Here is a 48,719-nt window from a genome sequence, read left to right on the forward strand (position 1 = left end):
GTTTGACAGAATTTAAAGGTTTAAATACATCCAATCAAGTTGTTTGGGTTCAATTGAAGCTTGAAATTAAGCCCTGCAACTTGTAGGATAGTGATCTAAGCTTTAATTTCCATTTTTCCATTTTGTTTGACAGAATTTAAAGGTTTAAATACATCCAATCAAATTGTTTGGGTCCAATTGAAGCTTGAATTTCCTTCAATCAAGTTGATGGAGTCCAATAGAAGTTTCAATTTGAGTGTTTCAAGTTAGAGTGGTAGTGATTGAAGATTAAAACATCAGTTTGCTATAGGTTTTTGCATGCTTTAAACCCTTGGAATGGTCATTATTCTTTGTTATTGTTCATTTTGATTGGTTATTAAGGATAATTCTAATCTTTAAAGCCCTTAAAAAAGCTGATATATCTTCTTGTTTTTGCAGGTGCAAATATCTATTTTGAAGCTCATTATAAAAAGGTAAAAAGATTAAAATCTAATTTTGTTTTCACCCAAAACGAATTAATGATTGTCTTAAAAGAAACCTAAAACCATAAAAACTAACCCTAACCCAATGAGTAGTTTAGAAAAATATTTTAAAAAGTTTCGAAAGAATACAGTTGGTTACGATGCTAGCTTTTATTCTCCTTTTGGAAAGCAAAAGATTGTATATGCAGATTGGATTGCAAGCGGACGTTTGTACGGTCCCTTGGAAAAGAAGATGTTAAAAGAGTTTGGCCCTTATGTTGCCAATACGCATACGGAAACCAATGAGACGGGAACTTTAATGACTCAATCTTACCATAGAGCTCAGGAATTAATCAAAAAACATGTTAACGCAGGACCGGATGATGTAATCATCCATGCTGGTTTTGGAATGACTGCTGTTGTGAATAAACTACAACGAATTCTTGGATTAAAAGGCTGTGGGATGATTGGTAGATATCAATGCCAAAAAGAAAGAGAAAAACCGGTTGTTTTTCTGACTCATATGGAGCACCATTCCAATCAAACCTCCTGGTACGAAACCAATGTTGATGTAGTGGTTGTTCCACCAGGCGATGATTTAACCATTAGCGTGGATAATCTGAGAGCAGAGTTGGAAAAATATAAGGATAGAGAAATGAAAATTGGTTCATTTACGGCCTGTTCCAATGTAACGGGTATTGTTACGCCCTATTACGAAATGTCTAAAATTATGCATGAATATGGTGGAATCTGCTTTATCGATTTTGCCGCATCAGCTCCATATGTTGATATTGATATGCATCCTGACGATCCGAAAGCCAAACTGGATGGAGTTTTCTTTTCGCCTCACAAATTTCTGGGCGGTCCTGGGTCTTCCGGGGTAATGATTTTCGATTCGAACTTGTACAATAGTGAGGTGCCAGATAATCCGGGTGGAGGAACGGTAGATTGGACAAATCCTTGGGGAAAATACAAGTTTGTTGATAATATTGAAGCTCGTGAAGATGGTGGTACACCAGGTTTTCTTCAAGCCATTCGTACCGCTTTGGCAATTGAGGTAAAGAACCAAATGGGAACCAAGAATATTGCTGAAAGGGAAGAGGAACTTTTAGAGCTCGCCTTTGGTAAATTAAAAGCAGTTAAAGATGTTCATATCCTTGCTGATAATGTTCAGAAAAGACTAGGTATTCTTTCATTTTACGTGGAGTACATTCATTACAATTTGTTGGTGAAATTACTGAATGATCGCTTTGGAATTCAGGTAAGAGGAGGTTGTGCCTGCGCTGGTACGTATGGGCATTACTTGTTGGAAGTTAGTCAGGAACAATCGGATGCTATTACCAGTGAAATTACTTCAGGCGATTTGTCGCATAAGCCAGGCTGGGTGCGCTGGTCTTTGCATCCAACAACTACTAACAAAGAGGTACTTTATTTTATTGATTCTTTGGAAAAGGTAATTGAAAACTATGAGGAGTGGAAGAATGATTATTCCTACAATCGTAAAGTGAATGAATTTTACTACAGTGGAGATCAGAATATCAAGAAAAAAATAGAAGTGAACGGTTTATTCAATCTGTAAACTAGAATTCGTTTAAAATATTCTATGCTTATCTGATTTTTCGATTGAAATCGATTTTCGGATAAGCATTTTTTATATTGCAGATTTTAATTCCTCATTATCAAAAGTTCATCGAAAAATTTATAAATGTGCAAATTCAAATAATTTTATATTTTTGGTGAAGATTAACCAATCAGAAAAAAAAGTGTACGATATAATAGGAGACATTCACGGAGAGGCGGAAACACTAAAGAAACTGTTGAAATTCTTAGGATATACTAAAGGGGATTCGGGATATTCACATCCTGAAAGAAAGGCTGTTTTTGTGGGTGATTTTGTAGATAGGGGACCAGCAATTTTTGAGACTTTAGGCATTGTTATGAAGATGGTAACATCGGGAAATGCTTACGCAATTGTTGGAAATCATGAGTTGAATGTTCTGGCTTATTATACAAAAGACAGTGATGGTTTATTTTTACGCGATCATAATCTGAAGAACAAAACTCAAATCAAAAAAACTTACGAAGAATTTAAGCTGGATAAGGCAAAACGTAAGAAATATCTAAAATGGCTGCGTTCTCTTCCTATTTTCCTGGAGTTAGATGGATTTAGAGTGGTTCATGCTTCATGGGATGATGAGGCTATTGAGATTATAAAGAAGGAAAATCCTGAAAACAGGCTTAGTAAGCAGTTTTTAAGAAGAATTTATTTTGAGCGTGACAAAGTATTTAATGCTTTAATGCTTTTGCTAAAGGGCAGAGAATTTAATATGCCCGACGATATGGTACTTAAAGATGGTTATGGTTTTAAGCGTACGGCCTATAGAATAAAATGGTGGGAACCTATGCAAGGAAAGGGGTTTGAGGATATTTCATTCGGGAATAAATTTAAACTTCCCAATTATACCATTCCGCGCGAATTGTGTTACGACATTCCACTTTACCCTAAAGATGAGTTGCCAGTGTTTTTCGGGCATTATTGCCTAAATGGACAAGCAGGTATAGTTCGCGAGAATCTTTGCTGTGTTGATGGTTGTGTTGCAAATGGCGGCATTATGGTAGCCTATCGATGGAATGGTGGGCAATTGGATTCCAAGAACATCGTAAAAATTAAAAAGGTGAAGAAGGTGGAGGCATTGTAGGTTTACTTATCCATTTTTTTAGAATAGATTAAGAATAAGATTCCTGAAAACGACAAGGGGATCAAAATTAGGAATATCGCCCAACTCATAGTATCCAAAAATCCATAAAGAGCAATTGCTACACTGCTTACGATCATGATGTAGGCACTGATTTTTATTTTCCAAAAGGAGAGGAGAAAGCCAGCACCATATATCATTGCAAGTATATAAAATACAAAAATCCAGAATTCAGTATATTCAGATTTATTGTGCAAGATTTCGATGAATTCAGGAACCATAAACAATAGAAAGACTCCGGCAATTAAAAAACCTATAATTCTCGCAATCAGTAGAAAAAATCGAGATGGATGATCTTGATAATTCGTTCTTCGTTCCATGATTCGTTTTTAAAATGTTGAGAAAAATAGCAGTACTTCGCGGTTACAATTAAAATTAATCAATTGTTAAGATAAAGTCAAGCTAAGGGGTGATGTTGGATTTTATGGGATTGTTCGTAATTTCGCACAAGATAAAATACTTCTTTTATGGATAAGATTAAGGTGATTGGCTTTGATGCAGATGACACGTTATGGGTTAATGAGCCATATTTTCGTGAAACAGAAATGAAATTCTGTGAATTGCTAACCAATGGAATGAGTTTGGACGAGGTTACAAGAGAGCTTTTTAAGATTGAAATTGGTAATATTCCTTTGTATGGCTATGGCACAAAAGCTTTTATTTTATCGATGATCGAGACTGGATTAAAAATTACCAATGGCAAGCTTTCTTCGGAGAAAGTACAAGCGATTTTGGAGTTGGGAAAGGAACAGATTAATAAACCTGTTGAGCTAATAGATGGGGTAGAGTCAGTTTTAGAGACTTTGTTCGGAAAGTATCGTTTGATTGTTGCTACAAAAGGAGATTTACTGGATCAGGAACGTAAGTTGAAAAAATCGGGATTGCTTAAATATTTTCATCACATCGAGGTGATGAGTGATAAGAAGGAAAGTGATTACGAAAAACTAATCAAGCATCTTGATATTAAACCAAAAGAGTTTTTAATGGTTGGGAATTCTCTAAAATCAGATATTCTGCCTGTTTTGAATCTGGGAGGTAAGGCTGTTCATGTGCCGTTTCACACAACTTGGGTACACGAAATGGTTGAAGAGGAGGAAATCTCCAATTCAGATTTTCAAAAGATCGATAAGATTGAAGAGTTAACTACCTACGTTTTATAGATAGGATTTTAATACGCTCGTCTAGCATCTGTCCCTGGTCTTTTTGTGTTTGAATTTTCTTGACCACATCCATTCCTTTTGTGACTTTTCCAAAAGCAGCAAAGCCTTGTCCATCGGGATTGCGCATTCCGCCAAAATCCAGCTCAGGTTGATTGCCAATACAAATAAAAAACTCGGTACCTGCAGATCCTGGTTCCAATCTGGCCATGGAGATTACTCCATGGGTATGTAAAATACCAGTTTCTTTGGTAGTTTCATGTTTTATGGTAGGTAGCTTATCCACGATCGAATCATGGAATAATCCCCCTTGAATAACCTCAATCTTTATATCATTATTCGGCTGATTGTCCAATCTGACAACACGGTAAAAGCAAGCATCCTTAAAAACATTCTTGTCAACATTTTGCATAAAATGTTTGGCTGTAATGGGCGCTTTGTTTTCAAATATTTCCAATTCAATTTCGCCCAATTCAGTACTTATTGTAACTATTGGATTTTTCGAATTGCATGCAAATACAGTTAACACAAATGCGATAATAATGATGCTATAGTTTTTCATAGTTGTATCATGTTAAATCAAACCTCTGGATTTCAATTCCAAATATTTATTCAAACTATTTACCGTTAGGTTTTTGGGATCAGTTAATATTGTATGAATACCATATTTTTCCAACTCTTTTGCGATTAATTTTTTATCGAATAAGAATTTTTCACCAATGGTTTTCACGTAAATATCTTCTATACTGTCGGCTGATTTTTTTGTCATTTTTTCAATTTCCGAATTGTGAAAGAAAATCACAACCAAAAGATGGTCTTTAGCCAATCCCTGCAAATAGGGTAGCTGTCTTTTCATAGAATCCAAGCTCTCGAAGTTGGTATACAGCATAAGCAAACTTCTGCCTCTAACAAAGTGCTTCACCGATGAATAAAGCAATTCGTAATTAGGTTCTGGATAATCGGTTTCCTGATTGTACAAAACCTCCATGATTTTCTTTACCTGGGTTCTTCTGCCTCCTGCGCGAATATTGGAGTGTACATTTCTGCCAAAGCAAAGTAATCCAGCCTTATCGTGTTTTAAAATTGCCGTGTTCGATATTACCAAACTGGTATTTATGGCATAATCCAGCAGGCTGAGTCCATAAAAAGGCATTTTCATAGATCTACCACAATCGATAATCGAATAAACAGGCTGAGCCTTCTCATCCTGATATTGATTAACCATGATTTGTGATTTTCTGGCCGTTGCCTTCCAGTTTATGGTTCTGTAATCATCGCCTTTTACATACTCACGAATCTGGTCGAACTCCATTTGATGTCCAATTCTTCGGATCTTTTTAATCCCAAAATCCATTAATCGGTTCGAAATAGCCATCAGTTCGTATTGGCGCATTTGCATATATGAAGGATAGCAGGGAATCATTTCCGAATTCCCCAATTTAAATCTTCGCTTAATGATTTTTAAGAGAGAACTGGCATAAACATTAATTACTCCAAAGTGATACTCTCCACGACTTAAGGGTCTAAGAGAATAATTAACCAGCTTCTCTTCTCCTGCTTTTAACGATAGTGAATAGTTAAAATCTCTCTTTTGAAACTGAATTGGGATTTCATCAATCAAATCGATATGAACTGTGAAATTGTAGTTGTGCTGTAGCTTAATCAGAATAGGATTTTCATCTCCATTCGATAATTTTTCCGGGCAAGTTCTTTTTGCCTGAACAGCATCTTTAATTCGATACAAGAGAATGATATCAAACCCAAAAGCTATCACAAATAACAAACATGCTAATTTAGCTATGGTGTAGAGTATCGGGATAAAAAAGCCCAATACGGATATCACTGCAATTGCGCTAATCAGCCAATAGAAAAAAGGGTGTAGGTATAAAGATTTAATAAACTTCATTATCGTGGGATTTCAATACCTTCCAAAATGTGTTGAATGATTTCCTTTGGTTTAATTCCTTCCATTTCCTTTTCAGGAGTTAAAATTAAGCGATGATGTAAAACCGGAGCAACAATGTTTTTGATATCGTCAGGAGTCACAAAATCTCGTCCATGAATGGCAGCGAATGCCTTAGCAGCTGTCATTACCGAAACCGATGCACGAGGAGAGGCTCCCAAAATGATTCCAGGATGATTTCTGGTTTTTTGAACAATTTGCACAATGTATTTTCTCAGGTTCTCATCAATATGAATCGACTGAACCCTATTTTGCATTTCTTTAATTTGATCAGCAGATATTACCTTGTTTATGATTTGGGTTTCTAATGCACCTCTTCGTTCATGTTTGGTTTCAAGTATGCTTAATTCTTCCTCTTCGCTTGGATATTCAAACTCAACCTTCATCAAGAATCGATCAAGTTGTGCTTCAGGCAATCGATAGGTTCCTTCCTGTTCAATTGGGTTTTGAGTTGCCAATACCCAAAATGGTTCACCCATTTTATAGGTATTACCGTCAATACTTACCTGGTATTCCTCCATTACTTCAAATAGGGCGGATTGAGTTTTGGCAGGAGCACGGTTGATCTCATCAATCAGCACAATGTTCGAGAATATAGGTCCTTGATTGAATTCAAACTCAGATTTACTCATGTTAAAAATAGTAGTACCTAAAACATCTGAAGGCATTAAATCAGGTGTAAATTGAATTCTTGAAAAATCAGAACTAATTGCTTTTGCCAATAGTTTTGCCGATAAAGTTTTGGCAATTCCAGGTACACCTTCAATTAAAATGTGCCCTTTAGCGAATAGTCCAACAAGGAGTAAGTCAATGTTTTTTTCTTGTCCAACAATTACTTTTTGGATCTCAAACTTAATTTGATTGATTAGCTGATTTAATTCACCTAAATCAATTCTATTTTCGAATTGTGTGTTTCTTTCCATATGATGTGATTGTCTTATTTGCAATTTTTATAAATGTACTCTATTTTGGAGTGGAAATCTTCCAAACCTTCCTGAGTTAAATGAGTTAGTGTTTCTATTGATTTGGATTGATCGAACAACATTCGTAATGTTTTTTCCGGTAAACTCGATCGACTGCTTAATTCTTTAATGTTTTCCTTTTTGAATTCAATATGATATCTGCTTCTAATGAACTCTTTAAAGTACTTGAATTTCTTATCCGCAATGTCTTTGTGGTTTTTCTTTGTGTAATACAAGGAACCTAAAGTTCTAATAAATTCAAGAGAAGTATTTCTTAACGGTTGAATTAATGGCACAATTCTCTGTTGTCTTTTTCCTTGAAACAGAAGTAAGAAGATCAGACAGAAAAACAACAGGTAAAAACCCAATTTTAAAGGCGGATAGGTTAACAGGTATTTTAGTGGTGAACTGTGTCTTAATGCTCTAGTTGGTTTGTAATATTCATCCCAAACGATTGGACGGTTTGGAAGATAACTAAAAGCTCCTGCAATGTAATCAGCATTATTTAATGTTACTACATTGTAATTGGTAAATGCCAATGGTTGGCAGCAATAAAAAATATTTCCTTTGCCAAATTGCTTTTTAATAAATTGTATGTTTTTATCGGTATCCCTTCCCAGTACAATCAAACTGTCTTTGTTAAAGTTTTTAATACTTACAACATCAAAAGCTTTTTCGTACTTATAGGTTTTGTTTAAAGAAATGTTTTGGTTTTCAAATTTTTGAATGCGCACTGTTTTTCCAAGATTGGAAAAAAATACATTTGGTGTAAGACTAAGATCAAGTGTATCTGCTAAAGGAAAACTAATTGATGATGCTGCAATAAAAATTTGGTTTCCATCTTCGGCGAGTTTTATCAATTTATCAACGTCCCATTTTTGCATTTCCAAGTTATTGGTAATGAAAATGTAGTTCTTCAGGGAATCAGAACTGCTACTTTCAGGATAATTAAAAACAGGAATTGATTTGAATTCTATTTCGTGATTTGAAAACAAATCAGTTTTAATCAGATCCATTAAAAGATACGAACCAAAAGGCCTTTTGTCGTCGGAATTGAAGTTTTGCGTCCAGTCGATTGGTGTTGGTGAGAAGAGTTCGACAAGAAACAACAATATTAAGATGACGATAAACGGATAAGTTGATTTTGGAATTATCAGTTTCATTTTATTGATTTCTTGTATTAAACAATGAGTTAAATTTTTCGAAATCCTGACCAATTAGTGCATATTCGTCATGAATTATTGAAAAATTTCCATACCAAACAGCTTCGTATAGATTGCTTAGGTCATTAAAATCTGTTTTTACCTGCTTGTCTTTTATCTCGTTGATGTAATCGTAATTGGTTTTTTCAGCTTTCCAATTGATAAAATTGTTTTTGCTAAGCGATTTTAATGAGGATAAGAACTGGTAACGAACAGCAAGTCTGTATTCTCCCATTTTTACTGCTTTCTCTATTTCTTCCTCCCAATTTACGTTTTCAGGATTTACATCATCGGCAAATGGAATATTAATAATTTTTTGATGCGGACTGAATAATCCACTAGCGTTGCTCTTAAGGATAATATAGATAAGAAGAACTATAATTCCGCCCAGAATGATATATCGTAAGAACCATACTACACCAAGACTTTTAATAAGAAAGGCCATCCAACGATTTATCATCAAGCGAATTTTATCGAATAAACTGATATTTTCTACCTCAGAATATTCGTAGTTAAAATCGCTTTGTTGACGATAGTTCTCAATTCTACTTTGGGTAATGGCTTTTTTATAAATTTCTACTTGACCTTTATCAAGAATTAAAGTATCTGCCTCATTGATATGGGCAGCAAAGAGTTTGGTTCCCGATAGTAACAGGAACCAAATTGATATGAGTAGTATTTTAAATAAGTTATTCATTATTACCAACTGATTCCAAATCCTTTAATAAAGCTGGGCTTTGTCTTCTCTCAATTAAATTAAAGTATTGCATGGCAATGGCCGTTAAAGGTAAAACTTGTATAAGCGCATATCCAATTCCTTGAATAATCGAAAATAAGATTAGTAAAGATTTACTCGGTGTCATTGCATCGCCACTAGCCATAAATATGGTGCTCATTAATTGATAAATTGTTGATGGAAGTTGAAATACAAAATTTAATGCAGAACTAATTAATCCAATAACAAATAGAAAAGCAAAGGTGTTCCACCAATTGTTCTTAATCAGATTAAAGCACGCACTAATGCCATTTCCTACGGTTTCATCTTCGAAAATAATGATTGGAACTACCAAACTGATGCAAACTGCAATGTATATCCCAGGGATGATAAGAATAATGAATCCCAATACAACAATTATACCTGACAAAATAATAGCTCCTAATATTTTTGGAATATTATTTAACATTGATTTTCCAACTTCGTTTACCTCAAAATTATTCGCACCCTTATCGCGATATAGCTTAATGTATTGGGTTACAAAGGCAATTGCTACTGAGTATGAAACTAGCATGAAAAAATAAGATGCAATAGTTGAATAGATAACAGTGGATGATGAATAATTAGCACCTATTCCAGAACCGTTTCCAATTGAAAGTAGAGTTTCATATTGCAATAAGCCCATCACAACGCCATGCAGTAATCCAAAAGGTACAACGTAGTAAAGCATTCCTTTTAATAAGTTTTTGAAGTTATACTTTATAAAAAGGAAAGTGTCGCTAAAAAGAAGTCCAAAATCTCTTACTTTTTCAAGTCTAAAATTCTCTGTAGTCATTTTTTAATATTTATGTTGATTCTTATATACTTTAACAGGATTTATTACAAAATACCAGATGATAAATGAAAAGGAACTGATGATTATAGCCCAACTCAAGGCCATGGGCATATCAGTATGCCTGGTTACGAAGCCCTCTAAAAACCCGGCAACTATGAATATTGGGAAGATTCCGGCAATGATTTTCACTCCTTTTCTAACACCAATTTGGATTGATGTTTTTCGAGGTAGAGTTCCTGTAAATATCATACTATTTCCCAAAACAATACCTGCTGCACCAGCAATTACAATTACCGATATTTCTAAAGCTCCATGTATCCATATTACCCTGGTTGATTCCCAAAATAAATCGTATCGAATAAAGAAGTAAGTGAAACTGCCCAGCATCACACCATTTGAAAATAGCACATATCCAGTTCCGAAAGCAGTAAAAATTCCCAGCACAAAAGCCAATATGGATACTCGTACATTATTAATGGTAATACTCAGGAACATTAAAGTTTGTCCCTGCTGTTTATAAACTGCCATTGGGTCATTGTTTTTAATATTGTCCAAGGTCATGTTTACATAGTCATCTCCTAAAATGGTTCGAACAAAGGTTTGATCTCCTCTTGAAGATAAAATACCAATTAGAACCGATACAGAGAAGATCAAAAATGCATATAGTAATTGCTTTCTTATATCGTATAATGTTAACGGAAGCTCGGTTGTCCAAAAATTTCTAAATGCTCCTTTTTTTGCCTTTTTGTTCTTGTAAATTTGTTGATGAACACGCATACTTAACTGATTAAGGTATGCAGTAGTTGAAGACTTGGGGAAGAATGTTCTGGAGTAAGATAAATCATCAGTAAGTTGGATATATAAATTAGCCAAAGTATCTGGGTTACTTGCCGATTGATTATTAATTAATTGCTCAAACTTTTCCCATTTATCCTTATTTCGGTTAAGAAATACAATTTCTTTCATAAATATTAGAGCCAATAGTCTGTGTTAGATCGCTAAAGTTATTTTAAATAGTTTAATAAACAAATGGTGCTTGATGATAATTTACATCTTATTTTTTTAAGTTGTAGAAAAACAATAGTATATGAATTCTGTTTAATAAATTATGCGTGTAAATTTTTATCTTTTGTTTCCGATAAGTATATTCGTTTTGTATTAAACAAAACTATCTATGTCAAAAATTGGAATTGAAACAACTCAGAATGTACATCTAAGTTTTCCTCTAGCCAGTGTCGGTGAAAGAATAGCTGCTTATTTATTGGATATGGTATTTATTGGGGTTTGTATGTTTTTTATTGCCATGATTATTGGTTTTTTGGGAGAGGCGTTTGAAATAGGATTTGTGTTTTTGTTGCCACTCTTATTTTATTCTTTGCTTTTTGAAACCTTTATGAATGGCCAAACACCTGGAAAACGTATCATGAAAATAAAGGTTTGTAAAGTTGATGGAGATGCTCCTGGGTTTATTCACTATTTAATTCGTTGGATGTTTCGTTTGGTAGATATTACATTGACCAATGGTGTAGCAGCGATACTTACTATTGTTATAGGAGAAAAAGGCCAAAGAATTGGAGATATTCTGGCAAAAACAACTGTGGTTAAAACGAACCATACCATGAAACTTACCAACACCATATTGTCTGAGGTACCAGAGAATTATCAATTGGTTTTCCCTGAATCAAGGAAAATAGAGGATAAAGATTTGGAGCTTTTCAAAAGGGTGATACAACAATTGAAAACGATGAATGACCCAGTAGAAAAGCTAACCTTTGGTTTAAAAGCCAGAGCAAAAGTGATGGAGCAATTAGGCATGAAAACAGAAATGCAACCAGAACAATTTTTCCAAACCTTAATCGACGATTATAATTTCATTCATAAAGATTTATAAATCAGAAGAAATCGACAAAATTTAATTTTTGTCGATTTTTTTTGCGTCCATTTTTCATTTTCTGCGTCTACCCAAATGAGATTAAAAATTAAGATGTAGAAAGTAAAAAAATAGAATATGATTAACGAATGTTGTGGATCTCAATTGTATCATACCGGTGGATGTTGTAACGATGATAATGTAAATGCCGAATTGGTTAAAGTTCTAGATACTTTAGAAGAAAAACCTCTTAAGGATTGCGCTTGTAGGGGACTTGGACCATGTCAGTGTCCTCCGGAGAACAAAGAAAAAAATGATTTTGCCGATCAATTTAAAGATATGAAATACGTGGTAGAAGCGTGTGGCTGTGGCGAAGGTTGCGGTTGCTAGAATATCTGAAATATATTTGCAATACCTATTTAGGAAAATCACTACTAATTAGTTTTCACAAAACCATTTATTTATTATTTCGTGCAAGCGGAACAATAGGTATATGGTTTTTTTATTTAGAATCGTTACAGATAGTTTTTCAAAATTTATATTTTTGCTCTCAATAGTTTAATTGGAGTATGTATGGTAGAGCACATTTGGAGAACATATCACAAACAATTGCTTTCTTTTATTCGAAAAAGAGTATCTGATTCAGCTTTGGCAGAAGATTTATTGCAGGAAGTTTTTATAAAAATTCACAATAATATTGATAATTTACAAGAAGGGAAAAAGATAAAAGCCTGGCTATTTCAGATCACAAGAAATGTCATAATTGATCACTATCGACGTTGCGAAAATCATGAAGATGCAGATATTCAGGTGCTAGAGATGGAAGACGAAAATGATGCGAATGCTATGGCTGATATTCAAACTTGCATCGTGCCAATGATTAAGTCTTTACCGGAGGATTATCGAGATGCACTTTTATTAAGTGAGTTGAATGGTTTGAGTCAAAAAGAACTCTCAGAAAAACTACACATATCATATTCTGCTGCTAAATCGAGAGTTCAGCGTGGTAGAAATCTTTTAAAGGAAGCATTAAGTAAGTGTTGTAGTTTTCAAAAAGATTCAAAAGGAAGGATTATTGACTATGAAAAGAAAGCGTCAAGCTGTGACAATTGCAGGGAAAATTAAAAAAGCCATTAGTTTCAAAACTAATGGCTTTTTTGTTTATTAATATCTGTTGTAAAACCTTCTCAACTCCTGTGTAAGGTCTGTATAAATTGGCTTGGTAAATTCAACAAACAAATCCTGATGGGGAGGTGGCAATATTGGTTCATGTTCGCAGATTTCCAGCTCTTCTTTAGTCAAAGCTCTTTCATCTCCATTAAAATGCCCCCATTCGTAAAACCAGTTGAACTGACCACCAAATTGTTTATCGCTGATGATTTTTTGATTCCCAAACTCAATGACTTTCAAAGAAAGTAATCCTTTCGAAATGACTTCTCGTTTGTGGATGTGCAATTTTGCTTTTACTTTATTATATACTTTAATTTTCTCTCCATTTTTTAAGGTTGTGCTTCCCACTTCAACACTATCGGCACTAATTACGTCTTTCTCATAATTGGTATCGTGAGTTTCTCCAACAACAAAATCTTCAAATCCCATAGAAATAATTTGATCAGGGTATTCAAGTTTTTCAAGTTCAGCTTGCTTAGGAGTGTAAAAACGCACAAATCTTCTTTTGATATTGTGGAAAAGGTATTGGGTAACCTGATCCTGGAAAAACTCTGAACTTAGCTTGTATTTTTGTGAATTGACAGGGATGTGCTCAATGATCACTTTTAAGGTTGCCATGTATTCAGCTTCCCCAAGTTTGATCTGAACATCTTTGTAATTGGGAACAAAACTATTGGCTTTCTGGAAATGATTATAGGCATTAATCCCATTTTGTCTTCCTCCTTTTACAAGTTCATTCAATCCTGCTTGATAGCATTCAGGTGCAGCATTTTGTTTCGTCAATTCCAGTTCATTTTGATATGATTTGGCATTTGGAATTAATTGCAATGCAGTTGGACATCTGTTAATATCATTATACATGCGATTCAACAATTGGTATTTATCCACAGATTTGGTATTCTTAAAAGGATCGGCAGACGCTTGTAAATTATTAATTTCTCTCTCGTACCATTGAACGGCCAGAGGATAGCTGGCAAGTAATGTTTCCTGTGCTTTTGCTTTATCAGGATTTGATCTTAATCGATCAATAGACTTGCTTACTGCAGCAAAATAATTGCCATGCTGTAATGCTTTTTCACCAGAACTACAGGACGATAAACTAATAATAAGTGCTATAAAAATGTAGTGTAAAGTTTTTTTCATGTTTAGTGGTTTTATTCATCGGCAAATTTAGATTAGTACTACGACAATGCCATGGGATTGTTTCTATTTATTTGCCATATTCGTTTAGAAAACTTAAACAAATAGCGAGCCATTTTTTTACCAAGTCAATCTTTTGTAATAATATCTTAACATTCGGGCATGGATTATTACAATTTCTTAACTCCATATGAAATACAATTTATCATTTCATAAACTTTCTTATTGAATAAGTTAACAAGCAGAAAGTACTTTTACCTATAATCAAGTAGTTGAATTTATGACAAAAAACAAGCGAAAGGTAGAAGTTGTAGTTTTATCAGATATACATTTGGGAACAATAGGGTGTAGAGCCGATGAACTACTGAAATATCTAAATTCGATCCAACCTGAAAAGTTAATATTGAACGGTGATATTGTGGATATCTGGCAATTTAAAAAAAGATATTGGCCTAAATCCCATATGCGTATTATCAAACACATTACATCGTTATTATCAAAAGGAGTTCCAGTGTACTACGTAACTGGTAATCATGATGAATTGCTTAGGAAATTTGAGGGATTTACTTTAGGCAAGTTACAAATTGTAAACAAGTTGATTTTAAACCTCAATGGCAAGAAAGCCTGGGTGTTTCATGGTGATGTTTTTGATGTTACCATGCAATATGCCAAGTGGTTAACAAAACTTGGTTCAATTGGATATGACCTGTTAATCATGATCAATTCAGTGGTGAATTACTTTGCAAAATTGATGGGGCGTGAGAAAGTTTCTTTATCAAGAAAAATAAAAAATAGTGTAAAATCTGCAGTAAAATACATCAATAGTTTTGAGCAAACTGCAGCAGAAATTGCAATTGATAAAGGCTATGATTACGTTGTGTGTGGTCATATTCATCATCCGGAATTTAAGGAAATAAAATCTAAAAATGGATCGACATGTTATCTGAACTCAGGTGATTGGATTGAAAGTTTGAGTGCTTTGGAGTATCACAAAGGAGAGTGGAGCATTTATGAGTACCACAAGGATTTGAATGCTAAAAGTCTAGAGCCTGATTTGGAAAGTTATAAACTGGAGGATAATGAAAAAATCTTTAAGCAAATGCTTGTCGATTTTACATCTATGTCTGGAAAAACAATTTCAGTTTCATAACAAGCACAATGTAAAAATGATCTGGGAAATTTTTAGGAACTACTATTTGATCTAGAATTATTTAATGAAAATATTATACGGAATTCAAGGAACGGGTAACGGACATTTGAGTCGTGCCATTGAACTCATACCGCATCTTCAGAAAGAAGCCGAAGTTGACATATTAATATCAGGCTTGCACCATGATTTGGAATTTAATCATCCTATCAGATACAAAAAACAAGGATTGGGATTTTTCTTTGGCAAGAATGGAGGTATCGATATTTGGAAAACCATCAGAAAATTTAATATCATTCGATTTATCAAAGACATTCGTAGTTTGCCTGTTGACGAATACGATTTGGTGATTAGTGACTTTGAACCAGTTACTTCCTGGGCTTGTAAGCTTAAGAAAGTTTTCTGTTTGGGTTTGAGCCATCAATCAGCCATGTTGAATTCAAGGACACCAATGCCTGCGAAAATTGAATTTCTTGGCTATCAGGTTCTGAAAAACTATGCCCCTTGCAATCACAATGTGAGTTTTCACTTTAAAGAATATGGGCATAACATGTTTACCCCGGTAATCAGGAGAGAAATAAGATTATTAGAGCCAGAAAACCATGGCTACTATCTGGTTTATTTGCCTGCTTACTCTGATGAGAGATTGATTTCAGTTCTGTCGCACTTCCCAAATTATAAATGGGTGGTTTTTTCAAAACACAGCAAAAACAAATACCGCTCAGAAAATGTTGAGATTAACCCGGTAAACGGAGAGGCTTTTATTAAGAGTTTGAAAGATTGTGCAGGAGTTCTTTGTGGAGCAGGATTCGAAACTCCTGCTGAGAGTTTGTATCTAGGAAAGAAGCTTGCAGTGATTCCAATGAAAAATCAGTTCGAACAAGTCTGTAATGCTCATGCATTAAAAGAATTGGGAATTCCTGTTATTGCAGATTTGGAGGATGATGGTCCGGTAAAGATAAAGGAATGGATTAATGGGGGAAGGGCAATTGAGAAACTTAACTATCCTGATAATGCACGGTCGGTGGTCGAATTTCTTTTGCAGCATTATGCCGGTCAGGAAAAGGTGGAGTAATCCATTTTAGGCTTGTTCGAAAGTGACATTTGTTGTATTTTGATCTGATCAACAGAAAAATATCACTATGTCAGAATTTATTAATAACAATGCCTCTCGCATTGATTCTCTTTTTCAGTTTTGTCTAGACCTTATTAATGGGAAAAATGGGAAAGAATTAATCAGCATTCATCAGGAGGCTATTGATCATTTATGCCCCAACGATATCATCCAGGTGGTTCATAGGTTGGTTGAGGAAGATTTATCAATGGAAGATCTGAAAATAGGGATCAATAAATCATTGAATGTATTTCACAATGTTATTCTTGATCATGAAAAACCAGAATTGGAACTCAATCATTTCTTGGGAATTTTAATGCGTGAAAATCGCGAGTTGGAGAAACGATTAGGGGAAATCAAACTTTTGGTTAAATCTTTTAATAAAGCACAAACCGAGGAGCAATTAAAGAATGACCTGCAGGAAATTTATGTAAGAATTGAGGAGTTTGAAGAATTCGAAAAGCATTATTCACGAAAAGAGAATATCTTCTTTCCTTATTTTGAAAATCAGTATCCAGAATACAAATGTTTGGGGGTGATGTGGTCCATTCACGACGATATCAGACGCATCAGAAAGGAATTGCTGCAGGCACTTGGTGCCGATCAACCAGACCTCAATTTAATTAATAAGTTAATTGGGGACCTGTTCTTTTTGATGTATACCATTATTTTCAGAGAAGAACACTTACTGTTTCCGGTAGCACTGAATGCTGTATCATCCGATTTATGGGATGAAATGAATCAACAAAGTGTGGAATTAGGGTTTAGTTTTATTGATACTCCTGTTTTTTCTCAGGAACAAAAAAGTAAAGAATCGAAGTTGTTTGCTTTGGAAGGAGAAGAGCTTGATGCTCGCCAATTGGGCAACACATTACTAAATTTTGATACTGGGTTAATGACTTTGGGCCAGGCAATGATGCTTCTGAATCATCTCCCTGTCGATATCACAATGATTGATGAAAACGACAGAGTGAGGTTCTTTTCTAATCCTAAGGACAGGTTTTTTACCCGTTCTAAAGCAATTATTGGCAGAACCGTTCAGAACTGTCATCCACCCGAGAGTGTCCACGTTGTAGATGAGCTGTTGAAAGCCTTTAAATCGGGAGCAAAAGATAGCGAACCCTTCTGGATTCAAATGCAAGGCAGGTTTATTTTAATTCAATACTTCGCTTTGCGCGATGAAGAAGGAAACTACAAAGGTTGTATCGAAGTGAGTCAGGATTTAACCGAGCTGAAAAAGCTTGAAGGAGAGAAGAGGTTGATGGAATAAATAACGATGGAGAAAGTAAAATAAAAGCCCTGAGAGTAATATTTTCTCAGGGCTTACATATTTAGTATTGGTTTATTTACAATCTGCTCATGAATTTTACCGGATCGATAACATATCGAACATGGAAAGCAGAACCAATTTGTCCATCTTCGTCAGATGCTTCAATTTCGAAACTTAACTTTTTACCATCCACTTTAACCAATTTTGCAATGCAAGTAATTTTAGCACCAAGCTTGCTGGCTTTGATGTGTTTGGTGTCAATTTGAATTCCAACCGAATCCATTCCTTCTTCTAGATCTGCATCGATACAAGCTACTGCAGTTCCTTCCATAAAAGCAACCATTGCAGGAGTTGCATAAACATCTAGTTTACCGGATCCGTGATATTTTGCTGTATTTTGTTCGCCAACAATCATTTCCTGTGTGGCAATTAATCCTTCTTTTAAAGCCATATTCTATCTGATTTAAAATTCTGATGTAAATGGAATTCAAGATTCGGATAGTTCGATTGTGCCATTTGTAGCATGTACCCTGAATCTGCCAGGAAAACATCTCTACCATGCTTATCTTTAGCCATGTATTGATATTTTGCCTTCTTGAATTCTTTTAATTGTTCTTCGTCTTCAGTTTTGATCCAACAAGCTTTATGCAGATGAATTGGTTCCCAACGACAAGAAGCACTATATTCGTGTAATAAACGATACTCGATTACCTCAAACTGTAAAGCACCTACAGTTCCAATAACTTTTCTCCCATTAAACTGAGAAGTAAAAAGCTGAGCAACTCCCTCGTCCATTAGCTGATCAATGCCTTTTGCCAATTGCTTCGATTTCATTGGATCAGCATTTTCAATATATTTGAACAACTCAGGAGAGAAGCTTGGAATTCCTTTGAAGTTGATTTTTTCACCTTCAGTTAAGGTATCTCCAATTTTAAAGTTACCAGTATCGTGCAAACCAATAATATCTCCTGGGAAAGCTTCCTCAACAATTGATTTTTTCTCGGCCATAAATGCAGTTGGGCTGGAGAATTTTAATTTCTTACCATTTCTAACATGCAAGTATGGTGTGTTCCTTTTAAAAGTACCTGAAACAATCTTAACAAAGGCAATTCTATCTCGGTGATTTGGATCCATATTGGCATGAATCTTAAATACAAAACCTGAGAATTTATCTTCTTCTGGCTGAATTTGTCTCTCAACTGTCTGACAAGGAAGTGGTGAAGGAGCAATTTTAATGAAAACATCCAATAACTCTCTTACCCCAAAATTATTTAAAGCAGAACCAAAAAATACAGGAGCAATCTTTGCATCCAAATAATCTTGTACATCAAATTCAGGATACACTCCCGATACCAAATCCAATTCCTCGCGAAGTACTTCGGCATCTTCACCAATGTACTCTTCCAATTTTGGATTGGATAGATCATCAAAATCGATACTCTCTTCTACGGTTTGAGTAGCAGGGGTAAACAAACTTAAATTTCGATTATAAATATTATATACACCTTTAAAGTCAGGGCCCATGTTGATTGGCCAGCTTAAAGGATTCACACTAAGTTCGAGTTCTTGTTCAATTTCATCAAGCAAATCAAAAGCATCCTTACCAAGGCGGTCCATTTTGTTAATGAATACGATTACAGGTGTTTTACGCATTCTACACACCTTCATTAACTTTCTGGTTTGTTCCTCAACCCCTTTGGCAACGTCAATTACAATAATTACACTATCACAAGCAGTTAAGGTACGGTAGGTGTCTTCTGCAAAATCCTGGTGACCTGGAGTATCAAGGATATTAACTTTATGTCCTTTGTATTCAAATCCCATTACCGATGTCGCAACCGAAATACCTCTCTGACGTTCAATTTCCATAAAGTCAGAAGTTGCTGTTTTCTTGATTTTATTTGATTTTACAGCCCCGGCAACGTGAATTGCACCTCCAAATAGAAGCAATTTTTCGGTTAGTGTAGTTTTACCAGCATCCGGGTGTGAAATAATTCCGAACGTACGGCGTCTTTTAATTTCTTCTTTGAAACCCATTTATAGAATTGTATTTACTTTCAAAATTTAGCTTGCAAAAGTAATAATTAATACCGACAACTTGTAAGATATATTGGGTTTAAAACTTTAAATTCCGGTTAATAATTGAATCTTTTTCTTATCTTCATGCCTCCAAAATTCAAAACACAAGTAAATGAAGCAAATTGGATTACTTTCCGATACACATGGGCATCTTGATTCAGTTGCATTAAAGCATTTGAGTGATTGTGATGAAATTTGGCATGCAGGTGATATTGGAAATATTGAAACGGCAGAAACTCTTGATCAAATCGCACCTCTCGTTGCAGTTCATGGCAATGTTGATGGCCAGGAAGTTCGCTCGCAATATCCAAAGCATAATCGATTTACTTGCGAGAATGTGGATGTTTGGATGACTCATATAGGAGGATATCCTAAAAAGTATGATTTAAATGTGAAGCCGGAGATTTTTAACAATCCACCACAACTTTTTATTTCAGGACATTCTCACATTTTAAAAGTAGTATTCGACAAGGAGCTGAACTTGTTGCATATTAATCCTGGAGCTGCAGGATTACAAGGATTTCACAAAGTTCAAACTTTGGTGAAGTTTACAATCGATGGTAAAGAGATTAAAGACCTTCAGGTGGTCGAATTCGGTTCAAAGGGAAGATCCTTTTAGGTGAATTAAAATTCAAACCTGAAATCAAATTTATTAGGGGGGAATTTTTCGGGATACACTAAAACTGTGCCAAAGGTGCAAATTTTGAGTTTTCTTAAACAAGAAATTAACTGGCACCTTTTTAAAATACCAAGTTTTTGTTATATTTAGATATCTAAATTTGATCTTACTTAACACTTGTTTATAAGTTATGAGTAGGCTTAAAATATTGAGATTTAGAAATATCAGCATTTGAAAATATGTGTTAAAAATACATATAAAAAGATCGGGAAATCCGAAAATATTGATCTTCATTCTAAGATTTTCGATTGTTAAATGTTGAAAGGCCAAAATTTGAAATATAAATTAATCAAAAATTCACTAGACATGCTGTTTGATTTTGAATTGATAAAATCTGTTTACGAGAAGATGCCCGAAAGGGTGAATGAAGCCAGAAAAGTTCTTGGCAAACCATTAACCTTAAGTGAAAAAATACTGTATTCACATTTATCTGTTGAAGAAAAAGGTGAGAAATTTGAAAGAGGAGTAGATTACGTAAATTTTGCTCCGGATAGAGTTGCAATGCAGGATGCTACCGCTCAAATGGCTTTGCTTCAGTTTATGAATGCAGGTAAAGCTAAAGTGGCTGTTCCTTCTACAGTTCATTGCGATCATTTAATTCAAGCATCTATAGGAGCAGAAAAAGATTTGGCTGATGCCAAGGATCAAAACAATGAGGTATATAACTTTTTGGAATCAGTATCTAACAAATATGGCATTGGATTTTGGAAACCAGGAGCTGGTATTATTCATCAGGTAGTTCTGGAAAACTACGCATTTCCTGGAGGTATGATGATTGGTACCGATTCGCATACTGTAAATGCAGGTGGCTTGGGTATGGTAGCCATTGGTGTTGGTGGAGCCGATGCGGTTGATGTGATGGCCGGAATGCCTTGGGAGCTAAAAATGCCCAAATTAATTGGTATAAAGCTTACAGGTAAATTAAGTGGATGGGTTTCTCCTAAAGATGTAATATTAAAAGTAGCGGGTATTCTAACTGTAAAAGGTGGTACCGGTGCAATTGTAGAATACTTTGGCGAAGGTGCCGATGCCATGTCATGTACGGGTAAAGGAACAATTTGTAACATGGGAGCGGAGATTGGTGCTACTACCTCTATTTTTGGTTACGATCAGAATATGAGTAACTATTTGCGTCATACAGGTCGTGAGCAAGTTGCAGATTTGGCTGATGTAGTAATGGAGCACTTGCGTTCAGATGAAGAGGTTTATCAGAATCCAGAAAAGTATTACGATGAGTTAATTGAAATTAATCTTTCAGAATTGCAACCCTACATCAATGGTCCGTTTACCCCTGATTTGGCTCATGAATTATCATCTTTCGCTAAAGCTGTTAAGGAGAATGATTATCCGCAGACTTTGGAAGTTGGTTTGATTGGATCATGTACAAATTCATCTTACGAAGATTTATCTAGAGCTGCTTCATTGGCTAAGCAAGCGAAGGATAAGAAACTAAAAGTAAAGGCCGAGTTTGTGGTAACTCCGGGTTCAGAATTAGTGCGTTATACAACTGAAAGAGACGGAATACTGAAAGAGTTCGAGGATATTGGTGGTGTGATCATGGCCAACGCTTGTGGTCCTTGTATTGGACAGTGGAAGCGTCATACAGATGATCCTACAAGAAAAAATTCAATCATTACCTCTTTCAATAGAAATTTTGCCAAACGTAATGATGGAAATCCAAATACCCATGGTTTTGTAGCTTCGCCAGAATTGGTAACCGCTATGGCAATTGCGGGAGATTTGTGTTTCAATCCGATGACTGATACTCTGATTAATGAAGATGGAGTAGAGGTGAAGTTGGATGAACCAACAGGATTGGAATTCCCTCCAAATGGATTTGACATGAAGGATTCTGGTTATTTGGCTCCACAGGCAAATGGTTCGGCAGTCGTGGTAGATGTGAAACCGGATTCGGAACGTCTTCAATTATTGGCTCCTTTTGGAGAATGGGATGGTTCAGACTACAAAGGATTAAATCTGTTGATAAAAGCCAAAGGAAAATGTACTACAGACCATATTTCTATGGCTGGTCCATGGTTGAGATTCCGTGGTCATTTGGATAACATCTCGAACAATATGCTGATTGGAGCTGTTAATTACTTTAACGAAGAGACCAATTCCATTTTCAATCCTGTGAGCGGTACTTACGACGAAGTTCCTGCTACAGCAAGAGCCTTAAAGGCTAAAGGAGTAGGTTCGATTGTAGTTGGCGATGAAAACTATGGTGAAGGATCATCAAGAGAGCATGCAGCAATGGAGCCGCGTCATTTGGGTGTTAAAGCGGTTATTGTGCGTTCTTTTGCTCGAATTCATGAAACCAATTTGAAAAAACAAGGTGTATTGGCACTGACATTTGCCGACAAAACGGATTACGATAAAATTCAGGAAAAAGATCAGATCGATATTATTGGATTAACCGATTTTACTCCTGGAAAACCATTAACACTTGTTATTACGCATGAAGATGGTACTAGTGATCAAATTGTTGCAAATCATTCGTACAACAAGGTTCAAATTGAGTGGTTTAAAGCAGGAAGTGCACTGAATTTAATCAGAAAACAAAACAACTAAAACAATAAACATTTCATAATTCTGGAATCAATAACCCCACTTGATTCCAACTCTAAAGTATAGACCATATGAAGAAAACATTAAAACATACTTTGTCTGAAAAGATTGAAGAACACAGACCAAGAACGAAACGCCTGTTAAAAGAATATGGAGATGTGGTTGTAGATAATGTAACCGTATCTCAAGTGATTGGAGGAATGAGGGGATTGAAATCACTGGTTACTGATATTTCTTATTTGGATCCTGAAGAAGGTATCCGTTACAGAGGATATACTCTGGGAGAAGTAATTGAAAACTTGCCAAAACCTAAGGGCGGAACAATGCCTTATGTTGAAGGTTTATTTTATTTGTTACTAACTGGAGATTTTCCTAATCAGGAAGAGGTAATGCAAGTGGTAGATGAATTTAGCAAAAGAAGAATTGTTCCTCGCTATGTTTATGAGGTAATTGATTCTTTCCCATGTTGCAGTCATCCAATGGCGATTTTCTCTACTGCAATTTTAACATTGAATCGTGAATCGGTATTCAATCGTCAATATCATGCAGGTTTGAATAAGAAAGATTATTGGGAAGCTACATATGAAGATGCGCTAAACCTATTGGCTAAACTTCCAGAAATTGCTTCTTATATCTATAATAAATTGTACCGACAAGGACCAAGAATTCAATCAAACCCTAACTTAGATATGGGAGGGAATTTTGCTCATATGATGGGAATTGATTCTCCTTACGATGATGTGTCTCGTCTTCACTTTATCATTCATAGTGATCATGAAAGTGGTAACGTTAGTGCCCATACAGGTCATTTGGTAGCGAGTTCCTTATCTGATATCTATCTGTCAATATCAGCAATGATTAATGGTTTAGCAGGACCACTTCATGGTTTGGCTAATCAGGAAGTGTTAAGATGGCTGCAGGAAGTAATGGATAAGATGGGGAATAAATTACCTACCGAAGATGAGATGAAACAATTTGTTTGGGATACTTTAAATTCAGGCCAGGTAATCCCGGGTTTTGGTCACGCCGTACTGCGTAAAACTGACCCTCGTTACATGTTGCAGCGTGAGTTTAGTTTGAAACACTTGCCAGATGATCCAATCTTTAAATATGCAGATTTACTTTACAATGTTGTTCCGCCAATCCTAAAGGAACATGGTAAAGCAAAAAACCCATGGCCAAACGTAGATGCACAATCAGGTGTAATTCAATGGCATTATGGTGTTACCGAATATGATTTCTATACTGTTTTATTTGGTATTGGTAGAGCCATTGGTATTTGTGCCAACATCATTTGGGACAGAGCACTTGGTTATCCATTGGAAAGACCTAAATCGATTACAACTGATATGCTGGAGAAAATAGCAGGTATAAAAAAAGAAGTGATAGAAACACAAGAAGGTTAAATAATTATTAGCTATGAGGAAAAGCTGATTTCAATTTATTGATTTCAGCTTTTTTTATAAAAAAAACTGTAAAAAAGTCTGGTGACAACCTTTTTACAGTTTTGAAGCAAAAACTAACAATATGGAAAAGTTCCAATAAATAAGTTCAAATAATAAGTGGGAAATACTTCAAATCCTACTAAACTCTAACCCTTACCTAAACAATGTAGGATGAAGTATGTTCGCAGTTGAAAATTAAACTACCTCTCTACTCACTCACAATGATTGTATGGTTAAACATTGTGATTTCCCTTTCACATTACAAATATGCCAGCTTTTGTAACAAGAAAATAGATTGAATTTACCCAAACTTCAGAGTTTATATACTCAAAATGCAATGGGTATTTTACGCCATAAGAGACATAAATAAAGATAAGGTTTAATGAAGTTGTATAGTAGATAAGAAAAAAGCCAATCTTTTAATGAATTGTAAAGATTGGCTTTTTATAAATTATGATTCTGTTTTTATCAGAATATTCCTAATTTCTCCTTCCAGTTTTTCCAGATCTTTAGAGACTTGATTTTTCATGTCATTGTACTTGTCTGAAAATTTTTGAGAAAGATCTTTATAGTAATCAACGCCGCTTAAAAGATTTTTCTTAAATCCTTCAAGAGATTTAATTTGTTTAGGAATTGGATTTTTGATTTCCGACACTTGCTCTTTTAAGTAATCGTAATACAAATTCAATTCTTTAATAAACATGTGAGGCCTGTCTTTCCTTTCGATCAAATTGGTACGATTGTAAATGTGATCAATCATCTCCTTTAGCTTTGCCTTTTTTGTGAAATATGCAAGGTTTGGCCCAGGACAAATCGATACCCCATCACCATCTTTCATGGTATCAATATGATTCACCAAGTACGAGGCAGTGGATAATCCTTTACACAAACATGTCTTTTGAAGCAATAGGCTTATTTCCTTCTCAAGTTCTTCTTGTGGTAAGTTTTGCTCTCTTAAGTGAGCTAGTTTTAACTTTTGATACTGACGCGAAGCGGTGCAAATAGGCTCTTTGGTAAACTCAGTATTTGCAATCATGTATCGCTTAGTACATGGGCTTCCGGGTTTGTTTTGTTTTAACCTGTCCCAAACATCGGCATCTCTGGTGTTGCTATTCAAATTATTGAATCTTACTCCAAGAGGAGAAGCATGACTCAAGGAAAGATCTTTTTCATCTGCTTTTTCAAGCAAAGACAATGTTTTTTCATCAACATCACAAGCTTCAGGAACCATTAAAAATGGCGATCCCCAACCGATTGAATCCAAATTGTACTGTTGCATTAGGAATTCATGCTCCTCAGCAGTTCCAACACCTCCTTGAGCTGTAACTTTAATACCTAGGGGTTCGGAAGGAACTGTTTTTCCTTTTTCCTTTAAGCTGTCAAAAAGAATAGGATTAAGACTATCTCTTAGTTCATCTCTTTTCTCTTTGAACTCCTGCAAAATAGGCCCCATTAAAAAACCGTCAGTGGCAAATGCATGTCCACCACAGTTTAATCCAGATTCAATTCGATATTCCGAAATCCAAATTCCCTTTTTAGCAAGAAAACGTCCTTGGATTAGGGCCGATCGGTAATCGCTTACTTTCAGTACAATTTTTTTCTTGATATACCCGTTTTGATTCGGATAGAAATCATCGAATTGTTCAAGATAACCATACAAGCGTGGGTTCATTCCTGCTGAAAGGACCATGGAGCTCTCCAGGTTACTCATCGCAAATCCACGAAGAGCTGCATGGGCATCATTGAATTCAACTGGTAAATCTTCACCTTCATATTGGTTTCCTTTGTCTAATTTGGTCATGATGTTAACATCAATCGACCCAAGAGGAAGGTTGTTGCTCAACCATTCTTTTGCTTCTTTCACATATGGATTGTCAGCAAACCTTTCTTTGAATTCCTTCTTTACTTCTGAAAAATCAGGCAGTAAGTCAAGATATTCTTCTAATTCTTTTCCTTTTTCCTGAATGGATTCTTTAAGATTTTCAAATTTCTCCTTCACCAAATTATCTAATAAATTCAGATAAGATGTAATTCTTTCTGCACGAAAATCTTTGGTTTTTTCTGTAATAGGCTTAAATGGAAGGCTTAACTTCTTGCAGTACATTTCTCGCATTTTCTCTACAAGAACATCATCTACGATTGATACTACCGAAGAAATTCCCAAATGAGCCACTTTAACAGGAGTATCCACTGTAAATCCTGTACCCATAACAGGAATGTGGAAACTATGTCCTAAAATTTTACCCATGAATTGTTTTTATTGATTTAATGATACTTTACCAATGTCTCGCATTGATTTCTTTATCGAGCGGCAAGTTAGATGAAATAGCCATCAAATCAAAGATAATTCAATAGAAAGTGCTCTATATTAAAGTTAAGGTGTGTTAAAATTGAATAAGAAGCTTTAGGTTGTTTTTCAAAAAATAAATTTAAAATAATGCGAACTGTTGTGAATCATTGCCTAAATCTATACCTTCTAGTTGTAATAGTTTGGCTTTAATATCAATTCCTCCAGCATATCCTGTTAGTTTTCCATTTTTACCAATTACTCTATGACATGGAATGATTATTGGAATTGGATTTTTTGAGTTGGCCATACCAATTGCTCTACAAGCATTAGGTTTTTCAATGACATTTGCTATATCTTGATAGGACCTAATCTCTCCAAAAGGAATTTCTTCCAATTGTTTCCAGATTTGCTTTTGAAAAACAGTTCCCACGGGATCTAATTGCAAATTAAATTCAATTAGATTATTATCGAAATAGGCAAGGAGTTGTTCTTTTGCCTGCGACAGTTTTTCTTTATCTTGTTCCCAATTGTTTGGAATTTCCAAGGATCTGAATTGTTCTTCAAAAAGAATCTTTTTCAAGCCTTTATCGCTCGCTAAAAGTAACAGGTCTCCAATTGGAGTGTTGATGATATCGAAATAGAACATATGCTTTTAATCTTCAAATTCAAGAATCAGCCAATAATCCTTTAATCACTACAGATGAGATAAAGCAACCAAACAGGGGTGGCATGTAAGAAATGGTACCTACGTTTGATTTTTTGTTCCTGCTTTCATCCAGTATTACAGCATCTTTAGATACATCTTCGGGAGAGAATACAACTTGTACTCCCTTGTATACACCTAGTTTATGAAGGCGTTTTCGAAGCATACGTGCCAATTTACAATTATAGGATTTTGAAATGTCAGCAATCTGTATCTTACTTGGATCTGTTTTGCCACCAGCACCCATTGCACTTACAATTTTTATATTGTTTTGCAGACTGTGGTAGATCAAGAAAATTTTTGGTGCCAGCGTATCAATGGCATCAACCACGTAATCATATTCATCTTCCTTTAAAACTTCAATCATTCGCTCATCTTTAAGATACTCATTGAGAATTCTTAAATTCAGATTTGGATTGATATCTAGCAGGCGAGCTCCCATAACTTCTGCTTTGTCTTTGTTCAGATTTGAGGTTGTTGCGGGTAATTGTCTGTTAATATTCGATATATCAATAGTATCGCCATCAACAATAGTCATTTTTCCTACTCCTGCGCGACAAATCTGCTCTGCTGCATATGCGCCAACTCCGCCTAATCCAACTACCAGAACATGCGAATTCTGTAATTTTTCAAGTTTTTCTCTTCCCAATAACAGATTCGTTCTGCTCAACCACTCTTCACTCATATTTTAAAAACACTTTAGGTAATTTAATAGAATTTGTTTTTTTAATACTTCAATATTAATTCCTTTTAATTCTGCAGCTTTTTGATAAACTTCTCTCACATTGATATGCTTATCATCAGTTTCAAGAAATATTTTATCCAAAGGGAGTTTCTGAAAAACGTTCTGAAGTTTTTCATTTCTTAATAAGCTTTCTCCAAAAGAAAGAAAAAATCCAAATTTTAATAGATCCTCCGCCAATTGTAAGCTCTTATTATAGCCATGAAAAATCCATTCTGTTCCGGTTTCATTTCCTTGTTTGATTCTAAGAAGCTCTTCTTGAGATTTAACGCAATGAATAATTACGGGCTTTTGCTTTAATTTAGCCAATTGAAGTTGTGCGATAAAAACCTTTTCTTGAATGGAAATATCGATACCAATCAATTTATCAAGACCAATTTCACCAATGGCTATGTTATTTTTGTCAGCAGATAATACTTCTAAATAGTTATCGATAGAATCTATCTCTAATTTTTCAATATCCCAAGGATGAATTCCAATGGAATAGGCTTGATCCTTATTCAATTCAATTTTAGATTCACCAATAGTCATATTAATAATAGAAAGGATTTCTGGATCGGAATCCACTTGATGTGTATGAATATCTATGTAAGGAATTGATGCCATATTTATGAATTAATAAACGCAAAAATAAGAATATTGCATGGTAAGCCAAAGTGAAGTGAATAAGTGGTAAATAAAATTTTTAATAAGCATTTAATTATTTGAGTGTTGCGATTGATTCTTGTTGCGATTCGTCAAAAAGTGTACGAAAAAATCACTGAAACCCTTGTTTAATGGTAGATTCTTACTTATTTTGCAAGTAGAAACAGAACGTTCTTTGCATATAGAATAAAAGCATTCCGCATTAATTAGCGATTGTTAAACTCAACAGTTATCACATACCGAGAAAGCAACATGCTTGCAAAAGCAGGCCCCAACCTTCGGGTTGCTTCGGCACAGGGGAAACTTGACCAAGCAGGCACTCAAATCCTGTCATACAGGAGTTTAAAATCCATTAATTGATGCGGTTTTTTTATGTCTTTTTGTGTGATGTGCTTCAAATAGAATTGCTTTCTACCTGTTTCAATTTATAACTGGTTCCTTTTTCTTCAAAATTGGGTTCTAAAACTTCCCAGCATATTAATTTTACAAGAATTCGTTCCGCTTTATATCTGCTTATTTTTGCCAGTTTGCAAAATTTATTTAAGCTAATGTTTTCATTAATTTTTAGGTGTTCCAGCAGTACACTTTCAGTTTCGGTATATTCCAGGTAAGTTCCAGTTGGTTTCGATTTGCGTTTCCAAACTTCCAAAAGTATTCGATTAGCAAGTTTATTTTCATCATCTTTTCGGACATATGCCAGCCACTTTCCATTTTCATTTTGTGCATAGTGGGGCATATTACTTGATGGTTCTATTGTAATTTCGAGTACATTTTTGCCATGAACGGTCCAAACCTTACTTTCAAATTCGATTTTAGGTTTAGAATACATTTCTGCTGCAGCCTGAATCATATGAAACTCTTCATCAACCTTGGTTCCAGCAATTTTTCCATTGTCTTTCACACCAATAAGCAGTCTGCCACCATCGGTATTGGCAAAAGCCGATAATGATTTGGCAATTTTTCGTGAATCGGTAATACAAAATTTGAAATCTTGCTGTTGGTGTTCACCTTCACGAATTAGTTTTTCTATATAGTGAACCATAATGTAAGACTTTAACGGTTCGTAATATCTGATAAATTAATTAAGTGATTATCCGAAAATAATCTTCATTTCGCAGCGTTGACAGTTGAATTCCAACTTGTAGCGATTTTTATTATCCACCAAAAGCAATGCTTTGTTTTCCTTCTTTTCCGTTTTGGTAAGCTTTTGGCACATTCCAAACTCATGACGCAAACAATGCTTGGTAGTCATGATGGTTTTACCTGAATGATTTTTTTGTAGTTCGAATCCCTTTTCGATTTTTTCTACACCGCATTTATGATAGAACTCTTCAGCCTTACAATTCACCACATTTCCCATATAAGTTAATTCTTTTGCAGGATATTGTGGATGAGCTATAAGTAATCTGCTTTCTTCCTGTTTTGCAGTTTCTATTCTAGTCTGAGTCAATTGATCCAAGCATTGTCTGCGGAGATCATTTAACCTCTTGGCTTGGACAAATGGAACTCTATCAAAGTTGATTTCGATATTGTTGATTTCAAAGATAGAATCTCCACTTTTTTGAAGTTGCTTTTTGATATTGCTTAAAGCCAATTCCTCATTTTTTGCACTTTCAAAATCCTCCTGAATTTGTATGTTTGCTGAGATTTCATCTTCATCTATAGCGGTAAGATTAACACATCCATCGAAAATATCCAGATAGAATTCTACGCCAATTTTTCTAATGGCATTGTCCTTTTTCAAAAGCTTAGCAAATTCATGATCGTTGTTACGAAACAAGTTAGCTCCTCTTTGGAGCATGCTCATATCATTGGGAAATATTTTGTTCCCCTGAACGCCATTCACCTGAAATCCTTTTAAAAGCTTGTTTTTATTGAAGAAACAAAGTCCATCACCATTGTGTAGTTTAAATTTACTATCAACAACAATATGATCTTTTTTCACTTCCAGGATTTTTCCAATTTCCTTACCCATTGATTTTGGCGTATGGAAATTGGCAATTTCAGGAATTCTTCCCGTAAAAAAATAAGGTGTATAACCACGATTAAAGGTAACATCAGGATCAGGTTTAAAACCAGGTTTTATTGTTCCCGATGAAGCTTTTTCATACTCCCTTTTCTTATTAAATATTTTATCCAAAGATTGTCGATAATAACTTGTAACATTCTTTAGGTAAGAACTATCCTTTAATCTGCCTTCTATTTTTAAAGAACAAACTCCAGCATCTACAATTTCACTTAAATGATCAGACAAATTCAGATCCTTTAGAGACAGAAGGTGTTTATCCTTAGCGATAACCTTTCCTTCAGCATCAACCAAATCATATTTCATACGACAAGCCTGGCTGCATTCTCCACGATTTGCTGAACGTCCGCCAATGGCATGAGAGAAATAGCATTGTCCACTTAGCGAAACACAAAGGGCTCCATGAATAAAATACTCCAACTCTACACTTGTATTTTTTCTGATATTTTTGATCTCTTCAAGAGACAATTCTCTTGCAAGAATGATTCTTTTGAATCCAACTTTCTCTAAAAATTGAATTCTATCTAAATCGTAGTTGTGAGTTTGGGTACTGGCATGCAATTCGATAGGAGGTAAATTCATTTCCAGTATTCCCATATCCTGAACAATTAGAGCATCAGCACCCATTTCATACAGTTTATGAATTAACTTTTCGGCCTCATTTAATTCATGATCGTACAGAATAGTATTCATGGTAATAAACACTTTAGCCCAGTATTTATGAGCATATTGTATTAGTTTACCAATATCTTCCAAAGTATTTCCTGCAGCAGAGCGTGCTCCAAATTTGGGTGCTCCAATATATACGGCGTCAGCTCCATAATTTATAGCTGCTATTCCTGTTTCCAGGTTTTTAGCAGGAGCCAGTAGTTCAATTTTCTTCATGCTTATCGCTAATTTCAAACGAAGATACAAAGCAATGTTGAAAGCGCTTAGCAATCTTCGATCATATTTTAGTTTGGTAAATAAAAATATCTATTACCAATTCATTTTAAGATTTTTTAATGAACCTTATTTTTTGATTACTATTCTTATTTATATCTTGTATAAATAAAAATAATAAAAGAATATGACTAAAAATACATTGCTAAGCAATTTCTCTATAGGAGATTTACAGCTGAAAAATAGAATGGTTATGGCTCCAATGACAAGAAATAGAGCTGGGGAAGGTAATGTCCCAACTGAATTAATGGCTGAATATTATAGACAACGATCTGGTGCAGGTTTAATCATTACCGAAGCAAGTCAAATTTCGCCTCAAGGAGTAGGATATCCAGCAACACCTGGGATACATTCCAAGGAACAGGTAGAAGGTTGGAAGCTGGTTACCAATGCAGTTCATGAGAAAGGTGGAAAGGTGTTTATTCAGTTGTGGCATGTGGGAAGAATTTCCCATTCGGATTTTCACAATGGACAATTGCCTGTGGCACCTTCTGCTATAAAAGCGTCAGGACAAGCTTTTACCTACGAAGGATTAAAAGATTTTGAGACACCGAGAGCCCTTGAATTGGAGGAGATCAAATCGATTGTAAGAGATTATAAAATAGCAGCAGAAAATGCAAAAGAGGCAGGTTTTGATGGAATTGAAATTCATGCCGCAAACGGATATTTAATTGATCAGTTTTTGACCGACAAAACCAATCATAGGAAGGATGAGTATGGTGGTAGTATTGAAAATCGAGCTCGTTTTTTATTCGAAGTATTGAATGCAGTTTGCGAGGTATGGCCAAATAATCGAGTAGGAGTGAGGTTGTCGCCAAGTGGTTTATTTAATGATATGGGTGATTCTGATCCAAGAAGCTTGTTTGTTTACGTAATTGAGAAGCTTAATGCATACAAATTGGCTTATTTGCATTTAATTGAGCCGTTGATGCCAATTGATGAGCACCCACAGTTGGTTAAGGATGTAGCATCCGAGTTTGGCAAGTTGTACCAGGGAGTTAGAATGGTAAATGGTGGATTTTCAAAAGATAGTGGAGATAAAGCCATTGAAAGGAATATTGCCGAATTGGTTTCTTTTGGAGTTCAATATTTGGCAAATCCGGATCTGGAAAAGAGATTTGAATTGGATGCAGAATTAAATTTTCCAAACCAGGATACTTTTTATGGAGGAAATGAGGTTGGATATACAGATTATCCGAGTATGAAATAGAAATAAATTAGCGGCAGTCAAATTTGAACTGCCGCTTTATTTTATGCCTTAATCTCAATAGAATATTCTGCTGTGAAATTCTTTCCCGGTTCTAACTTTTGCAACAACTCCTTGCTGGAAAATTCTCTGTTGGTATCAGCACTGTCTGCAATTCCAATCCAAGGTTCAATGCACACGTATGAAGCATGTGGTTTTGCCCACAGTCCCAGATAAGGAAAATCATCAAAGCGCACTTTCAATTCAAAATCTGATTTTTTGCACTTTAAACTAATTGCTGAAGATTTTAAATTTTTCAATATTAAGGCATCGCTGGCAAAAATCTCTGGATGAAGCTTGATCTTGTTTGAATTGTTTAAAATTGATTTGCCTTCAGATCCAATTAAACCACCATCTGCCAAATTCCAGGTGTTTAGCGTTTCACTTTGCTCAAATTCCAAATAGTAATCGCTGTACTCTTCACCATCTTTCAATTGACAATTGAAGGCTGGATGTCCACCCAGATTGAATAGCATTTCATTGCTTCCGGTATTGGTAATCTCATGAACGACATTCAACTTGTTTGATTCCAGAATGAAGTGAATCTTGAACTCGAATTCGAAAGGATAAACTTTTCTTGTGTTTTCATTCGAAGGTAGAATGAAAGTCAAGGAATTTTCCCTTTGTTCAAATAGTTTTACATCGGTATTGTTGCGAACAAATCCATGTTTAGGCATGGCATATTCTTTACCTTCATGAATAAATGCATTTTCTTTTAGGCATCCGATAATTGGAAACAGGTTAGGAGCATGGCTTCCCCAAATATCAGGATTGGCTTGCCAAATGTATTCAGTTCCATTTTCAATGGATTGTATGCTGCATAGTTCGGCTCCCTTTTCAAGAATCGAAACTTTTAAACGATTGTTTTGTATAGTGTAAATCATGAGTTTGTATTTATTAGAATAGATCTAAAGCTATTCATTAGGCTTGTTTGATTTGTTATAGATTTTGAAATTTTAATTGATAGTAGTTACTAAATGATAACGCATCAAAAAAATTGTTTTTCGGCCTTTTATCAAATGATAAAACATCAAAAAAGGAATTATTTATGCTATTATTAAATGATAATCGATCAAAAAAGCAATTTTTCAGTTCTTTATTAAATGATAATTGGGCAAAAAATCAATTTTTTGGTCTTTTATCAAATGATAATTCGAAAAAATGAAATTTCGTTTTTATCAAATGATAATTTGAAAAGCTCGTCTCACTCAATTATAAAAATGACTCTCTCATCATTTTTATAAAAAATAGCTGCTAGTAAAACTAACAGCTAATACTATAAATTGAAAACTTCTATATCATTTCAATGTCTTCTTTCTTTAGCCAGCCTTCGTTTCCATCGCTTAACTGAATGTTTCTCCAATCGCCCAACTGATCAATTACTTTAACCTTAGTTCCTTCGTGTAAAAGGAACAGTTCTGTACCGCTCACATCTGGCGAACCTTTAATAGTAACGCTAGGACTAAAGATGATTGCGTACTCACGATTTGTAATTTCATCGGTTCTGGTTGATGCAAATGAGTAACTAAGAATACTTAGTAATAAACTGATTCCTGCGAAAAAGAACCCTAGCTTTTTTAGTCCAACCTTATTGCTGTACAAGTAGAAACATGCAAATACTAAACACAAAAAGAACAATCCGATGGACAGGTATGACCATAAATCTGCCGAGAAGGCATTTCTTATTCCAGAAAACCATCTTTTAATGAATAATTCTGGTAATACTTCAAGTTTGTCTAAAACATGAGCTTGAGCCATTTTTAAATTGTACTCCACATCTTTGTCTTCAGGGGCAAGAAGTTTAGCTCGCTCATAGTTTAAAATTGCAGGAGCTATTTGTCCTGTTTTGTAATATGAATTGGCAAGATTAAAGTAAATCTCTGGAGCTTCGATATGGGTTTCCAATACGAACTCATATGATTTAATAGCCTTTTCATACTCACCTTTTTGGTAAAAATCGTTTGCTTCACGAATAGGAGTATCCTGTGCCTGAGCAGCAGAAACAAATAGCAAAGCAATAAGGATATATAATAATTTCTTCATTTCTATTCGATTTTACTAGATGCTCTTTTCTAATTTGGTTATGGTATCCATTGTTTTCTTGTACAATTCATCCATTTCAGAAGATCCTGTAGAAGGAGCGTAGCGTGCGAACTCACATGTATTCAAAATGTTCAGAAAGTCTTGAATCAGTTCATCATCCACATTCTTTCCTTGTAGAATTTCAGTAATGTTTTCCTTGTTCAAATCAGCCAATGGAAGGTTCAACTTATCTGAAGTATAACCCCAAAGAGCTTTTAATATTTCATCGTAGAATTCTTCTTTCTTCTGCGCTTTTAGACTTGTCGAAGCAGCTTTTAATCTCTTCATGGCAACTCTGTTGGCACGTTTGTTTTTAACACGAGCAAGGTCAGCATTCTCCTTAATTCGTTTTCTGTTGAAAACAAAGGCAAGAATGAATACCAAAAATGGAATCAGGTAGGCAAGATAGAAATTGGTTGTACCAAAAAATACCTCACCTTTCAATCTCGGTACAAAATCGTTGGTTTTGATAAAACGGATGTCTTTACCAATAAATTTCACATCTTCTTTTGAGAAAGAGCTGATAACTGCACTGGTCGCATCACCACTACCTTTTCCAACTTTGATATTGAATTTTGGAGTTGATCGTGTACGGTAAATTCCTGCTTTTGGATCAAAGAAACTAAAGTCTACAGGAGGAATTTCATAATCCCCGGCATGACGAGGAATAATCAAATACTCAAAGGTTGTTGAACCGGTCATTCCTTTTGCAGTGCTCTTTAAATCCTGATTGGTTTTAGGATCATAAACCTCAAAATCTGCAGGAAAATCAAATTCCGGCGGATTAATTAGTTTCAAGTTACCATTCCCCGAAATATTAACTTTTAGGGTGATCGCATCATTAGCTTGAAGAGAGTCTTTGTCAATAGTTGCTGACATTCTAAAGCTACCAACTGCACCATCAAAACTTGCTGGTTTGTTGGCAGGAAACTCTTTCACGCGAATGGTAACCGGCTTACTTTTTCTTGGAACTCGAATGTCCTGATAGTTATCAAAGAAATCATCAAAGAATCCTCTGTTACCACTGGATCTGCTTTGACGAATGATACATTCCAATTCAAATGGATCTATGGTAATGTTTCCTGTATGCTGAGGGAACAGAATCAATTTACGGATTACACCAGTATTGTAAATGGTGCCATTCACATTTTCTCTTTGCAGAGATATTTGTCCTGATGTTGGAATTTCTTGACTCAGAAATCCGTTGAACGATGGAAATTTCGAGTCGCCAAATCCAGCAATGTTTAAACGAGTGTAAACCTTAATGGTAGCAACAACATGTTCACCCATGTATACGTTCTTTCGATCCACATCAACCTTTACAAACAAATTGGCCTGTGTAATTTTATTGGCTGCAGCCTGTGAAGATTGATTGCTTTGATTGTTTTGAGGTTTTTCGTTGGCTTTAACCACCTCAATACTCACCGAATTGGAACTAAAGTCATAGCCTTTTACTTTAATTTTTGCTGGGTTTACAGTAAATTTCCCTTCTTTTTCGGCCAATAATACGTATGTGTAAGTATACGTAGTTGACGAACTCCATTTCCCATTAATGTATTGTGAGCTGGAGTTACGAGAAGTCGAAGGTCCCATTAAAACTCTAAAACCGGATAAAGAAGGCAACTGAATGTCTTTGGCTTTTTCGTTTACCGTATAAACCAATCGAAATTGCTCGCCCACTTCAACCACTCGGGGTGCTGTAGCTGTAAATTTAACTTCTTCTGCTAAAGAAGCAGAAGTAATGAATAATGTTGCTAATAGTAAGAAAAATATTTTCTTCATCCGTAATATTCTGTTTTTCAGATGTGTTTGTTTTATTTTTTCTTGATGAAAAATCTCGCACAAATGTACTTATAAATCATCATTTAAGTTCAATATTGAACAAGCAATTACCAATCCTTTTTGATTTTGGTTTTTTTCGCTTTCATCGCTTGGGCTTTTGCTTTTTGTACTTTCTCCTGAACTTTTTTCTCATCGTTCTCTAAAGCTTCCAGCAAGCGTTTGGCATCATCTTTCGAGATTTTAGGTTGTTGCTGTTGTTGTTTTTCTTTGTCTTTATCCTTATCTCCTTTGTCTTGTTGATCTTTATTTTTATTCTGGTCCTTCTTATCCTGATCTTTTTTGTCTTGATCTTTCTTATCCTGGTCCTTTTTATCTTGATCCTTCTTGTCCTGGTCTTTTTTGTCCTGATCTTTCTGATCCTTATTTTGATCTTGTTTTTTCTGCTGCTCTTCCTGTTTCTTTTTCATTTGGCGAGCATATTCTAGGTTGTATTTGGTTTCCGGGGAATTTGGATTGTAACGCAAAGATTGTTTATAAGCTTCAATACTTTCATCAATCTTTTTATTTTCCAAAAGTGTGTTTCCCATATTGTGAAACAGGTGACCTAGCTTTTCAGGATTCTTTTCATTAACAGCCAAAGTTTGGAACTGTTTTAGAGCTTCTTCGTATTTTTTTTGCTTGTACAATGCATCACCCAAATTGAATCCTGCCTCATAAGAATTGATTTTCTTATCCAAAGCTTTACGGTATTCAACTTCCGAATTTTCAAATTTCTCTCCCTCGAAAAGTTCATTCCCCGAGCGAATAAACTTTCTTTCCTTTTGGGCTACTGCTCCATGCTTAGAAGACAAATCAAGCTAATGAATATCAATAATACTTTTTTCATAAGTGAGGATTTGTATCGTTCTACTTCGATGGATTAAATAAATTAATGTCTTTTAAATGACGATTCTTACGTTCCAAAACAAGGAATTCAATGAATAAAAGCAACAAACCGATGGCCAAAAATATCTGAAACTTCTCATCGTAAGCAGTATACACTTTAGCTTCCAATTCTGTTTTATCCATTTTGTTGATTTCTTTAAATAGAACGTTTAAACCAGTGGTTGTGTTGTTCGCAATAACTGCTTTTCCACCTCCTGCAGTTGCAATTTCCTCAACCATTTGCTGATCCAGTTTCGAAATCACAATGTTTCCTTCGTCGTCTCGTCTGAAATCACTGGAACCAGCCCCCAATGGAATAGGAGCACCCTCAGGCGAACCCATTGCGATGGTATGAACTGCAATTCCCATTTCTTTAGCCATGTTAGCGGCCTGTACTGCATCATCTTCATGGTTTTCACCGTCAGTAATCACAATAATGGCTTTACTGGCTTCGCTATCCGGAGTAAAACTTCGGGTTGCCAGTGAAATTGCAGAACCAATAGCTGTTCCTTGGATAGGAACTATATCAGTACTAATGGAAGACAAGAACAGTTTGGCTGAAGCGTAATCCGTTGTAATTGGCAATTGAGTATAGGCTTCACCTGCGAAAACAATCAGGCCAACTTTATCGTTGTTTAGTTTGTCAACCATTTTCGAAATGGCACGTTTAGCACGCTCCAAACGATTGGGCTGAATGTCTTGTGCCATCATCGAGTTGGAAACATCCAATGCAATGATTACCTCAACACCTTTTCTTTTTATTTTCTGAAGCTTTGACCCAAATTGTGGACCTGCCACACCAATAATGATAAAGCTTAAAGCCAATATCAAAATTGAAAATTTGTAAACAGGCCTGGTAAATGATGCATAAGGCATCAAATTAGCGATGATGTTCATCTCGCCAAATTTTTGTAAAGCTTTTTTCTTAATTACATGGCTTACCCAGTACAACACCACCAATATTGGTATGAGTACGAATAAGTATAGAAATTCAGGATGATCGAAACGAAACTGATCCATTTATCAATGATTTTCGGTTTATCAAATAATTACAATTAAGGAATGTTCCTTAATACTGAATTGCGTAATGCAATCTCTAACAGTAAAAACAATGCGCCAAACATCGCAAAGATTAAGAACTCTTCACTTTTGGTGCTGTATTGTTTTACTTCAATTTTACTTTTCTCAAGCTTATCAATTTCAGCATAAATTGCCTTTAACTTGTTGTTGTCTGTTGCACGGAAATATTGTCCACCAGTCATTTCTGCAATTTCTTTCAGAACAGATTCATCAAACTTAACCGGCATGTTTCTCATGCTGATACCAAAAGCCGTTTGCACAGGGTAGGGAGCCATTCCTCTGGTCCCAATCCCAATGGTGTACACACGAATGCCAAATGATTTGGCCAGCTCAGCAGCTGTTAAAGGTGCAATTTCACCTCGATTGTTATCACCATCGGTAAGTAGGATTACCACTCTCGACTTTGCTTCACTGTCCTTTAATCGGTTCACCGCATTTGCCAAACCCAAACCAATGGCAGTACCATCTTCAATCATACCACTTTGGATATCCTTGAACAGATTAATCAATACTGCATGGTCGGTAGTTAGCGGACATTGCGTAAAACTTTCTCCACTAAAAATAACCAAGCCAATTTTATCCTCAGGGCGACCTGTAATAAATTGTGTTGCTACATCTTTGGCAGCTTCCAGACGATCTGGTTCAAAATCACGAGCCAACATACTACTCGAAATATCCAAAGACATTACAATGTCGATCCCTTCGGTAATGGTATCCTGAAATTTGTTGCTCGACTGCGGACGAGCCAGTGCTATAACGATAAATGCTATTGCCAAAACACGAAACACAATCAGCGCATGACGCAAATAGTATTTGTAAGTTTTAGGAGCAGCATTAAAACTTTTTACAGTTGAAACCTGAATACTTGCATGAGCATTTTTGTCCTTCAGAATGTACCATGTAATTAATGGCAGCAGAAGCAACAAAAGGTAGAAATATTCCGGATTTGCAAATTCTATAGAACTCATAGTCTATTGTTTCAATGTTTACTTGTTATCCTCAGATTTATCTTCTTGATCCGATTCTTCCTCTTTTTCTCCTCTTCCTTTTCTACCAAAATGGTTGATTCAATGATTTGGTAGGCATATTTCAAACTTTGTTCGTTTTCGTTTGGAAGAGGCTGGAATTTGGCGAATTTGGCCAAATCGGCACGTTCAAGAATCTCTCTAAGATTCGCATGCCACTTGTTGTTTACTTCAACCGATTTAACTGCCTGAAGAATTTCATCAGTAGTCGACTCTTGAGTAGACATGTTATATCTTTCATCAAGATAAGTTCTAATGGTATCCGTTAAATCTGAGTGGAACTGTTTTACTTTTCCTCCTTGCCACAACTTTTGCTGTTTGATCTCATCCAATTTCTTCAGCGCAATCACATGAGCTGGTTCAATTGGTTTCGATATAGCAAATAAAGGTTCATCTTTCTGTCGGAATCTGAAATACCAGATTAGGAATACAATTAGTGCAAGTACCAGTAATCCTCCCAATAGCCAAGGAGCAATTTCTGCAAATGATACTGGCGTTTGAATCGGCATAACGATGTCGAAATTTCCTTTTGTAGTATCAATTTGCATGGTTTTAACGCCTAACAACAAGGTATCGGTACGTAAAATGGTATTTACATTGTCGTACACTTGAAATTCGAAAGGTTTTAACTTGTATACTCCGCCATCGAATGAGGTAATGGTATAATTCTTATTCACCTTAATTACGCCATTGTCAAGAGCAGTTGTATCCTGAGGAGTTTGCTTAATAATTTCAACTCCATTTACAATGCTATCGGAAAAAACAGGGAAGCCAATCTTAAGCTCCTTTGGTTGCTCAACCGATAATTGCAAATTAATCTGATCTCCAATTACAATTACATTGGTATCCAGTTTTACTCCGTAATTGATTCCTCCATCGTTTTGTGCAAACGAATTGTGTGAGAATAATACCGAAGCAAATACCAATGTAAAAGCAAAAGCCTTTGTCAGGAAGTTAATATGTTTTTTTATTTGATTTGCCATAGTTCTCAGTTACCTGATTTTAGTGTCCTCTGCGTTGGAATAAGTTGATCAGTGATCTTACGTAATCCTGATCGGTTCTGATGTTCGCCACATCAACTCCCGAACGCTTAAAAACTTCGGTGGTATTTTCTTCTTGCTTGCGCCACCACCCGGCATATTTTTCACGAACTTTTTTGTTCGATGTATCTACCCAGGAATATTCTCCTGTTTCGGCATCTTTAATTTTAATCAAGCCAATGGAAGGAAGTTCCGTTTCGCGTTGATCGTAAATTTTAAGTGCCACCACATCGTGTTTTTTGTTCGCAATGGTCAAAGCATTTTCATAATCCTTATCATCGATAAAGTCTGATATCACGAAAGTGGTACAACGCTTCTTAATGGCATTGGTCAAATATCGCAATGCATTGCTGATATCAGTACTTCGGTGTTCAGGTTTAAAATCGATTAACTCACGAATAATTCTCAGGATATGAGTTTTCCCCTTTTTAGGAGGGATAAATTTCTCGATGGTATCCGAAAAGAAAATCACCCCAATTTTATCGTTGTTTTGGATTGCAGAGAATGCCAAAACAGCGGCAATTTCGGTAATCTGATTCTTCTTCAGTTTCGACATGGTACCAAACTCACGGCTACCACTCACGTCAATCATCAACATTACGGTAAGCTCACGTTCCTCTTCGAACAGCTTTACGTATGGATTGTTGTAGCGCGCGGTAACATTCCAGTCGATGTTTCGGATATCGTCACCATACTGATATTCGCGAACCTCAGCGAAAGTCATTCCTCGACCTTTAAACGCAGAGTGATACTCACCCGCAAAAATATTGCGGGAAAGACCCCTGGTTTTGATCTCAATTTGCCTTACGCGTTTTAATAATTCACTAGTCTCCATAGTTCAATTAAGAATGAATAATTATTAATTAACAATTACTAATTGATAATTGCTTGCTACGGTACTTCAACAGTATTTAGAATTTCGCTAATGATATTTTCGCTGGTAATGTTATTTGCTTCTGCTTCGTAAGTCAATCCAATTCTGTGGCGCAACACATCGTGAGCTACAGCACGAATGTCTTCAGGAATTACATATCCTCTACGCTTGATGAATGCATAGGCTTTTGCTGCAGATGCCAAAGAGATACTTGCACGAGGCGATCCACCAAATGCAATCATTTCGTTGTATTTTTCCAATCCGTAATCACCAGGGAAACGAGTTGCGAAAATGATATCAACAATATATTTTTCAATCTTTTCATCCATGTAAACATCCTTAACCACATCGCGTGCTTTAATGATATCTTCTGGCTTTAAGATTTGTGATGCTTTAGGAAATGCCTTCAAAAGATTCTGACGCATGATTAACTGCTCTTCCTCTTTTTTAGGATAATTGATAACAACCTTTAGCATGAAACGGTCAACCTGTGCTTCAGGAAGCGGGTAGGTACCTTCTTGCTCAATCGGGTTCTGAGTTGCCATTACCAAGAATGGTTCTTCCAGTTTATAAGTAGTGTCGCCAATGGTAATCTGACGTTCTTGCATAGCCTCCAATAAAGCAGCCTGTACTTTTGCAGGAGCACGGTTGATCTCATCGGCAAGTATGAAGTTGGCAAAGATCGGTCCTTTTTTCACCACGAACTCCTCTTTCTTCTGGCTGTAGATCATTGTACCCAATAAATCGGCAGGCAAAAGGTCCGGAGTAAACTGAATACGGCTAAAGTCCGCATCGATAGTAGTTGAAAGTGTGTTAATGGCAAGCGTTTTTGCCAAACCAGGAACCCCTTCCAATAGGATGTGACCATTGGAAAGCATACCAATTAAAAGGCTTTCAACAAGGTGTTTCTGTCCAACAATAACTTTGTTCATCTCCATAGAAATCATATCCACAAAAGAACTTTCTCTTTGGATACGCTCATTTAGCTCTTTGATATCAACTGTTTGGATCATAGAAATATTAATTTGTTTACTTTAATTTTGACATAAAATGTTCCGGTTTCCCGAAAAACCTCTACAAAGATAAATTTTTGATGATTTTATAAAAGTTTGAGGCCGTTAAAAAGTGTTAACGTTTTGAATGCTTCAAGACTTAAATCCCAAATTGCAATTCGCAAAACCCAAGGATAAAGGATAAAGGAGCTGAATGCTTTTTGCTCTGCAAGACTCTTCGACTATTGAACTGTTGGACTTTTGTTCTTTTTACTATTTTTGTCCCAGATTAAAGAAAAACTCTACGATTTGAACAAACGATATTTTATCAGGTTAAGCTATAAAGGCACAAATTATCATGGATGGCAGATTCAACCCAATGCAATTACAGTGCAGGAGGTGTTGAATAAGGCGCTATCTACCATTTTAAATTGTGAAATTAATGTGGTGGGTTGTGGTAGAACCGATACAGGGGTTCATGCCAGTGATTTTTATGCACATTTTGATGTGGATGAGCAAGTGACTTTTGATTGCGATAAATTAAGCTTTCGTTTGAATCGTTTTTTGCCTCACGATATTGCCATTAAGCAAACTTTTCAGGTGAGGGAAGAGGCACATACACGTTTTGATGCTACCGCCAGAACCTATCATTACTTTATCACCAAAGAGAAGAATCCTTTTCGATTGGAATCGCACTGGAAGCTAACTTACGAATTGGATGTGCAAAAAATGAACGAGGCGGCTAAAATTCTGTTCGAATTCGAAGATTTTACCAGCTTTAGCAAGCTGCACACCGATGTGAAAACCAATAACTGCAAAATTTACCAGGCAGAATGGAAGGATAATGGCGATGAGTTGGTGTTTACCGTTAAGGCCGATCGTTTCCTTCGCAATATGGTTCGTGCCATTGTAGGTACCTTGGTTGAGGTGGGCCGAGGGAAAATGAATCTGGAAGATTTCCGCCAGGTAATCGAAAGCAAGAACCGATCGAATGCTGGTTCATCGGTTCCAGGTCATGGCTTGTTTTTGGCTGCAATTGATTATCCCGAATCCATTAGAGATTTGTAGTTGCTAGGCAGATCATTCTCCTCAAATGAGGAGAGCTTAATTGTCAGGTACATTTTATTGAATGTGAAGTAATCCGGAATGATCTATCAAATAGGTGAAAAACAGGGATAGTAAGAATGCGATAATTGGAGCGATGATCCACATGATAAAAAAACGATCGACTTCAGTTTTTTTGAATATGTTACGAAAGCCTAGTTTGGCAACTCCAATACCGATTATTGCTCCCACGTTAAGCTGAACCAAAGAGGTGGGTATCCCTTTAATTAAGGATGCACCAAGAAGAAGACTGGCCGAAATGAATGCAATAATTACAGCTTCTATTTTGCCAAACAGAACAATTTGCTTTCCTGTATTTTGAACAATCTTATCTCCAAATATGGAACTGCCAATACTAAAACTTGGCGCTACAATTAGTGTAGCAAGTATTAACACCTGTAAATATTGATTTTTTGCAACATTAAGCTCGATACACGCCATGGATGAAAGGGGACCTGCTGCATTGGCAACATTGTTTGTTCCTATTGAAAAAGCAACATACATCGACATTGCAAGGATCAAACCTTTTAAAATATAGCTGTTATTTAATTTTTTTGAAATGGTATAACCCCGTTTTCGAATGGGCCTGTAGATGTATTTCCCGGCCATGTATGCCAGTGCAAAAGAGAGCAGTGGCATAACAAACCATGTTGGAATGATTTCAAACAGTAGTTTGTCTGAATTTAAGGAATCGAAATACAAAGCAGGTGCGGTAACCGCCATAACTGTTGCCTGACTGGTAGATTGTGGGATTCCAAATAGATTGGCAATGAGCAATGAAAAAGCTACTGAGAGCAAAATAATGGATACAATCGAAAAGCTCATCAGTTCGGGACTAAGCAAACCTTTTCCAATGGTTTTAGCCGTTTCTTTGCCTCCTATAATTGCACCAAGAAATACCATTAAGCCGAATAAACCGGGAATTAAATTCTTTTTGATGACATTAGCTCCGTAGGCAGCCGAAAACGCAGGAGCAGTACCACTTCCTCCCATGGTGATGGATAAAAAAATTGCAATGACAAATGGTATTAAAAATGGAATTAACATAGAATGAATATTTTGATTTTATAGAAAACAAAAATATCATCCGATAATTGGGAATGGAACAGTTCTTAAGCGTAATGTTGTAGGTATATGTGCGTATTTTAGCTTGAACCTGGCTAATTAATTACACTTCGAAAATGTGATGCTTGATGGCGTAAACAACAAGAGATGCTGTGTTTTTTGATTGAGTTTTTAAGAGTAAGTTTTCGCGATGTTTGTCAACGGTGCGCTTGCTTATGCATAATTGGTTTGCAATTTCGTGGTTTGATAGCCCTTTACAGATATTATAAAGAATCTCTATTTCTCTTTGGGTAAGATCAGATTTGTTGTTGTATTTATGACTTAGGTTTTTAAAGATGCTTTCGAGAATTTCAGTGGAAAAAAAGCTATTGTCGTTGATTACCGCTTCAATGGCTTGTTGAACCTCTTCGAATTTAGAGTTTTTAAGCAGAAAAGCCTTTGCCCCCGCGTTAATCATTTCCGAATAATAGTTCTCATTGGCGTGCATCGAAAGGGCAATGATTTTTGTGTTGGGGTATTTCTTGCATACCTCTTTGCTTGATTCAATTCCATTCATTACAGGCATTTCGATATCCATTAAAACAATATCAGCATACCAACCTGATAAAAGTATCATTAAATCCTTTCCATTGCCAGCTTCTTTGATTTCACAATTTTCCATTTGCTGTTCAAGAAGAAACTTTAATCCTTCTCTGAATAGTTCATGATCGTCGACTACAGCAATCTTTAGTACTGATTTCATTTTTCAGGAATTTCAATTTTCACATAACAACCTCTGTGTTGTTTATTATTCATCTGAACAGTGCCATTTAATGATCGAACCCTCGATTTGATATTCGAGATACCCATCCCTTCCGTATTGTCCTGTAAAGGAGAATAAGCTTTGCCATTATCAGTATAAATTAACTGCAATTTGCGTTGGTATTGCAAAAGAGATATGTCAATTTTAGTGGCATTGGCATGTTTTATTGTATTGGTTATTAACTCTCCAATAACCCTGTAAATCACGATTTCTATATTATAATCACCCTTTGCATGATTCAATTTCAAATTAAGAGATATCTGAATCTGTTCGGTAGATGTATGCCTTCAATGAATGTTTTAATGGCCTTTTCCAACCCGAATCGCTCAAGAATGTGGGGGCTTAATTTGTTCGATAGCTCTTTAATCGAAAGAATGGCTTCATCGGTAGCATGGTCGACCTTTTGCAATAGTTCTGCGTTTTTTGGATGAACCATGCTATTGTTTATGGCAGAAACAGTCATCTTAATGCTCGATAAAATTGGACCTAAACCATCGTGCAGCTCTTTTGCAAAAATCTGACGTTCGTTCTCCTCAGTTTTAATCACGGCATTTAATATTTTGGCTTCACTGTCTTTTCGAAGTTTATTAATTTGATCCTGAAGCTGAAAAATTCTTCGGATGTAGAAAGCGCCAAAGAACATTAAAAGTGAAATAAAAACAGCAATCCAGTTGGCGAGCGTAAAAATATCGGTATTTGGAGGTGCGGTCCACAGCTGAACCAGCTCGATACATCGTCTGATCGCCATTAACAAAAAACCAGTAGATATGAGTATCCAGGAGCTGTTGAACTTTGTTTTAGGGATTAATTTTATTGTGATATAAAATGCCCCAAATTGTAATAGTACAGATATTATAAGTGCCACATGCAAAATCATGTTACAATATTAGGGATATTATTTATGAAAGGCTTACGTGAATAAACGTATAATTTCAATTGGAATATAAAAGTCTTCTTATACCAGTTAGCTTTCAATACTTGGATGGCTGACATGTGTAAAAGTTGTTTTCATTGAGATCAATTATCCTGAGTTTGTAAGACTCTTTTACATGGTTTTCTTGTTCCGCAAAGCCTTTTTGTTATTCCGTAACATTAGGTGATTGGTCCGTTCGTGAAAATCATCTTTCAGAACGGTATTTTACCATTTCCGCTACAAAGGTTAGTATTTCCTTTATGCAAAGGAGGTAGTGATTTGGTGTGCGGAAGGGGTTCCCTCGTGTGCTGAAGAACCAAACTTGTGTGCTGAAGAACTTCCCCTGTGTGCGGAAGGGGTCCCCTTGTGTGCTGAAGAAGAAAATCGGCGTGCTGAAGGGGTACCTGGCTGTGCGGAAAGGGTACCTCGGTGTGCGGAAACCATTTCTTCGTGTGCGGAACAGGTTTTTAATGTTGCGGAAATAGGTATTGGGGATTATTAAAAACAGACCTCATGATACAAATGAATGTTTGAAAGGTGAGGATACAAAAAAAGACCACTTGGGGCGGTCTTTAGTATTTAATTTCTGACTTGAGACAGAAATTTATTCATTATCAATGTAGCATTTTACTGATTTAGAGACAATCAAAAAATATAAGATCACAATTAAACTTACTAATAGAATTAGATGAGATAGAAGAAACTCATTGTTTACATTAAAAGCAAGAAAGCCTACTCCGGCAGTTGCTAAAAGTACAATAACTCCTAAGATCTGTCGAACGTACTTCCATCTTAATAGTAGACCAATTGCCAGTAGTATTCCCAATCCACCAAATATTTTAAGGTTTCCGCTTTCGGGTACAAATAATGTTTTGAATTGCTTCGTGATTATGGCAATTGCAATAATCAGAATCGCTGTTATTAGTGTTGGAATAAATCCCTTGCGTTGGTAAAATTTTTCTTTCATGTTTAAGGAATGTTGTTTTAGTCGTGATGTATGTTCCTCTGCTACGGCACGAGTCTTTAAAAAAAAGGAACGTGATAGAATCGCGCACCAGCGGGGGGCCAAATGACCTATATTTATTGTTGTAGAGCGTTTTTTCTTATCATTTTTATAACTCTATAAATCACGTATCCGATGACGATTACATTTATTATATGCCATAGATTTAATCCTATGTAATTTGCCTTTTGCCAAAAGGTCATACTTTCTAAACTCCAATATTCACCTTTACTTTCATCATAAAAGTCATCGTAATTCATGAGTAACATTCCAAGAACTAAGTAGACAAATAAATCGAATAGAATTACTCCAATCGAAATCAATATGTTCTTTCCTGAAAAAACTTTTCTCATTTTATCCATCCCAAACTGAATAGTTTATAACCGTATTGTCATTATTAAATTTGATTGTTAGTCGTCCAGTATTTATTCCTCGTTTTGAATATCCTAAATAATACCCAAATTCGTTTTTAGTTTTAGATTCGGGTTCTCCTAATAATTCAATGATTTGGGTTTTCGTCATTCCTTTTAGTTCATAATTATTTCTCAAACTATTCATCATATCCCAACGAAGTGACCATTCAGTTTCCGATTCTGTCCAATTTTTCCACTTGTCAGAGTTAAACCTTTCATGAGAAATTCTCCCTTTAAGTGCAAATCCGATTAGAATTATTATTCCAATCGTCAAAATTCCATATTTAAGTTTCTTGCTCAATGTCACGTTATTTTAAATGTCCTACAACGGATGGCGCTATGTAACGTAGGCGCCTTAGTTGATTTATGTTTTAAATTTTATAAAAAGGCAAGGTAGCTATTTTAGGATTACATTTAACTATAACTATTCTAAAATGGCTATCTTGCAGGTGCTCATTAAAAGCTGAAAACCCTCGAAAACCCGCTACCCGCCTATGTTATACGAGCGCGTGTG

General features: G+C 35.6%; 46 protein-coding genes. 14 read left to right on the top strand and 32 right to left on the bottom strand.

What is annotated here, in order from left to right:
• The first annotated feature begins 546 nt into the window (after positions 1-546).
• Both JCM15579_RS16840 and JCM15579_RS16845 read left to right on the top strand, forming a co-directional pair.
• Positions 547-2,019 (top strand): aminotransferase class V-fold PLP-dependent enzyme, encoded by a 1,473-nt coding sequence (locus JCM15579_RS16840; RefSeq protein ID WP_054721930.1) that lies wholly within the window; start codon positions 547-549, stop codon positions 2,017-2,019.
• 184 nt (positions 2,020-2,203) lie between these two features.
• Complete coding sequence (locus JCM15579_RS16845) at positions 2,204-3,139, top strand: metallophosphoesterase (protein ID WP_172677461.1); 936 nt, start codon at positions 2,204-2,206, stop codon at positions 3,137-3,139.
• A gap of 2 nt (positions 3,140-3,141) precedes the next feature.
• On the opposite strand, the gene JCM15579_RS16850 is transcribed toward JCM15579_RS16845, so the two are convergent.
• The gene (locus JCM15579_RS16850; protein ID WP_054721934.1) at positions 3,142-3,516 is read right to left on the bottom strand and encodes a DUF7670 domain-containing protein; all 375 of its coding nucleotides are present in this window, start codon (positions 3,514-3,516) and stop codon (positions 3,142-3,144) included.
• A gap of 147 nt (positions 3,517-3,663) precedes the next feature.
• Here JCM15579_RS16850 and JCM15579_RS16855 point away from each other — a divergent pair, with 147 nt between their 5' ends.
• Positions 3,664-4,356 carry an HAD family hydrolase gene (locus JCM15579_RS16855; RefSeq protein ID WP_054721936.1) on the top strand — a complete coding sequence of 231 codons (693 nt, stop codon included), beginning with the start codon at positions 3,664-3,666 and terminating at the stop codon, positions 4,354-4,356.
• Here the strand turns inward: JCM15579_RS16855 and JCM15579_RS16860 are convergent.
• Genes JCM15579_RS16860 through JCM15579_RS16890 form a run of 7 tightly spaced genes read right to left on the bottom strand, consistent with a single transcriptional unit; the run spans position 4,340 to position 10,996 of the window.
• Entirely contained in the window at positions 4,340-4,915 is a 576-nt protein-coding gene (locus JCM15579_RS16860; protein ID WP_054721938.1) for a peptidylprolyl isomerase, read from the bottom strand. The two genes, JCM15579_RS16855 and JCM15579_RS16860, sit on opposite strands and share 17 nt — an antisense overlap.
• A gap of 12 nt (positions 4,916-4,927) precedes the next feature.
• Entirely contained in the window at positions 4,928-6,259 is a 1,332-nt protein-coding gene (locus JCM15579_RS16865) for a DUF58 domain-containing protein (protein ID WP_054721940.1), read from the bottom strand.
• On the bottom strand, positions 6,259-7,239 hold the full coding sequence (locus JCM15579_RS16870; protein ID WP_054721942.1) for an AAA family ATPase: 981 nt from the start codon (positions 7,237-7,239) through the stop codon (positions 6,259-6,261). Before JCM15579_RS16870 ends, JCM15579_RS16865 begins: the two co-directional genes overlap by 1 nt.
• Positions 7,240-7,253: 14 nt before the next feature.
• On the bottom strand, positions 7,254-8,441 hold the full coding sequence (locus JCM15579_RS16875; protein ID WP_157471533.1) for a DUF4350 family protein: 1,188 nt from the start codon (positions 8,439-8,441) through the stop codon (positions 7,254-7,256).
• 1 nt (position 8,442) lies between these two features.
• Entirely contained in the window at positions 8,443-9,177 is a 735-nt protein-coding gene (locus JCM15579_RS16880) for a hypothetical protein (RefSeq protein ID WP_054721946.1), read from the bottom strand.
• Positions 9,170-10,030, bottom strand: coding sequence for a hypothetical protein (locus tag JCM15579_RS16885; RefSeq protein ID WP_054721947.1), 861 nt, complete (start codon positions 10,028-10,030; stop codon positions 9,170-9,172). Before JCM15579_RS16885 ends, JCM15579_RS16880 begins: the two co-directional genes overlap by 8 nt.
• Positions 10,031-10,033: 3 nt before the next feature.
• Complete coding sequence (locus tag JCM15579_RS16890; RefSeq protein WP_054721949.1) at positions 10,034-10,996, bottom strand: stage II sporulation protein M; 963 nt, start codon at positions 10,994-10,996, stop codon at positions 10,034-10,036.
• Positions 10,997-11,204: 208 nt separating this feature from the next.
• On the opposite strand from JCM15579_RS16890, the gene JCM15579_RS16895 reads away from it, so the two are divergent.
• The 3 genes from JCM15579_RS16895 to sigZ all read left to right on the top strand — a co-directional run bounded on the left by JCM15579_RS16895 (position 11,205) and on the right by sigZ (position 13,025).
• On the top strand, positions 11,205-11,921 hold the full coding sequence (locus tag JCM15579_RS16895; protein ID WP_054721951.1) for an RDD family protein: 717 nt from the start codon (positions 11,205-11,207) through the stop codon (positions 11,919-11,921).
• A gap of 117 nt (positions 11,922-12,038) precedes the next feature.
• The gene (locus tag JCM15579_RS16900; RefSeq protein ID WP_054721953.1) at positions 12,039-12,290 is read left to right on the top strand and encodes a hypothetical protein; all 252 of its coding nucleotides are present in this window, start codon (positions 12,039-12,041) and stop codon (positions 12,288-12,290) included.
• Positions 12,291-12,473: 183 nt separating this feature from the next.
• Positions 12,474-13,025, top strand: a complete 552-nt coding sequence (gene sigZ, locus JCM15579_RS16905; protein WP_054721955.1) for an RNA polymerase sigma factor SigZ — start codon at positions 12,474-12,476, stop codon at positions 13,023-13,025.
• Between the two features lie 39 nt (positions 13,026-13,064).
• On the opposite strand, the gene JCM15579_RS16910 is transcribed toward sigZ, so the two are convergent.
• Positions 13,065-14,213 carry a hypothetical protein gene (locus tag JCM15579_RS16910; RefSeq protein WP_054721957.1) on the bottom strand — a complete coding sequence of 383 codons (1,149 nt, stop codon included), beginning with the start codon at positions 14,211-14,213 and terminating at the stop codon, positions 13,065-13,067.
• 277 nt (positions 14,214-14,490) lie between these two features.
• On the opposite strand from JCM15579_RS16910, the gene JCM15579_RS16915 reads away from it, so the two are divergent.
• The 3 genes from JCM15579_RS16915 to JCM15579_RS16925 all read left to right on the top strand — a co-directional run bounded on the left by JCM15579_RS16915 (position 14,491) and on the right by JCM15579_RS16925 (position 17,741).
• Complete coding sequence (locus JCM15579_RS16915) at positions 14,491-15,360, top strand: UDP-2,3-diacylglucosamine diphosphatase (protein WP_054721960.1); 870 nt, start codon at positions 14,491-14,493, stop codon at positions 15,358-15,360.
• Positions 15,361-15,424: 64 nt separating this feature from the next.
• Positions 15,425-16,432 carry a glycosyltransferase family protein gene (locus JCM15579_RS16920; protein ID WP_054721962.1) on the top strand — a complete coding sequence of 336 codons (1,008 nt, stop codon included), beginning with the start codon at positions 15,425-15,427 and terminating at the stop codon, positions 16,430-16,432.
• A gap of 67 nt (positions 16,433-16,499) precedes the next feature.
• Complete coding sequence (locus JCM15579_RS16925; protein ID WP_054721964.1) at positions 16,500-17,741, top strand: DUF438 domain-containing protein; 1,242 nt, start codon at positions 16,500-16,502, stop codon at positions 17,739-17,741.
• Between the two features lie 76 nt (positions 17,742-17,817).
• On the opposite strand, the gene JCM15579_RS16930 is transcribed toward JCM15579_RS16925, so the two are convergent.
• Both JCM15579_RS16930 and JCM15579_RS16935 read right to left on the bottom strand, forming a co-directional pair.
• Entirely contained in the window at positions 17,818-18,192 is a 375-nt protein-coding gene (locus tag JCM15579_RS16930) for a thioesterase family protein (RefSeq protein WP_054721967.1), read from the bottom strand.
• Positions 18,183-19,778 (bottom strand): peptide chain release factor 3, encoded by a 1,596-nt coding sequence (locus tag JCM15579_RS16935; RefSeq protein WP_054721969.1) that lies wholly within the window; start codon positions 19,776-19,778, stop codon positions 18,183-18,185. Before JCM15579_RS16935 ends, JCM15579_RS16930 begins: the two co-directional genes overlap by 10 nt.
• A 154-nt stretch (positions 19,779-19,932) precedes the next feature.
• Here JCM15579_RS16935 and JCM15579_RS16940 point away from each other — a divergent pair, with 154 nt between their 5' ends.
• The 3 genes from JCM15579_RS16940 to JCM15579_RS16955 all read left to right on the top strand — a co-directional run bounded on the left by JCM15579_RS16940 (position 19,933) and on the right by JCM15579_RS16955 (position 24,473).
• Positions 19,933-20,439 (top strand): metallophosphoesterase family protein, encoded by a 507-nt coding sequence (locus JCM15579_RS16940; RefSeq protein WP_054721971.1) that lies wholly within the window; start codon positions 19,933-19,935, stop codon positions 20,437-20,439.
• Positions 20,440-20,805: 366 nt separating this feature from the next.
• A complete protein-coding gene (locus JCM15579_RS16950; protein ID WP_054722016.1) occupies positions 20,806-23,070 on the top strand; it encodes an aconitate hydratase in 2,265 nt (754 codons plus the stop codon).
• A 68-nt stretch (positions 23,071-23,138) separates the two neighbouring features.
• Positions 23,139-24,473, top strand: a complete 1,335-nt coding sequence (locus JCM15579_RS16955) for a citrate (Si)-synthase (RefSeq protein WP_054721975.1) — start codon at positions 23,139-23,141, stop codon at positions 24,471-24,473.
• Between the two features lie 490 nt (positions 24,474-24,963).
• Here JCM15579_RS16955 and JCM15579_RS16960 read toward each other — a convergent pair whose 3' ends face one another.
• The 6 genes from JCM15579_RS16960 to JCM15579_RS16985 all read right to left on the bottom strand — a co-directional run bounded on the left by JCM15579_RS16960 (position 24,964) and on the right by JCM15579_RS16985 (position 31,803).
• Entirely contained in the window at positions 24,964-26,760 is a 1,797-nt protein-coding gene (locus tag JCM15579_RS16960) for a hypothetical protein (RefSeq protein ID WP_054721977.1), read from the bottom strand.
• 181 nt (positions 26,761-26,941) lie between these two features.
• The gene (locus tag JCM15579_RS16965; protein ID WP_054721979.1) at positions 26,942-27,448 is read right to left on the bottom strand and encodes a methylated-DNA--[protein]-cysteine S-methyltransferase; all 507 of its coding nucleotides are present in this window, start codon (positions 27,446-27,448) and stop codon (positions 26,942-26,944) included.
• Positions 27,449-27,467: 19 nt separating this feature from the next.
• Positions 27,468-28,190 carry a tRNA threonylcarbamoyladenosine dehydratase gene (locus tag JCM15579_RS16970; protein ID WP_054721981.1) on the bottom strand — a complete coding sequence of 241 codons (723 nt, stop codon included), beginning with the start codon at positions 28,188-28,190 and terminating at the stop codon, positions 27,468-27,470.
• A gap of 3 nt (positions 28,191-28,193) precedes the next feature.
• Positions 28,194-28,853 (bottom strand): TatD family hydrolase, encoded by a 660-nt coding sequence (locus JCM15579_RS16975; protein WP_054721982.1) that lies wholly within the window; start codon positions 28,851-28,853, stop codon positions 28,194-28,196.
• Positions 28,854-29,286: 433 nt separating this feature from the next.
• A complete protein-coding gene (locus JCM15579_RS16980; RefSeq protein ID WP_054721983.1) occupies positions 29,287-29,934 on the bottom strand; it encodes an AlbA family DNA-binding domain-containing protein in 648 nt (215 codons plus the stop codon).
• A 48-nt stretch (positions 29,935-29,982) separates the two neighbouring features.
• Positions 29,983-31,803 (bottom strand): peptidase U32 family protein, encoded by a 1,821-nt coding sequence (locus JCM15579_RS16985; protein ID WP_054721984.1) that lies wholly within the window; start codon positions 31,801-31,803, stop codon positions 29,983-29,985.
• Positions 31,804-31,987: 184 nt separating this feature from the next.
• On the opposite strand from JCM15579_RS16985, the gene JCM15579_RS16990 reads away from it, so the two are divergent.
• Complete coding sequence (locus JCM15579_RS16990) at positions 31,988-33,070, top strand: alkene reductase (RefSeq protein ID WP_054721985.1); 1,083 nt, start codon at positions 31,988-31,990, stop codon at positions 33,068-33,070.
• Between the two features lie 41 nt (positions 33,071-33,111).
• On the opposite strand, the gene JCM15579_RS16995 is transcribed toward JCM15579_RS16990, so the two are convergent.
• The 9 genes from JCM15579_RS16995 to JCM15579_RS17035 all read right to left on the bottom strand — a co-directional run bounded on the left by JCM15579_RS16995 (position 33,112) and on the right by JCM15579_RS17035 (position 42,926).
• Positions 33,112-33,990, bottom strand: a complete 879-nt coding sequence (locus tag JCM15579_RS16995; RefSeq protein WP_218186212.1) for an aldose 1-epimerase family protein — start codon at positions 33,988-33,990, stop codon at positions 33,112-33,114.
• 409 nt (positions 33,991-34,399) lie between these two features.
• On the bottom strand, positions 34,400-35,149 hold the full coding sequence (locus JCM15579_RS17000; RefSeq protein ID WP_054721987.1) for a tetratricopeptide repeat protein: 750 nt from the start codon (positions 35,147-35,149) through the stop codon (positions 34,400-34,402).
• Positions 35,150-35,164: 15 nt separating this feature from the next.
• The gene (locus JCM15579_RS17005; RefSeq protein WP_054721989.1) at positions 35,165-36,970 is read right to left on the bottom strand and encodes a BatD family protein; all 1,806 of its coding nucleotides are present in this window, start codon (positions 36,968-36,970) and stop codon (positions 35,165-35,167) included.
• A 107-nt stretch (positions 36,971-37,077) separates the two neighbouring features.
• Positions 37,078-37,821 carry a tetratricopeptide repeat protein gene (locus JCM15579_RS17010; RefSeq protein ID WP_157471534.1) on the bottom strand — a complete coding sequence of 248 codons (744 nt, stop codon included), beginning with the start codon at positions 37,819-37,821 and terminating at the stop codon, positions 37,078-37,080.
• Between the two features lie 55 nt (positions 37,822-37,876).
• A complete protein-coding gene (locus tag JCM15579_RS17015; RefSeq protein ID WP_054721990.1) occupies positions 37,877-38,914 on the bottom strand; it encodes a VWA domain-containing protein in 1,038 nt (345 codons plus the stop codon).
• 35 nt (positions 38,915-38,949) lie between these two features.
• Entirely contained in the window at positions 38,950-39,942 is a 993-nt protein-coding gene (locus JCM15579_RS17020; RefSeq protein WP_218186213.1) for a vWA domain-containing protein, read from the bottom strand.
• Between the two features lie 11 nt (positions 39,943-39,953).
• Complete coding sequence (locus tag JCM15579_RS17025; protein ID WP_054721991.1) at positions 39,954-40,982, bottom strand: hypothetical protein; 1,029 nt, start codon at positions 40,980-40,982, stop codon at positions 39,954-39,956.
• A 19-nt stretch (positions 40,983-41,001) separates the two neighbouring features.
• Positions 41,002-41,874 (bottom strand): DUF58 domain-containing protein, encoded by an 873-nt coding sequence (locus JCM15579_RS17030; RefSeq protein WP_054721992.1) that lies wholly within the window; start codon positions 41,872-41,874, stop codon positions 41,002-41,004.
• A 56-nt stretch (positions 41,875-41,930) separates the two neighbouring features.
• Positions 41,931-42,926 (bottom strand): AAA family ATPase, encoded by a 996-nt coding sequence (locus tag JCM15579_RS17035; protein WP_054721996.1) that lies wholly within the window; start codon positions 42,924-42,926, stop codon positions 41,931-41,933.
• Between the two features lie 288 nt (positions 42,927-43,214).
• On the opposite strand from JCM15579_RS17035, the gene truA reads away from it, so the two are divergent.
• Positions 43,215-43,973: a tRNA pseudouridine(38-40) synthase TruA gene (truA, locus tag JCM15579_RS17040; protein ID WP_218186214.1), complete on the top strand. Its 759-nt coding sequence runs from the start codon at positions 43,215-43,217 to the stop codon at positions 43,971-43,973.
• A gap of 54 nt (positions 43,974-44,027) precedes the next feature.
• Here truA and JCM15579_RS17045 read toward each other — a convergent pair whose 3' ends face one another.
• From JCM15579_RS17045 to JCM15579_RS17080, 6 genes are all read right to left on the bottom strand, one after another.
• On the bottom strand, positions 44,028-45,056 hold the full coding sequence (locus JCM15579_RS17045; protein WP_054721999.1) for an inorganic phosphate transporter: 1,029 nt from the start codon (positions 45,054-45,056) through the stop codon (positions 44,028-44,030).
• A 121-nt stretch (positions 45,057-45,177) separates the two neighbouring features.
• Positions 45,178-45,816 carry a response regulator transcription factor gene (locus JCM15579_RS17050; protein ID WP_054722002.1) on the bottom strand — a complete coding sequence of 213 codons (639 nt, stop codon included), beginning with the start codon at positions 45,814-45,816 and terminating at the stop codon, positions 45,178-45,180.
• Positions 45,813-46,124 carry a sensor histidine kinase gene (locus JCM15579_RS17055; protein ID WP_054722004.1) on the bottom strand — a complete coding sequence of 104 codons (312 nt, stop codon included), beginning with the start codon at positions 46,122-46,124 and terminating at the stop codon, positions 45,813-45,815. Before JCM15579_RS17055 ends, JCM15579_RS17050 begins: the two co-directional genes overlap by 4 nt.
• Positions 46,121-46,624 carry a histidine kinase gene (locus tag JCM15579_RS17060; RefSeq protein ID WP_172677462.1) on the bottom strand — a complete coding sequence of 168 codons (504 nt, stop codon included), beginning with the start codon at positions 46,622-46,624 and terminating at the stop codon, positions 46,121-46,123. The genes JCM15579_RS17055 and JCM15579_RS17060 overlap by 4 nt, the downstream gene beginning before the upstream one ends.
• Before the next feature lie 769 nt (positions 46,625-47,393).
• Positions 47,394-47,756, bottom strand: coding sequence for a hypothetical protein (locus JCM15579_RS17070; protein ID WP_054722010.1), 363 nt, complete (start codon positions 47,754-47,756; stop codon positions 47,394-47,396).
• A 390-nt stretch (positions 47,757-48,146) separates the two neighbouring features.
• Entirely contained in the window at positions 48,147-48,506 is a 360-nt protein-coding gene (locus JCM15579_RS17080; RefSeq protein ID WP_054722014.1) for an outer membrane protein assembly factor BamE, read from the bottom strand.
• Positions 48,507-48,719: the final 213 nt, after the last annotated feature.

This window comes from Marinifilum fragile JCM 15579 (assembly GCF_001310955.1).
Classification (GTDB): Bacteria; Bacteroidota; Bacteroidia; order Bacteroidales; family Marinifilaceae; genus Marinifilum; species Marinifilum fragile.

Excerpts from the sequence above, each read along its gene's own strand:
- JCM15579_RS17025 (WP_054721991.1), bottom strand. The coding sequence starts at position 40,982 with ATGGCAAATCAAATAAAAAAACATATTAACTTCCTGACAAAGGCTTTT.
- JCM15579_RS16985 (WP_054721984.1), bottom strand. The coding sequence starts at position 31,803 with ATGAAGAAAATTGAACTACTGGCTCCTGCTAAAAACCTGGAAACAGGA.
- JCM15579_RS16850 (WP_054721934.1), bottom strand. The coding sequence starts at position 3,516 with ATGGAACGAAGAACGAATTATCAAGATCATCCATCTCGATTTTTTCTA.
- JCM15579_RS17060 (WP_172677462.1), bottom strand. The coding sequence starts at position 46,624 with ATGGCGATCAGACGATGTATCGAGCTGGTTCAGCTGTGGACCGCACCT.
- JCM15579_RS16995 (WP_218186212.1), bottom strand. The coding sequence starts at position 33,990 with ATGATTTACACTATACAAAACAATCGTTTAAAAGTTTCGATTCTTGAA.
- JCM15579_RS16950 (WP_054722016.1), top strand. The coding sequence starts at position 20,806 with ATGCTGTTTGATTTTGAATTGATAAAATCTGTTTACGAGAAGATGCCC.
- JCM15579_RS16875 (WP_157471533.1), bottom strand. The coding sequence starts at position 8,441 with ATGAAACTGATAATTCCAAAATCAACTTATCCGTTTATCGTCATCTTA.
- JCM15579_RS17000 (WP_054721987.1), bottom strand. The coding sequence starts at position 35,149 with ATGAAGAAATTATTATATATCCTTATTGCTTTGCTATTTGTTTCTGCT.
- JCM15579_RS16980 (WP_054721983.1), bottom strand. The coding sequence starts at position 29,934 with ATGGTTCACTATATAGAAAAACTAATTCGTGAAGGTGAACACCAACAG.
- JCM15579_RS17070 (WP_054722010.1), bottom strand. The coding sequence starts at position 47,756 with ATGAAAGAAAAATTTTACCAACGCAAGGGATTTATTCCAACACTAATA.
- JCM15579_RS16920 (WP_054721962.1), top strand. The coding sequence starts at position 15,425 with ATGAAAATATTATACGGAATTCAAGGAACGGGTAACGGACATTTGAGT.
- JCM15579_RS16940 (WP_054721971.1), top strand. The coding sequence starts at position 19,933 with ATGAAGCAAATTGGATTACTTTCCGATACACATGGGCATCTTGATTCA.
- JCM15579_RS17045 (WP_054721999.1), bottom strand. The coding sequence starts at position 45,056 with ATGTTAATTCCATTTTTAATACCATTTGTCATTGCAATTTTTTTATCC.
- JCM15579_RS16900 (WP_054721953.1), top strand. The coding sequence starts at position 12,039 with ATGATTAACGAATGTTGTGGATCTCAATTGTATCATACCGGTGGATGT.
- JCM15579_RS17020 (WP_218186213.1), bottom strand. The coding sequence starts at position 39,942 with ATGAGTTCTATAGAATTTGCAAATCCGGAATATTTCTACCTTTTGTTG.
- JCM15579_RS16925 (WP_054721964.1), top strand. The coding sequence starts at position 16,500 with ATGTCAGAATTTATTAATAACAATGCCTCTCGCATTGATTCTCTTTTT.
- JCM15579_RS16960 (WP_054721977.1), bottom strand. The coding sequence starts at position 26,760 with ATGGGTAAAATTTTAGGACATAGTTTCCACATTCCTGTTATGGGTACA.
- JCM15579_RS17035 (WP_054721996.1), bottom strand. The coding sequence starts at position 42,926 with ATGATCCAAACAGTTGATATCAAAGAGCTAAATGAGCGTATCCAAAGA.
- JCM15579_RS16935 (WP_054721969.1), bottom strand. The coding sequence starts at position 19,778 with ATGGGTTTCAAAGAAGAAATTAAAAGACGCCGTACGTTCGGAATTATT.
- JCM15579_RS16930 (WP_054721967.1), bottom strand. The coding sequence starts at position 18,192 with ATGGCTTTAAAAGAAGGATTAATTGCCACACAGGAAATGATTGTTGGC.
- JCM15579_RS16880 (WP_054721946.1), bottom strand. The coding sequence starts at position 9,177 with ATGAATAACTTATTTAAAATACTACTCATATCAATTTGGTTCCTGTTA.
- JCM15579_RS16890 (WP_054721949.1), bottom strand. The coding sequence starts at position 10,996 with ATGAAAGAAATTGTATTTCTTAACCGAAATAAGGATAAATGGGAAAAG.
- JCM15579_RS16910 (WP_054721957.1), bottom strand. The coding sequence starts at position 14,213 with ATGAAAAAAACTTTACACTACATTTTTATAGCACTTATTATTAGTTTA.
- JCM15579_RS16865 (WP_054721940.1), bottom strand. The coding sequence starts at position 6,259 with ATGAAGTTTATTAAATCTTTATACCTACACCCTTTTTTCTATTGGCTG.
- JCM15579_RS17005 (WP_054721989.1), bottom strand. The coding sequence starts at position 36,970 with ATGAAGAAAATATTTTTCTTACTATTAGCAACATTATTCATTACTTCT.
- JCM15579_RS17015 (WP_054721990.1), bottom strand. The coding sequence starts at position 38,914 with ATGGATCAGTTTCGTTTCGATCATCCTGAATTTCTATACTTATTCGTA.
- JCM15579_RS16860 (WP_054721938.1), bottom strand. The coding sequence starts at position 4,915 with ATGAAAAACTATAGCATCATTATTATCGCATTTGTGTTAACTGTATTT.
- JCM15579_RS16895 (WP_054721951.1), top strand. The coding sequence starts at position 11,205 with ATGTCAAAAATTGGAATTGAAACAACTCAGAATGTACATCTAAGTTTT.
- JCM15579_RS16855 (WP_054721936.1), top strand. The coding sequence starts at position 3,664 with ATGGATAAGATTAAGGTGATTGGCTTTGATGCAGATGACACGTTATGG.
- JCM15579_RS16915 (WP_054721960.1), top strand. The coding sequence starts at position 14,491 with ATGACAAAAAACAAGCGAAAGGTAGAAGTTGTAGTTTTATCAGATATA.
- JCM15579_RS16975 (WP_054721982.1), bottom strand. The coding sequence starts at position 28,853 with ATGGCATCAATTCCTTACATAGATATTCATACACATCAAGTGGATTCC.
- JCM15579_RS16870 (WP_054721942.1), bottom strand. The coding sequence starts at position 7,239 with ATGGAAAGAAACACACAATTCGAAAATAGAATTGATTTAGGTGAATTA.
- JCM15579_RS16885 (WP_054721947.1), bottom strand. The coding sequence starts at position 10,030 with ATGACTACAGAGAATTTTAGACTTGAAAAAGTAAGAGATTTTGGACTT.
- sigZ (WP_054721955.1), top strand. The coding sequence starts at position 12,474 with ATGGTAGAGCACATTTGGAGAACATATCACAAACAATTGCTTTCTTTT.
- JCM15579_RS16965 (WP_054721979.1), bottom strand. The coding sequence starts at position 27,448 with ATGTTCTATTTCGATATCATCAACACTCCAATTGGAGACCTGTTACTT.
- JCM15579_RS16990 (WP_054721985.1), top strand. The coding sequence starts at position 31,988 with ATGACTAAAAATACATTGCTAAGCAATTTCTCTATAGGAGATTTACAG.
- JCM15579_RS16840 (WP_054721930.1), top strand. The coding sequence starts at position 547 with ATGAGTAGTTTAGAAAAATATTTTAAAAAGTTTCGAAAGAATACAGTT.
- JCM15579_RS17030 (WP_054721992.1), bottom strand. The coding sequence starts at position 41,874 with ATGGAGACTAGTGAATTATTAAAACGCGTAAGGCAAATTGAGATCAAA.
- JCM15579_RS16970 (WP_054721981.1), bottom strand. The coding sequence starts at position 28,190 with ATGAGTGAAGAGTGGTTGAGCAGAACGAATCTGTTATTGGGAAGAGAA.
- JCM15579_RS17050 (WP_054722002.1), bottom strand. The coding sequence starts at position 45,816 with ATGAAATCAGTACTAAAGATTGCTGTAGTCGACGATCATGAACTATTC.
- JCM15579_RS16955 (WP_054721975.1), top strand. The coding sequence starts at position 23,139 with ATGAAGAAAACATTAAAACATACTTTGTCTGAAAAGATTGAAGAACAC.